The 56,132-nt window shown below is 65.5% G+C and carries 54 protein-coding genes and 1 tRNA gene (2 of these 55 cut by a window edge); 28 read left to right on the forward strand and 27 right to left on the reverse strand.

Translation table 11 applies throughout. From position 1 onward, the window contains the following. The 5 genes from AC1DGP_RS07170 to AC1DGP_RS07190 all read left to right on the forward strand — a co-directional run. Positions 1-355: the 3' portion of a DUF423 domain-containing protein gene (locus tag AC1DGP_RS07170; RefSeq protein WP_476767493.1), read on the forward strand. It extends 14 nt beyond the left edge of the window; 355 of the gene's 369 nt are visible here — the last part of the coding sequence; its start codon lies beyond the left edge, outside the window; its stop codon occupies positions 353-355. A gap of 82 nt (positions 356-437) precedes the next feature. Continuing rightward, positions 438-1,337: an acetylglutamate kinase gene (argB, locus tag AC1DGP_RS07175; protein WP_043234901.1), complete on the forward strand. Its 900-nt coding sequence runs from the start codon at positions 438-440 to the stop codon at positions 1,335-1,337. Positions 1,338-1,344: 7 nt separating this feature from the next. Then, a complete protein-coding gene (locus tag AC1DGP_RS07180; protein WP_476767492.1) occupies positions 1,345-1,560 on the forward strand; it encodes a hypothetical protein in 216 nt (71 codons plus the stop codon). A 187-nt stretch (positions 1,561-1,747) separates the two neighbouring features. Further along, positions 1,748-2,491, forward strand: a complete 744-nt coding sequence (locus AC1DGP_RS07185; protein WP_476831907.1) for a pyrimidine 5'-nucleotidase — start codon at positions 1,748-1,750, stop codon at positions 2,489-2,491. A 108-nt stretch (positions 2,492-2,599) separates the two neighbouring features. Further along, positions 2,600-3,796, forward strand: a complete 1,197-nt coding sequence (locus AC1DGP_RS07190; protein WP_476767490.1) for an O-succinylhomoserine sulfhydrylase — start codon at positions 2,600-2,602, stop codon at positions 3,794-3,796. Positions 3,797-3,883: 87 nt separating this feature from the next. Here AC1DGP_RS07190 and hemA read toward each other — a convergent pair whose 3' ends face one another. The 3 genes from hemA to AC1DGP_RS07205 form a co-directional block, all read right to left on the reverse strand. Then, positions 3,884-5,095, reverse strand: coding sequence for a 5-aminolevulinate synthase (hemA, locus tag AC1DGP_RS07195; protein ID WP_476767489.1), 1,212 nt, complete (start codon positions 5,093-5,095; stop codon positions 3,884-3,886). Between the two features lie 90 nt (positions 5,096-5,185). After that, a complete protein-coding gene (locus tag AC1DGP_RS07200; protein ID WP_476767488.1) occupies positions 5,186-5,986 on the reverse strand; it encodes an SDR family NAD(P)-dependent oxidoreductase in 801 nt (266 codons plus the stop codon). A 145-nt stretch (positions 5,987-6,131) separates the two neighbouring features. Continuing rightward, positions 6,132-6,755, reverse strand: coding sequence for a 2-hydroxychromene-2-carboxylate isomerase (locus AC1DGP_RS07205; protein ID WP_113516824.1), 624 nt, complete (start codon positions 6,753-6,755; stop codon positions 6,132-6,134). A gap of 307 nt (positions 6,756-7,062) precedes the next feature. Here AC1DGP_RS07205 and AC1DGP_RS07210 point away from each other — a divergent pair, with 307 nt between their 5' ends. Then, a complete protein-coding gene (locus AC1DGP_RS07210) occupies positions 7,063-8,694 on the forward strand; it encodes an HAL/PAL/TAL family ammonia-lyase (protein WP_476767487.1) in 1,632 nt (543 codons plus the stop codon). Positions 8,695-8,762: 68 nt separating this feature from the next. Here AC1DGP_RS07210 and AC1DGP_RS07215 read toward each other — a convergent pair whose 3' ends face one another. Beyond that, a complete protein-coding gene (locus AC1DGP_RS07215) occupies positions 8,763-10,022 on the reverse strand; it encodes an allantoate amidohydrolase (RefSeq protein WP_441505007.1) in 1,260 nt (419 codons plus the stop codon). Positions 10,023-10,221: 199 nt separating this feature from the next. On the opposite strand from AC1DGP_RS07215, the gene AC1DGP_RS07220 reads away from it, so the two are divergent. Continuing rightward, positions 10,222-10,599: a glyoxalase superfamily protein gene (locus tag AC1DGP_RS07220; RefSeq protein ID WP_441505008.1), complete on the forward strand. Its 378-nt coding sequence runs from the start codon at positions 10,222-10,224 to the stop codon at positions 10,597-10,599. 48 nt (positions 10,600-10,647) lie between these two features. Here AC1DGP_RS07220 and AC1DGP_RS07225 read toward each other — a convergent pair whose 3' ends face one another. After that, the gene (locus AC1DGP_RS07225; RefSeq protein WP_069878438.1) at positions 10,648-11,394 is read right to left on the reverse strand and encodes an SDR family NAD(P)-dependent oxidoreductase; all 747 of its coding nucleotides are present in this window, start codon (positions 11,392-11,394) and stop codon (positions 10,648-10,650) included. A gap of 112 nt (positions 11,395-11,506) precedes the next feature. Beyond that, positions 11,507-12,961 (reverse strand): undecaprenyl-phosphate glucose phosphotransferase, encoded by a 1,455-nt coding sequence (locus tag AC1DGP_RS07230; RefSeq protein WP_441505009.1) that lies wholly within the window; start codon positions 12,959-12,961, stop codon positions 11,507-11,509. 370 nt (positions 12,962-13,331) lie between these two features. On the opposite strand from AC1DGP_RS07230, the gene AC1DGP_RS07235 reads away from it, so the two are divergent. Further along, positions 13,332-14,138, forward strand: a complete 807-nt coding sequence (locus AC1DGP_RS07235; protein WP_476767485.1) for a WecB/TagA/CpsF family glycosyltransferase — start codon at positions 13,332-13,334, stop codon at positions 14,136-14,138. After that, entirely contained in the window at positions 14,135-15,028 is an 894-nt protein-coding gene (locus tag AC1DGP_RS07240) for a DUF6492 family protein (protein WP_441505011.1), read from the forward strand. The genes AC1DGP_RS07235 and AC1DGP_RS07240 overlap by 4 nt, the downstream gene beginning before the upstream one ends. Before the next feature lie 7 nt (positions 15,029-15,035). On the opposite strand, the gene AC1DGP_RS07245 is transcribed toward AC1DGP_RS07240, so the two are convergent. After that, a complete protein-coding gene (locus AC1DGP_RS07245; RefSeq protein ID WP_441505012.1) occupies positions 15,036-16,160 on the reverse strand; it encodes a lipopolysaccharide biosynthesis protein in 1,125 nt (374 codons plus the stop codon). A 254-nt stretch (positions 16,161-16,414) separates the two neighbouring features. Between AC1DGP_RS07245 and AC1DGP_RS07250 the strand changes: the two genes are divergently transcribed. From AC1DGP_RS07250 to AC1DGP_RS07260, 3 genes are all read left to right on the forward strand, one after another. After that, positions 16,415-17,476, forward strand: a complete 1,062-nt coding sequence (locus tag AC1DGP_RS07250) for an endo-1,4-beta-xylanase (protein WP_476831908.1) — start codon at positions 16,415-16,417, stop codon at positions 17,474-17,476. Positions 17,477-17,543: 67 nt separating this feature from the next. Next, positions 17,544-19,937 (forward strand): Wzz/FepE/Etk N-terminal domain-containing protein, encoded by a 2,394-nt coding sequence (locus tag AC1DGP_RS07255; RefSeq protein WP_476767483.1) that lies wholly within the window; start codon positions 17,544-17,546, stop codon positions 19,935-19,937. Positions 19,938-19,976: 39 nt separating this feature from the next. Continuing rightward, a complete protein-coding gene (locus tag AC1DGP_RS07260; RefSeq protein WP_441505015.1) occupies positions 19,977-21,122 on the forward strand; it encodes a Gfo/Idh/MocA family protein in 1,146 nt (381 codons plus the stop codon). On the opposite strand, the gene AC1DGP_RS07265 is transcribed toward AC1DGP_RS07260, so the two are convergent. Next, positions 21,123-22,199: a Gfo/Idh/MocA family protein gene (locus tag AC1DGP_RS07265; protein ID WP_441490510.1), complete on the reverse strand. Its 1,077-nt coding sequence runs from the start codon at positions 22,197-22,199 to the stop codon at positions 21,123-21,125. It abuts the gene before it with no gap. Positions 22,200-22,209: 10 nt separating this feature from the next. After that, positions 22,210-23,265, reverse strand: coding sequence for a glycosyltransferase family 2 protein (locus AC1DGP_RS07270; RefSeq protein ID WP_476831909.1), 1,056 nt, complete (start codon positions 23,263-23,265; stop codon positions 22,210-22,212). 165 nt (positions 23,266-23,430) lie between these two features. Here AC1DGP_RS07270 and AC1DGP_RS07275 point away from each other — a divergent pair, with 165 nt between their 5' ends. Next, a complete protein-coding gene (locus tag AC1DGP_RS07275) occupies positions 23,431-24,600 on the forward strand; it encodes a glycosyltransferase (protein ID WP_476831910.1) in 1,170 nt (389 codons plus the stop codon). 104 nt (positions 24,601-24,704) lie between these two features. On the opposite strand, the gene AC1DGP_RS07280 is transcribed toward AC1DGP_RS07275, so the two are convergent. Next, positions 24,705-25,823, reverse strand: coding sequence for an AbrB family transcriptional regulator (locus tag AC1DGP_RS07280; protein WP_441491921.1), 1,119 nt, complete (start codon positions 25,821-25,823; stop codon positions 24,705-24,707). A 268-nt stretch (positions 25,824-26,091) separates the two neighbouring features. On the opposite strand from AC1DGP_RS07280, the gene AC1DGP_RS07285 reads away from it, so the two are divergent. Continuing rightward, positions 26,092-27,186, forward strand: a complete 1,095-nt coding sequence (locus AC1DGP_RS07285) for a DMT family transporter (RefSeq protein WP_441505019.1) — start codon at positions 26,092-26,094, stop codon at positions 27,184-27,186. Between the two features lie 27 nt (positions 27,187-27,213). Next, positions 27,214-28,149: an acetamidase/formamidase family protein gene (locus AC1DGP_RS07290; protein ID WP_476831911.1), complete on the forward strand. Its 936-nt coding sequence runs from the start codon at positions 27,214-27,216 to the stop codon at positions 28,147-28,149. A 73-nt stretch (positions 28,150-28,222) separates the two neighbouring features. On the opposite strand, the gene AC1DGP_RS07295 is transcribed toward AC1DGP_RS07290, so the two are convergent. Next, positions 28,223-28,696: an SRPBCC family protein gene (locus AC1DGP_RS07295; protein WP_441505021.1), complete on the reverse strand. Its 474-nt coding sequence runs from the start codon at positions 28,694-28,696 to the stop codon at positions 28,223-28,225. 108 nt (positions 28,697-28,804) lie between these two features. On the opposite strand from AC1DGP_RS07295, the gene AC1DGP_RS07300 reads away from it, so the two are divergent. Continuing rightward, positions 28,805-29,338 carry a winged helix-turn-helix transcriptional regulator gene (locus tag AC1DGP_RS07300; protein WP_441505022.1) on the forward strand — a complete coding sequence of 178 codons (534 nt, stop codon included), beginning with the start codon at positions 28,805-28,807 and terminating at the stop codon, positions 29,336-29,338. Positions 29,339-29,402: 64 nt separating this feature from the next. Here the strand turns inward: AC1DGP_RS07300 and AC1DGP_RS07305 are convergent, their stop codons facing one another. The 3 genes from AC1DGP_RS07305 to AC1DGP_RS07315 are packed head-to-tail and all read right to left on the reverse strand — an operon-like array spanning position 29,403 to position 30,917. Continuing rightward, the gene (locus AC1DGP_RS07305) at positions 29,403-30,053 is read right to left on the reverse strand and encodes a glutathione S-transferase family protein (protein ID WP_441491926.1); all 651 of its coding nucleotides are present in this window, start codon (positions 30,051-30,053) and stop codon (positions 29,403-29,405) included. Between the two features lie 20 nt (positions 30,054-30,073). Continuing rightward, positions 30,074-30,547: an SRPBCC family protein gene (locus tag AC1DGP_RS07310; RefSeq protein ID WP_476831912.1), complete on the reverse strand. Its 474-nt coding sequence runs from the start codon at positions 30,545-30,547 to the stop codon at positions 30,074-30,076. Continuing rightward, on the reverse strand, positions 30,534-30,917 hold the full coding sequence (locus AC1DGP_RS07315; protein ID WP_476831913.1) for an ArsR/SmtB family transcription factor: 384 nt from the start codon (positions 30,915-30,917) through the stop codon (positions 30,534-30,536). Before AC1DGP_RS07315 ends, AC1DGP_RS07310 begins: the two co-directional genes overlap by 14 nt. Before the next feature lie 178 nt (positions 30,918-31,095). Between AC1DGP_RS07315 and AC1DGP_RS07320 the strand changes: the two genes are divergently transcribed. Beyond that, the gene (locus tag AC1DGP_RS07320) at positions 31,096-32,139 is read left to right on the forward strand and encodes a GMP reductase (RefSeq protein WP_441478548.1); all 1,044 of its coding nucleotides are present in this window, start codon (positions 31,096-31,098) and stop codon (positions 32,137-32,139) included. A 21-nt stretch (positions 32,140-32,160) separates the two neighbouring features. On the opposite strand, the gene AC1DGP_RS07325 is transcribed toward AC1DGP_RS07320, so the two are convergent. From AC1DGP_RS07325 to AC1DGP_RS07335, 3 genes are read right to left on the reverse strand one after another with little or no spacing between them, the layout of a single operon-like run. After that, positions 32,161-32,856, reverse strand: a complete 696-nt coding sequence (locus tag AC1DGP_RS07325) for an ABC transporter ATP-binding protein (RefSeq protein ID WP_476831914.1) — start codon at positions 32,854-32,856, stop codon at positions 32,161-32,163. Further along, positions 32,853-34,100 (reverse strand): ABC transporter permease, encoded by a 1,248-nt coding sequence (locus AC1DGP_RS07330; RefSeq protein ID WP_476831915.1) that lies wholly within the window; start codon positions 34,098-34,100, stop codon positions 32,853-32,855. The genes AC1DGP_RS07325 and AC1DGP_RS07330 overlap by 4 nt, the downstream gene beginning before the upstream one ends. Before the next feature lie 4 nt (positions 34,101-34,104). Further along, a complete protein-coding gene (locus tag AC1DGP_RS07335) occupies positions 34,105-35,103 on the reverse strand; it encodes an efflux RND transporter periplasmic adaptor subunit (RefSeq protein ID WP_476831916.1) in 999 nt (332 codons plus the stop codon). A 149-nt stretch (positions 35,104-35,252) separates the two neighbouring features. Here AC1DGP_RS07335 and AC1DGP_RS07340 point away from each other — a divergent pair, with 149 nt between their 5' ends. The 4 genes from AC1DGP_RS07340 (at position 35,253) to AC1DGP_RS07355 (ending at position 39,503) form a co-directional block, all read left to right on the forward strand. Further along, the gene (locus AC1DGP_RS07340) at positions 35,253-35,942 is read left to right on the forward strand and encodes a TetR/AcrR family transcriptional regulator (RefSeq protein ID WP_476831917.1); all 690 of its coding nucleotides are present in this window, start codon (positions 35,253-35,255) and stop codon (positions 35,940-35,942) included. 141 nt (positions 35,943-36,083) lie between these two features. Continuing rightward, positions 36,084-37,118: an amino acid ABC transporter substrate-binding protein gene (locus AC1DGP_RS07345; protein ID WP_476831918.1), complete on the forward strand. Its 1,035-nt coding sequence runs from the start codon at positions 36,084-36,086 to the stop codon at positions 37,116-37,118. 184 nt (positions 37,119-37,302) lie between these two features. Then, positions 37,303-38,466, forward strand: coding sequence for an amino acid ABC transporter permease (locus tag AC1DGP_RS07350; protein WP_476831919.1), 1,164 nt, complete (start codon positions 37,303-37,305; stop codon positions 38,464-38,466). Next, on the forward strand, positions 38,463-39,503 hold the full coding sequence (locus tag AC1DGP_RS07355; RefSeq protein ID WP_441491934.1) for an amino acid ABC transporter permease: 1,041 nt from the start codon (positions 38,463-38,465) through the stop codon (positions 39,501-39,503). The genes AC1DGP_RS07350 and AC1DGP_RS07355 overlap by 4 nt, the downstream gene beginning before the upstream one ends. 101 nt (positions 39,504-39,604) lie before the next feature. On the opposite strand, the gene AC1DGP_RS07360 is transcribed toward AC1DGP_RS07355, so the two are convergent. Beyond that, positions 39,605-40,141, reverse strand: coding sequence for a GcrA family cell cycle regulator (locus AC1DGP_RS07360; protein WP_113516797.1), 537 nt, complete (start codon positions 40,139-40,141; stop codon positions 39,605-39,607). 535 nt (positions 40,142-40,676) lie between these two features. Between AC1DGP_RS07360 and AC1DGP_RS07365 the strand changes: the two genes are divergently transcribed. The 3 genes from AC1DGP_RS07365 to AC1DGP_RS07375 are packed head-to-tail and all read left to right on the forward strand — an operon-like array spanning position 40,677 to position 43,868. Next, positions 40,677-41,897 (forward strand): aspartate aminotransferase family protein, encoded by a 1,221-nt coding sequence (locus AC1DGP_RS07365; protein ID WP_113516796.1) that lies wholly within the window; start codon positions 40,677-40,679, stop codon positions 41,895-41,897. A gap of 46 nt (positions 41,898-41,943) precedes the next feature. Further along, a complete protein-coding gene (argF, locus tag AC1DGP_RS07370) occupies positions 41,944-42,861 on the forward strand; it encodes an ornithine carbamoyltransferase (RefSeq protein ID WP_113516795.1) in 918 nt (305 codons plus the stop codon). Then, complete coding sequence (locus AC1DGP_RS07375; protein ID WP_476831920.1) at positions 42,861-43,868, forward strand: Hsp33 family molecular chaperone; 1,008 nt, start codon at positions 42,861-42,863, stop codon at positions 43,866-43,868. The genes argF and AC1DGP_RS07375 overlap by 1 nt, the downstream gene beginning before the upstream one ends. A 33-nt stretch (positions 43,869-43,901) precedes the next feature. Here AC1DGP_RS07375 and AC1DGP_RS07380 read toward each other — a convergent pair whose 3' ends face one another. The 5 genes from AC1DGP_RS07380 to apaG form a co-directional block, all read right to left on the reverse strand. Continuing rightward, positions 43,902-44,045 (reverse strand): DUF2474 domain-containing protein, encoded by a 144-nt coding sequence (locus AC1DGP_RS07380; protein WP_113516794.1) that lies wholly within the window; start codon positions 44,043-44,045, stop codon positions 43,902-43,904. After that, positions 44,045-45,055 (reverse strand): cytochrome d ubiquinol oxidase subunit II, encoded by a 1,011-nt coding sequence (gene cydB, locus AC1DGP_RS07385; RefSeq protein ID WP_476831921.1) that lies wholly within the window; start codon positions 45,053-45,055, stop codon positions 44,045-44,047. The genes AC1DGP_RS07380 and cydB overlap by 1 nt, the downstream gene beginning before the upstream one ends. A 5-nt stretch (positions 45,056-45,060) precedes the next feature. Continuing rightward, positions 45,061-46,494: a cytochrome ubiquinol oxidase subunit I gene (locus AC1DGP_RS07390; protein ID WP_476831922.1), complete on the reverse strand. Its 1,434-nt coding sequence runs from the start codon at positions 46,492-46,494 to the stop codon at positions 45,061-45,063. Positions 46,495-46,907: 413 nt separating this feature from the next. Beyond that, a complete protein-coding gene (argE, locus tag AC1DGP_RS07395) occupies positions 46,908-48,083 on the reverse strand; it encodes an acetylornithine deacetylase (protein ID WP_476831923.1) in 1,176 nt (391 codons plus the stop codon). Then, positions 48,080-48,472 carry a Co2+/Mg2+ efflux protein ApaG gene (gene apaG / locus AC1DGP_RS07400; RefSeq protein WP_069878462.1) on the reverse strand — a complete coding sequence of 131 codons (393 nt, stop codon included), beginning with the start codon at positions 48,470-48,472 and terminating at the stop codon, positions 48,080-48,082. Before apaG ends, argE begins: the two co-directional genes overlap by 4 nt. Positions 48,473-48,722: 250 nt before the next feature. On the opposite strand from apaG, the gene AC1DGP_RS07405 reads away from it, so the two are divergent. Together AC1DGP_RS07405 and AC1DGP_RS07410 are read left to right on the forward strand one after the other, a co-directional pair. Then, entirely contained in the window at positions 48,723-49,811 is a 1,089-nt protein-coding gene (locus AC1DGP_RS07405) for a 2'-deoxycytidine 5'-triphosphate deaminase (RefSeq protein ID WP_476831924.1), read from the forward strand. A 106-nt stretch (positions 49,812-49,917) separates the two neighbouring features. Next, a tRNA-Gly gene (locus AC1DGP_RS07410) sits at positions 49,918-49,992 on the forward strand. Positions 49,993-50,131: 139 nt separating this feature from the next. Here the strand turns inward: AC1DGP_RS07410 and AC1DGP_RS07415 are convergent. Then, positions 50,132-51,334: a BaiN/RdsA family NAD(P)/FAD-dependent oxidoreductase gene (locus AC1DGP_RS07415; RefSeq protein WP_476831969.1), complete on the reverse strand. Its 1,203-nt coding sequence runs from the start codon at positions 51,332-51,334 to the stop codon at positions 50,132-50,134. A gap of 322 nt (positions 51,335-51,656) precedes the next feature. Between AC1DGP_RS07415 and AC1DGP_RS07420 the strand changes: the two genes are divergently transcribed. Together AC1DGP_RS07420 and AC1DGP_RS07425 are read left to right on the forward strand one after the other, a co-directional pair. Beyond that, positions 51,657-51,833 carry a hypothetical protein gene (locus AC1DGP_RS07420; protein ID WP_441491941.1) on the forward strand — a complete coding sequence of 59 codons (177 nt, stop codon included), beginning with the start codon at positions 51,657-51,659 and terminating at the stop codon, positions 51,831-51,833. A 32-nt stretch (positions 51,834-51,865) separates the two neighbouring features. Next, entirely contained in the window at positions 51,866-52,459 is a 594-nt protein-coding gene (locus tag AC1DGP_RS07425; RefSeq protein ID WP_441492056.1) for an SCO family protein, read from the forward strand. Between the two features lie 173 nt (positions 52,460-52,632). Here the strand turns inward: AC1DGP_RS07425 and AC1DGP_RS07430 are convergent, their stop codons facing one another. The 3 genes in view from AC1DGP_RS07430 to AC1DGP_RS07440 are tightly spaced (at most 34 nt apart) and all read right to left on the reverse strand, a layout consistent with a single transcriptional unit that may run on beyond the window. Continuing rightward, positions 52,633-53,697 (reverse strand): ABC transporter ATP-binding protein, encoded by a 1,065-nt coding sequence (locus AC1DGP_RS07430; protein WP_441491942.1) that lies wholly within the window; start codon positions 53,695-53,697, stop codon positions 52,633-52,635. 15 nt (positions 53,698-53,712) lie between these two features. Further along, a complete protein-coding gene (locus tag AC1DGP_RS07435) occupies positions 53,713-55,914 on the reverse strand; it encodes an ABC transporter permease (RefSeq protein ID WP_441491943.1) in 2,202 nt (733 codons plus the stop codon). 34 nt (positions 55,915-55,948) lie between these two features. Further along, positions 55,949-56,132 carry the 3' end of an ABC transporter substrate-binding protein gene (locus tag AC1DGP_RS07440; RefSeq protein WP_441491944.1) on the reverse strand. Its footprint extends 857 nt past the window's final position, so 184 of the gene's 1,041 nt are visible here — the last part of the coding sequence; its start codon lies beyond the right edge, outside the window; it ends in the stop codon at positions 55,949-55,951.

Raw genomic sequence — 56,132 nt, forward strand, 5'->3', positions numbered from 1 at the left:
GATTCATCTCACGCTGGCCGCGCTGATGGGCCTTGCGGGCGTGACGCTCCTGGCTGCGGCAGCGCATGGGCCAGGCACGAGCGGCCTCCAGACCGCCGGCCAGATGCTGCTGACCCACGCTCCCGTGATCCTGGGCGCAACGGCCGCACGCAAGGCCGGCCTGCTCTCCGATCTGCTGGCACGGGTCGCGCTCTCCGTCATCATCATCGGCGTCGCGCTCTTTGCCGCCGATCTCACCCGGCGTGGCTTCTATGACGAGCGGCTCTTTGCGGGCGCCGCACCTGCTGGCGGCTTCCTGATGCTGGCCGGCTGGCTCGCGCTGGCCTTCTCCGCCCTGTTCGCGCGGCGTAGCTGAACCGCGCCCGCCGGCTTCCGCCCCGGCCATTCTTCGGCTAGAAGGCCCGGCGCGCGATCCTCGCGTCCCGCGGAGCCTGCCGATGATCAATCCCGCCGTCCACCTGACGCCGTCGCAATCGGCAGAACTGCTGGTTCAGGCGCTGCCGCATATGCAGCGCTACGATCAGGAAATCATCGTGATCAAATATGGCGGCAACGCCATGGGCGATGCCGCGACCGCCGAGGATTTTGCCGAGGATATCGTCCTGCTCGAGCAGTCCGGCCTGAAGCCGGTCGTCTGCCATGGCGGCGGCCCGCAGATCGCCCGCATGCTCGACAAGCTCGGCATCAAGTCGGAGTTCAAGCAGGGCCTGCGGGTCACCGACCGCGCAACCGTCGATGTCGTCGAGATGGTTCTGGCCGGCTCGGTCAACAAGGAGATCGTCGGCTACATCTCGCGCGAGGGTGGCAAGGCGATCGGACTCTGCGGCAAGGACGGCAATATGGTGACCGCCCGCAAGGTGACCCGCACCGTCGTCGATCCCGATTCCAAGATCGAGCAGGTGCTCGATCTTGGCTTTGTCGGCGAGCCTGAAGCGGTGAACATCAGCGTGCTGGAGGCCGTGCTGAAGGCGGAGCTGATCCCCGTGCTGGCACCGGTCTGTGCCGCCGCCGACGGCCAGACCTACAACGTCAATGCCGATACCTTTGCGGGCGCGATCGCCGGTGCACTCAACGCCAAGCGCCTGCTGCTGCTGACCGATGTGCCCGGCGTGCTCGACAAGGACAAGAACCTGATTCCGGAGCTCACGGTGGAGCAATGCCGCCGCCTGATCGCGGACGGCACCATCTCCGGCGGCATGATCCCGAAGATCGAGACCTGCATCTACGCGCTCGAAAAGGGCGTCGAGGCGGTCGTCATCCTTGACGGAAAGATCCCGCACGCGGCGCTGATCGAGCTTTTCACCGATACCGGCTCGGGCACCATCATCAGAAGGTGATCCACCTTTGCCGGTGATGCGTGCCGGCAACGACAGGTTCATCATCCTCCCGGGGGGCGTCTCGGGAGGAGCGATCATGGATTACTCGATCACCATCGCGCTCGGCCTCGGCCTCTCGCTGGCCATGGTCGGTCTTGCACTCGTCCGCACCACATCACGACGGCGAGAGGATATCGCGCGTGTCCCGGCGCGAAGCGCCAGGTCGTTTCGGGACGAAAGGTAGGGAGACGGGCCGCATGAGTCTCAGGCGCGACCCGTTCACGCCACATGCGGCGCTTGAGAGAACGGCCTGATCATTGCTTTGATCGTGGGTCAGCAGCCTGACCGCCGATCGGCCGGTTTCGTCGCACGTCGGTAAACCTTTGCGGAAGACTTGCATGCTACGCTGACGTCGCCACATGACATAGCCCATGAATCAGAAACCGATCATATCCGCCGCTACGCCGCTCCTGCCAAATGCGGAAGCCTTTGCGCATGTCGAGCACTGGGTTTTCGATCTCGACAACACGCTCTATTCGCACGAGGCCAAAGTCTGGCCGCAGGTCGATGAGCGCATCACGCTGTTCCTCGGCGAACTGTTCGGGCTCGACGGGCTGTCGTCGCGGGCGCTGCAGAAATACTATTACCAGCGCTACGGCACGACCCTGAAGGGATTGATGGAGGAACACGGCGTCGATCCCGACGATTTCCTCGATTTCGCGCACCAGATCGACCTCTCCCTGCTCGATCCCAACCCCGCGCTTGGCGACGCCATCGCCGCCCTGCCGGGGCGCAAGCTCATCCTCACCAACGGCTCGCGCGGACATGCCGAGAATGTCGCGGGCAAGCTCGGTATCCTCCACCATTTCGAGGACATCTTCGACATCGTCGAGGCTGGCTTCCTGCCCAAGCCCGAGCGCGCGACCTATGAGCATTTCCTGGCGAAACATGCGGTCGATCCCAGCCGCGCCGCCATGTTCGAGGACATCGAGAGGAACCTGCTGGTCCCCAACGCGCTCGGCATGAAGACCGTGCTGATCCTGCCGCAGACGCCGGACCCATTCCGCGAAGCCTGGGAGCAGGCCGCGATTGAAGCCGGCCATGTCCACCACGTCACGACCGACCTCACCGGCTTCCTCACCCCGCTCGGGCGCCCGCCGAAACTGTCACGCTAAGGCGCAGATCTCGGGCGTTCCTTCCGGAGAATTTTTGTCCGTCTTTACGAACGATGGCTGAGCTGTTATTCCCCTTGTCCGTTATAACGAACGGCCGGAGTTCAGTTCATGTCAGGTCCAGACGCTGGCGCAAAGGCGCTGCATCCCGAAACGCGGCTGGTTCATGCCGGCACCCTGCGCTCGCAGTTCGGCGAGACGTCGGAAGCGCTCTTCCTGACGCAGGGCCATGTCTATGACAGCGCCGAGCAATGCGAGGCGCGCTTCCTGAACAAGGATCCGGGCTTCCAATATGCCCGTTTCTCGAACCCGACCGTGACCATGCTGGAACAGCGCATGGCCGCCTTCGAGGGTGCAGAAGCCTGCCGCGCTACGGCGACCGGCATGGCCGCCGTGACGGCAGCAGTGATGAGCCTGGTGCGTGCTGGCGACCACGTCGTCGCGGCGCAGGCCCTGTTCGGCTCCTGTCGCTATGTCGTCGAGGATCATCTGCCGCGCTACGGCGTGGAATCGACGCTGGTGAACGGCCCGGATATCGAGGCCTGGCGGAAGGCCGTGCAGCCCAACACCAAGGTCTTCTTCCTGGAAAGCCCCGCGAACCCGACACTCGAGGTCATCGACATCGCGGCCGTCGCCGCGCTGGCGAAGGAGGTCGGCGCCAAGCTCGTGGTCGACAATGTCTTCGCGACCCCGCTCTTCCAACGTCCGCTCGAACTCGGTGCCGACTGCGTCGTCTACTCGGCAACGAAACATATCGACGGGCAAGGCCGCTGCCTCGGCGGACTGGTCCTCGCCTCGGAGGAATTGATCCAGAGCGAGATCCAGACCTTTCTGCGCCAGACCGGGCCGGCGATGTCGCCCTTCAACGCCTGGGTGATGCTGAAGGCCCTGGAGACGCTGCCGCTGCGCGTCAACCGGCAGGCGCAGAGCGCCGCGATCCTTGCCGCCTGGCTGGCCAAGCAGCCCAAGCTGCCGAAAGTGATCTTTCCGGGCGACCCCAATCACCCGCAAGCCGAGATCATTGCGCGCCAGATGAGCGGTCCCTCGACCCTGATCGCCTTCGAGGTCAATGGGGGCAAGGAGGCCGTCTACCGCCTGCTCAATGCGCTCAAGCTGATCCGCATCTCCAACAATCTCGGCGACGCCAAGAGCCTGATCGTGCACCCCGCCACGACGACCCATCAGCGCTTCACGCCGGAGATTCGCGCCAGCATGGGCGTCACCGACGGGCTGGTGCGCTTCTCGGTCGGGCTCGAACATCCCGACGACCTGATCGCCGATTTCGAGCGTGCATTGGCGGCTGTCTGAGGGCCGCCCCTCAGCGAAGCGCAGAGCCGGGACCCAGGGCATTCCGGAATGGGTTCCGGAGCTCCCGTTCGGGAGAGGTCGGCGCGGCTATGCCGCGCGCTTCAGTCCCACCCTGCTCCAGATCTCGGTCAGCGCCACCACGAGCTGATCGATATCCGCATCGCTGTGCAGCGGCGACGGCGTGATGCGCAGCCGCTCGGTGCCGCGCGGCACCGTCGGATAGTTGATGGGCTGGACATAGATGTCGAAGCGCGCCAGCAGCTCGTCGCTGATCGCCTTGCACAGCCCCGCGTCGCCGACCATCACCGGGACGATATGACTGGGATTGGCGAGATGCGCGATGCCGACCGCGTCGAGCCGGCTCCTCAACGCCATGACCCTGTCGGCCTGGCGCTCGCGCTCGACTGAGCTCGTCTTGAGATGACGGATCGCGGCGAGCGCCCCCGCCGCAAGGTTCGGCGGCAGGGAGCTCGAGAAGATGAAGCCCGAGGCAAAGCTGCGGACATAGTCGCAGAGCGCGGCCGAGCCAGCGATATAGCCGCCCATCACGCCGAAGGATTTGGCCAGCGTGCCCTCGATCAGGGTCAGGCGATCGCTGAGGCCGTCGCGCTCGCTGATGCCGCCGCCACGCGGCCCGTAGAGGCCAACAGCGTGGACCTCGTCGATATAGGTCATGGCACCGAACTCGTCGGCAATGTCGCAGAAGGCGGCGACCGGGGCGATATCGCCGTCCATCGAATAAACCGACTCGAAGGCGATCAGCTTGGGCCGGGCCGGATCGATGCTCTGCAGCTTGCGGCGCAGATCGTCGGGATCATTATGGGCGAAGATCAGCTTCTCCGCGCGCGAATGCCGGATGCCCTCGATCATCGAGGCATGGTTCAGCGCATCGGTCAGGACGACGCAGCCCGGGAGCCGGGAGGCCAGTGTCGAGAGCGAGGCCCAGTTCGACATGTAACCGGAGTTGAAGAGAAGCGCTGCCTCCTTGCCGTGCAGGTCGGCCAGTTCCCGCTCAAGCAGCACATGGTAGTGGTTGGTGCCGCTGATATTGCGGGTGCCGCCGGCACCAGCGCCGCAACCGGCAAGAGCCTCCTGCATCGCGGCCAGCACGTCGGGATGCTGGCCCATGCCGAGATAGTCGTTGGAACACCAGACCGTGATCTCGCGGGGCCCGTCCGCGCCGTAGTAGCGCGCACGCGGAAAGCGCCCGACGATGCGCTCCAGATCGGCGAAGACCCGGTAGCGTCCCTCCTTGCGAAGCGCGTCGAGCTCCGTGCGGAAGAAGTGTTCGTAGTCCATCGGTGGCCTCCTGCGACGGGCCTCTCCTACGAGAGAGGAGCCTAACGCGAAATGGTGCGCGGTGTCGCGGGGGCCGTTACGGAACGACGGTTACGGCATGTACTGGCCGCCATTGACCTCGAGAATCTGGCCGGTGACGAAGCTGCCGAGTGTCTCGGAGGCGAGATAGAGGAACGCGCCGACGCATTCATCCGCCTTGCCGAGCCGGTCCATCGGGATGCCGGCCTGCATCGCGGCGAGTTGCTCGGGGGTCGAGTAGCGCTCGTGGAACGGTGTCATGATCACCCCGGGCGAAACGGCGTTGACCCGGATCCCGTGCTTGACCAGTTCGCGAGCCCAGCCGCGGGTCGCCGTCGAGATGAACCCCTTTGAGGCGGCGTAGAGCACGGAACCTGGGCCGCCACCAATGCGCGCCGCGACCGAGCTGACATTGACGATGCTGCCGCCCGTGCCCTGCGCGATCAGGGTCCTGGCCGCCTCGCGCATGAAATGCGCGACCTGGCGGATGTTGAGATCGATGATGTCGTCGATGATGCCATCGTCATAATCGGTGACCGGCACGCGCTTCACCAACCCGCCGGCATTGTTGATCAGCACATCGAGTCCGCCGAGGCCCGAAAGCGCCTCGGCCATGATGCGCGGAATCTCGCCGCTCTCCGTGACGTCGCCGCCAATCAGCACAGCCTTGCCACCGGCCGCCTCGATCTCGCGGGCCACCGCTTCCGCCTTGTCACGGCTGGCATTGTAGTGAACGCCGACGCGAGCGCCATTGGCACCGAAGGCCCGCGCAGCCGCCGCGCCAATGCCGGTGCTGGCACCGGTGATCAGTACTCTCTTGCCCCTGAGATCAGCCAATTGCGGCCAGTTCGGTGTCGAATGATCCTGTGTCATCGCGCTCGGCTCTCCCTTAATCGATTGAATTCTTGAGCACGCCTAGGAGGCGTTCCTGAACCATATCGCCTGGGGCACGGCATGCCAGCGCCTCGGTCGCAGGGCACCCGAGGCGTCGCGTCAGATCAGGCCTGCGAGAGCCTGATCAGGCTTGCGGGAGATAGGCAGCCCGCCCGCTCGCCAGAGCGGAGTCGAGGAGTTCGATACGGTCCTGGCCCCAGAAGACCTCGCCATCGAGCACATAGGAGGGCGCCCCGAAGACACCGGCGGCGATCGCGTCAACGCGATTGGCTTCATAGCGCTCAGAACTCGCCGCGCTCTCGGCGGCCGTCAGCAGGGCCTCGGCCGGAAGCCCCTCCGCGGTGGCCAGCCCGGCGATCACCGAGCGATCGCCCATGTCCCGCTCGTCCGACCAGATGGTGTGGAAGGCGCGGCGCAGGAACGCATCGGGATCATGGCCAGCCGCCACCACGGCGGTGACGAAGCGATCCGCCAGGGAAGGATCGAACGGCACATGCTTCGGCTGCAACACCAGCGGCAGGCCACGCCGTTCGCGCCAGCGCTGCAGCTCAACGAGACGATAGCGCTGGCGCGAGGGGTGGCGCTTCGGCAGCGGCAGTCCGCCCGTCTCGTCGAAAACCGCCCGCACCGGCATCGGCCGGTAGGTCACCGTCGCGCCATGGCGCTTGGCGGTCTCGAGGAAAGCCGCATGGCCGAGATAGGCCCAGGGCGAGGACAGCGTGAAGAAATAGTCGATCATGCGAGGCATTGGCAGGCGAATCCGTTGTCAGGAGCGCTCAAGATGAGGCGTTCGGCGCACAATGCGCTGCCGGGGGCTAAGCCACCAATTCCAAATCTTGACCTCGCCCATCAGTGCACGGCCTTTTTCATTGCTGCAGCCACGCCACAAGGACCGGCCGATTATTCACGAAACAGCAAAGCTGCTTGGTTTGAAACCTGAATCCGTCTTGGATCAAGGAGTTAGGGCGCAAAAACCGCCGGAAAGCCGGTTTCCCCTTTCGGATGCCATGCTCTAGACCAGAGGAAACAGAACGGACCACGCGGAAGGGACGAGCATGGCGGTTTCGATCGACGGGCGCACGCTCAAGGGCAAGCAGGTTCTCAAGGTCGCAAGGCCGGGCCCTTCCGGTCGCTACGAGAAGGCCGGCCTCGCCAAGGCGGCACGCGAGCGCATTGCGGCGACACGCGCCCATATCGATGCGCATTTCATGACCGACGATGCGCCGTTCATGTATTCCTTCAACACGGGTGTCGGCCTGTTCAAGGACCAGCGCGTGCTGATGTCGGAGATGACCGAATATCAGCGCAAGAGCGTCTACGCGCACGCGACCGGCATCGGAGAGCCATTCGCTGAAGACGTGACGCGCGCCACCATGCTGTTGCGCGCCAATGCCTTCGCCTCGAATTATTCCGGCCCCCAGGTCGAGCTCGTCGAGCGCCTGCTCGCCTGCCTCAATGCCGGCGTGCACCCGGTGATCCCGCAGAAGGGCTCGGTCGGCGCCTCCGGCGATCTCGCCCCGCTCGCCCATATGTCGGCGGCTGTCTGTGGCTTCGCCGAAGCCGAAGCGATCTACAAGGGCAAGCGCATGCCGGCGCGCGATGCGCTGGCGAAGGCTGGCCTCACACCGGATTTCCCGCTCGGCGCCAAGGATGCCTCTGCCCTGATCAACGGCTCGACGGTTTCGCTCGCGCTCGGCGTCCTGGCGAGCGAGGATGCCAAACGCCTGGTCAAGGCGGCCGATATCGGGCTCGCGCTTTCGCTGGAGGCGATGCGGGGCGAGCTTGCAGCCTTCGATCCGCGCGTCCACGCCGCGCGTCCCCATCCGGGCCAGGGGCTGGTGGCCCGCAATATCCTGAAACTGACGCAGGGCTCGAAGCGCTGCTCGGCTTCGGCCCGCGAGACGATCTACCCCGACGAGATCGGCCGCACCCCCGGCAAGCCGCCATCACCACGCGTACAGGATGTCTATTCGCTGCGCTGCGGCCCGCAGGTGCATGGTCCGGCACGCGAGGCGCTCGACTACGTGCTGCGCGTCATCGGCACCGAGACCAACTCGGCCACGGACAACCCGCTGATCTTCGAGGAAAGCGGCAGCTACACCGTGATCTCCGGCGGTCATTTCCACGGCCAATACGTCGCGCAGGCGATGGACCTACTCGCCATGGCCATGACCGATCTCGGCTCGATCTGCGAGCGTCGCCTCGCCCGGCTGATCGACCCGACGCTCAGCTACGGCCTGCCGCGCAACCTGCTCGCCGGCAAGCGCGGCCTGAATACCGGCTTCGCCACGGTGCAGTGCTCGATGTCGGCGCTGGTGATGGAGAACCGGACGCTGTCGTCGCCGGGATCCGTCGATTCGATCCCCGGCAAGTCGAATGCCGAGGACCATGTCTCGAATTCGACCTGGTGCGGCCGAAAGGCCCGCACCGTGGTCGAAAATGTCGAGATGATCATTGCCATGGAAATCCTGATGGCCTGCCAGGCGCTGACCCTGATCGCGGAGACCGCCAAGGGCCATCCGCTCGGCCGGGGCACGCAGGCGGCGCTCGACGCGTTGCGCGAGACGATCCCGCCCGCGCTCGACGGCGACCGCTGGTACGCTGCCGAGATGAATCAGGCGACGGCGCTGGTGCGCTCGGGCGCGATCGTCGAGGCGGTCGAGGCGGTGGTCGGGACGCTCGAGTAAGGCCAGCCGTCACGCGGTTTTTGCACGAAAATAGCTGCTCGGCGCGTACAGCCGAGCAGGACGAGGGGTTACCCCTCCTGCCGCGCCAGCTCCAGGACGGTCTCGAGCAGCACCCGGATCGCGATGCCGGCGTCGAGTTCGGTCATGTTCTCCAGCGGGGAATGGCTGATGCCCCTCTCGCAGCGGACGAAGAGCATGGCTGAGGGACAGAGCCGTGCCATCGCCATGGCGTCATGGCCCGCGCCGGACGGGAGACGGCGAGCACTGAGGTTCGAGCCCGTACGGGCGATGCCCGTCGCAAAGGCCTCCTGCAGCCGCTCCGCCATCGGCGTCGCATCTTCCTGCGAATAGGGCGTGATCTCCAACCCGACACCGCGCCGAGCCGCGATCGCGGCGAAGCGCTCGGCAATGGCCTTGTCCATGCTCGCCAGCGTCTCGTTGCGCGGCGAGCGGAAATCGACGGTGAAGTCGACCGCGCCGGGCACGACATTGGTGGCGCCCGGATCAGGCCTGAACACCCCTACCGTGCCGACCGCCTGCTCATGCGCAGCCGCAATATCCTCGAGCGCCAGCGCCATCTCCGCGGCAGCCGCAAGTGCATCCTTGCGCAGCTTCATCGGAACCGTCCCGGCATGGCCGGCCTCGCCGGTGACGCGGACCCGGGCCCGCTTCTGGGCGTTGATGGCCGTGACGATGCCGACGGCTTCGTTCTCGCTCTCCAGCACCGGACCCTGCTCGATATGGACTTCGAGATAAGCCTTTACGGAGCCGGGCTTGCGCTTCAGCGCAGCAATTCCCGATGGGTCCCCGCCGAAGGCGACGAGCGCATCACGCAGCACCACGCCATCCGCATCCCGGGAGTCGAGCCAAGCCGTATCATAGTGCCCGATCAAAGCCGACGAGGTCGAAAGGGAGGTCGGAAAACGCACCGTCTCCTCGTCCCCGAAACCGACCACCTCCAGTGCGAAGGGCAGGACGATGCCGGCATCGCGAAGCGCCTGCGCTGCAAGGATACCGGCGACGACGCCGAGATTGCCGTCAAACCGGCCGCCATCCTTCACCGTATCGATATGCGAGCCGATCAGCACGGCGGGAAGACCAGGCTTTGCGCCCTCGCGACGGCCCTGGACCGATCCGGCGGCATCGATGAAGGCGTCGAGCCCCGCCACTTCCATCGCGCCCTTCGTCCACTCGGCAGCCTGCCGATGCGAAGGGGAGAGGTAGAGACGGGTGATCTTGCCCGGCTCGTCGGTGAAGCGGTTCAGTCCATCGAGTGCGGCAAAGGCACGGGCACCAAGGACGGCGGCGGAGGGAAGTGAGGCGGTCATGGCGAAACCATAGCGCATCGGCCCTGCGGGGGAAGCAGCCAGAGGCGTCCCCAGGTCGAATTTCCATGACTGGCGCGACAGCCCATCCGCCTGCTAATCATCCAGCCGGAGCACCGTCTCTCTTCACCCCCTGGAAAGCACTCGTCCGCGCCGCACCGCCGGTACCGGGTGAAGCGGCTCCCCATCGCGAGACGTTGCCATGACCGACCCAATCGACCACGGAATCCGCTTCGGACGGATTGCCGCCATGTTGCCAGTACGCGACATGGACAAGGCCCACGACTTCTACACACGGGTGCTCGGCTTCCGAAAAACCTTCGAGAACGGTGTCCCCGTCGGCTTCATGATCCTGAAGCGCGATGAAGCCGAACTGCATCTCACCCTGCAGAAGACGCATCTCGCCGCGCCATTCAACGTCGCCCATCTGATGGTCGGCGATGCCGAGGCCCTGCACGCGATTTGCCAGCGCGAAGGGCTGCGTATCATCAAGGGGCTGCGGGACCAGGAATACGGGCTGCGGTCCTTCGTCTTCGCCGATCCGGACGGCAACCGGATCGATGTCGGCCAGCGCCTCTGACCGAAAAGGCAAACCGCGCCCCGCAGAACCGCGCGGCGCGGATCGGGATCAGTAAGTCGCGCGCCCACCCGACAGATCGAACACCGCGCCTGTGGTGAAGCTGTTCTCGGCGGAAGCCAGGAAACCGACCATCGAGGCGACCTCGTCAGGCTGCAGGAAACGGCCGCGCGGGATCTTGGCCAGCATGTAGCCGATATGCTCTTCGCTCATCTGGTCGAAGATGCGGGTCCGCGCCGCTGCGGGCGTGATGCAGTTGACCGCGATATCCTTGTCGGCGAGTTCCTTGCCGAGCGATTTGGTCAAGGCGATCACCGCCGCCTTCGAGGCGGAATAGGCCGAGGCGTTGGGGTTGCCTTCCTTGCCGGCGATCGACGCGACCAGCACCAGCCGGCCGTAATTGCGCTTCAGCATTCCGGGTATCACCGCCTGGCAGCAATGCAGCGTGCCATCGACATTCAGGCGCATGATCTTCGCCCATTCGTCGAGCGGGTATTCCCAGGTCTTCAGGTTGGGGCCCGCGATGCCGGCGCTGGTCACGAGGATATCGACGCTGCCGAGGCGAGCCTCGAGCGCGTCGGCCGCCCGCTTCACGGCGGCGGCATCGGTGACATCGATGGCGATCCCGGTCGCCCCCTTGCCGATCTCGCCCGCCGCCTTTGCTGCGAGCGCGCCATCGAGGTCCCAGATCTCGACCTTGGCGCCACTCGCCGCGAAGCGCTCGGCAACCGCACGGCCAATCCCCTGCGCTCCACCGGTCACAATGGCGACGCGACCGTCTAAATCGATTTGGTTCATGGCAAGCCCCCGGCTGAGAAGTCGGACTGCACGGTAGCGGCCTGATTTCCGCTAGGCCAGCGCGCTCGGTGCCATGCCGGTCTGCGCAAATCGGGGCAGATCAGCGCGTCGACTATTGGGCGTTGAGATAGGCCCGCGCGCTGAACACAGTGCGCAGGAGAATGCCGAGATCAAGCCAGAACGACCAATTGTCGATGTACCAGTGATCGAATGCGACCCGCTTGGCCATTTTCTCGTCCGTGTCGGTCTCACCGCGCAGGCCGTTGACCTGAGCCCAGCCGGTGATGCCCGGCTTCACATTGTGACGCCGGGCATAGAGGGCGATCTTGCGTTGGAACGCGTGATCATGGGCGAGCGCATGCGGGCGCGGCCCAACCAGCGACATCTGACCGGCGATGACATTCATGAGTTGCGGCAGCTCATCGAGATTGAAGCGGCGCAGCAAGCGGCCGATGCGCGTGATGCGCGGGTCGTTACGCGTCGCCTGACGAATGACGTCGCCGTCATCGGTCGCCGTCATCGTGCGGAACTTGAAGATCCGGAAGGGCTGCTGGTTGAAGCCGTAGCGTCGCTGCAGGAAGAACACCGGTCCGCGCGTGTCGAGCTTGATCAACCCCGCAATGATCAGCAGAACCGGCAACGCCAGAAGCAGGATGGTCGAAGCGGCGACGATGTCAAAGCCGCGCTTCGCGACGATCGCAGCGGTGGACAGCGCCGGGCGCGTCAGCCGCAGGCTGGCGAACGAGCCGATGCGCACGATATGGGGACTGTCGAACCGATCCATGATCCGCTCGGGCGCGAGGTGGATCGCGACCGGCAGGTTCATGAAGGCATCGATGCAGGCATCGATCGTCTCCTGATCCGACCAGGGCAAGGCGATGAAGACCGCGTCCGGCCGCATCTGCCGGCAGCGCCCTGCAGCGGTGACCAGATCGGCCTTGAGCGCGGCCATCGGATCATTGATGCGGCGCGCGTCGTTGCTGTGCAGGAAAGCGACGTCGACGATGGCGAAGCCCATGTTCCAGGGTTGATGGCGCGAGACGAAGGACATCACGTCGGGTTCACGGCCGATCAGGAACACCCGCTCCGTGGTGATGCGGCCGGTCTTGCTGGCCACTGAAATGATGCGGGCAATGCCGGCACGCGCCAGAGTGATCAGCGGAATGCCGGCCAGATAGGTCACGAGCACGACGGCGCGTGAATAATGATCGACGATCTTGGCGAGGAACGCGACGGCGATGAAGGCCACCATCGTAATGTTCCAGACCGTAAAGGCCGAGGCCATCTGCCCCTTCGCAGAGAGATAATGGCTGAGCTGGTAGCGACCGCGCATCACATTGGTGAAGACGAAGATCGCCGCGATCATCATCGCCAGCTCGCGCGTGATCCTGACATCGCCGAAATGGCCGTAGGCCAGGAGGTGGTAGACCACGGAGGCGAGGGACACGATCGTCAGCACCACGACCGCGTCTGTCAGCGCCGTGACGAGACCGATCCAGTGCCGCCAGGCATTGGCGCGTTCGTCGGCAGCCGCCGCCGCATAGTTCAGATCGTTGACGCTCATCATCGCGGCAGGCTCTCCGGAGCCACAACGGCCTGACGGCCGGCGGCGAGCGCTCCGGAACGGAACAGGACGCTCCCTTCCAACTGCTCTCACGGCTGCGAGCGGCAAGCGCCATGCCGCCCGGTCACGCGCCGGAATGAGACGCCGAGAGCGGAGTTCGGCCGCGACACGAAGGGGTCAGGGAATCCGGCTGCAACGACCGACATGACGGCGTCCCGTTATGAGACAGCGCCAATCCCGTTCCGCAACTCCTCGGCAGCCGGTCTGATGGTAGTCAGGGTCAAGGGCTGTTCACCGTCCATCGGGCTTGGCGTGATCCACCGCCGTGAGCGGCCAAGACAGGAACCGAAAACGCCTCGAAATGAACGAGATCGTGACTGCCATTTCATTCTTCGACATGTCATCGCACACGCAGCCAGCCGACCATCCCGACCATGCCCGCCGCGATATCGGCGGCATTGGTGTGGCTGTGCTCGATCGCGCGCAGGCGCTCGCGGTGCTCGACACGGCACTTGCCCGTCACCGCCACGTGAAGCTCGCCTTCTGCAATGCGAACCTCGTCAACCTGGCCGCCGTGGACGCAAGGCTGCAGGCGCAGCTCAAGGACTTCCTGGTGCTTGCGGACGGAATCGGCGTCGATATCGGCTCCCGGCTTCTCTATGGCGCGTCCTTCCCCGCAAATCTCAATGGCACCGACTTCATTCCGGCCCTGCTCGCCGCGCAGAACCGTTCGCTCCGCGTGACGTTGCTGGGCGGACAGCCAGGTGTGGCCGAGCGCGCTGCGGCGCGCCTGACTCAGGATTACCCACGGCACGGCTTCACCGTGCTGAGCCACGGCTATTTTGCTCAGAGCGAAGAGGCCGGGCTTCTGGCGCAGCTGGCCGAAAGCCCGCCCGATCTCCTGCTCGTGGCCTTCGGAAATCCGCTTCAGGAACGCTGGATTGCAGAGAAGATCACGCTCCAGCACGCGACGATCGCTGCCGGTATCGGTGCGCTGTTCGATTTTCTGGCAGGCGAGGTCGAGCGCGCGCCAGACGTCCTGCGGCGTCTGCGGCTGGAATGGCTCTACCGCCTCCTGCTGGAGCCCCGCCGGCTGTGGCGGCGCTATGTGCTCGGCAACCCCGCGTTCCTGCTGCGGATGCTGCGCATCAGGTTCCAGCCCCGCGGTCCGACGCAATGAGCCTCAGCTACGCCATTGCGACGCCGAGCTATGCCGGGGACTTCGAACGCTGCCGGCTGCTCTGCGCCAGCATCGACCGTTTCGTCACCGGCCACACGGCCCATTACCTTCTGGTCGAGGATCGGGACGTCGCGCTGTTCAAGCAGCTGGAAGGTCCGCACCGGCGGGTGATCGCGGAGGCGGAGCTTCTGCCCTCCTGGCTGAAACCCCGGCCCGATCTCCTGAGCCTCGGACGTCGCCGGGTCTGGACGGGCCTCGGTGCCCTGCGGCGCGGTCTGCCGCCGCTGCGCGGCTGGCACGCACAACAGCTGCGCAAGTTCGCCTTTCCGATGAAGAGCCACGAGGACGTGGTGATCTTCGCCGATTCCGACATGATGTTCCTGCGGCCCTTCGACGTCACGCGCCTCGGCCGGGACGGGACGGTCCGCCTCTACCGCAAGCCCGACGGCATCACCGGCGCCATGGCCCAGCATACCGACTGGTGCATGATGGCGGCCCGCCTGCTCGGACTGCCGGAACCAGCATTTCCCAGTCCCGACTACATCAACAATCTCGTCAGCTGGCGACGGGACGCCGTGCTGGCGATGATGACGCGCATCGAGGAGATAGCCGGGCGCAGCTGGGTCGAAGCGATCGCCACGCACCGGCAATTCTCGGAATACATGATCTACGGCTATTTCGTCGAACGCGTGCTCGGGCTCGAAGCCGCCGGCCACTGGCCGGACGAGCACGAGCTCTGCAAGGTTTACTGGTTTCCCGAAGATGTCGGCGAGCTGGCGACGTTGCGCAGCTTCGAGGACATCCTGGAACCGGGACAGGTCGCGGTCGGCGTGCAATCCTTCATCGGGCAGCCCGTCGAGCGCCTGAAGGCGCTGTTCGAAGCACAATAGTCCCGGTTCAGCGGGCCCGGCCAAGCAACCGATAGGTGACCGTGACGGAGAGCAGATAGACTGCGCCGAAGACGGCGTTGAACCAGGGGGCCCAGGCCTCTTCCTGGCCGAAGCGAATCATCACCCAGGCGATCAGTGCCGCCTTGAGCGCGGTGATGGCGCAGAGCAGCGCGATACGCGAGCCGGTGCGCTCCCGCGCATAGAGCAACTCGGCGTGATACTCGACGAGGTTGCGGAAGGCAGGCACCGCGAACATCGGCAGGAAGAGATAGGCGGCCTCGGAGACGTTGCGGCCGAGCGCGCCGGGAAACGGCATCAGCAGAATGACGATGGCGACCAGTCCGCCGATCGAGACCAACGCGATCGCGAGTTCGACCAGCATCTTGCGTCGCCAGCCGCCGCCGAGGCCGCGATCCTTCATGATCTTCTGGACCAGCATCTGGTTGAAGCTGCGCACCGGCATCGCGGTAAGATCGATGACGCGCATGGCGATGGCATAGAGCCCCGCGGTGCGTTCTCCCGCGAGCGCCAGCATCAGCAGCTTGTCGAGTTCGGATTGGACGTAGAACACGATGTCGGCCGCGCCCGCGAATACGGCATCGGCCATGCGGCGGGGATAGAGCGCCCTAACGAAACGCAGGCGCAGCGGCGGCAGAAACAGCGTCAGCGCGATCACCGCGGACAGGATCGTAGTGCCGAGATAGGCCCAGACCCAGGTTTCCAGGCTCGCATGGCCCAGACCATAGAAGGCAACCGCAGCAAGCGTGCGCAGCGAGGAGCCGATGATGACGAGCAGGGCGGACTGCCTGAAACGCCTCAGGCCGTTATTGATGATGGCGACGACCTCGACGAGGCGCCAGCCGAGCACCTCGGCGACGATGATCAGGGCGAAGGGAAGAAGATCCAGCCGCTCCCTAAACAAGGCGACATAGGCCAGGGCGGCAACTGCAGCGATCAGCGGCAGCGACAGGACGGCAAGCCCGCCGAAGCCGGCGAGATAGGCGCCGAGGAGACGCGGCTTGACCGTGGCGACGCGATAGACCGGCGAGACGAAGCCGAAAGCCAGCAACCGCGAGAGAATGAGTCCTGTCGAGGAGGCCGTCGCGAACAGGCCAAACTCACCAAGGGTCAACGTATTCGCAACGATGAGGAAATATACAAGAGAGATAATGAGACGACCGGCTGAGCCGCTCAGGATCGTAAGGTAGGCGGATATGGTGGCACGATCTGGCGACATGGAGTCCATTGCGGCGGCGGCGAGAGCTGGCTCGGGCCCTGCTCACGCCAAAATTGAGCCCGAACCTCGCTTAACGCAAAGGCATTGAGCGACCCTAAACGAAGCCCGGGAAGCGCTGCCCCGCGCAGCTGCCTGAATCGGAACGGAACATGAGCCGCATCACCAGGCGCGACGCCCTGGCCGGAACTGCCAGCCTCGCCCTGGCGTGGCCGAGCGCCGGTCTCGCGCAGGTCGGCCGACCCGCCATTCCATTCGGCTCGGCCGCGCAGATCGAGCCCTTCCGCGCCGACCCGCGCTATCGCGAGGCTTTGAAGACCTATTGCAACGTCATCGTCCCGATGAACGACCTCAAATGGGAAGCGCTCCGGCATGACCGCTCCCGGTTCGACTTCTCCGGAGCCGACGAGCTGATCGCCTTCGCACGCGGCAACAAGCAGGCCCTGCGCGGCCACGCCTTGCTCTGGGGCATGGCCTTGCCGCCCTGGGCCAAGGAGATGAGCACGAAGGCGGAAGCCGAGCGCGAGCTAATCAGCCATATCGAGACCGTCGTGGACCGCTACAAGGGCGTCATACCGACCTGGGATGTGGTCAATGAGGTGATCGCTCACGATCCGACCCTCGAGGAGCCCTATCGCGACACGATCTGGCAGCGCCTGCTCGGCCCCGAACATATCGAGATCGCTTTCCGGACCGCGGCCCAGATCGATCCAGAGGCGCGGCTGGTGATCAACGACTATGATTTCGAGGATACCGATCCGCGCATCGTGAGGCGCCGCGCCGCGGCTCTCTCGATCATCCGGGACCTGCGCGACAAGGGCATCCCGGTCCATGGGCTCGGTATGCAGGCCCATCTGTACGGCGAACGCGCCATCGATACGCCCGGCTTGCAGCATTTCATGCAGGATCTCGGCACGCTCGGCGTCGATGTCGAGATTACCGAACTCGACGTGATCGATTGGAAGCTGCCGGCTGTAGCGCGGGAGCGCGACAGCACCGCGGCAAACCTCGTTTCGACCTTCCTGAATGCGGTGGTCCCCGCGCGCCAGCCCAAGGCGATCGTCACCTGGGGCCTCAGCGACCGCTATTCATGGATCGGAGAGACCTTCGCGCGTAAGGATTCTGCCAAGGCCCGGCCACTCCCCCTCGATGAGGACTACAGGCCGAAGCCGATGATGAAGGTACTTGACCGTTATCGGCTGGGGACGAGCTGAGCGGTGTTGGTGAGTTCGATGTCCGCCGGGGTGACGACCATCATCATCCCGGGCCGGGCAGGTTTGAGTGAAGCGTAGCGTCATGTTCACGACCGAGACCGCCGATGGCGAGCTCAGCAGAACCGAACAGGCCGGCAGCCGCACGGAGCCGGCGGCCGGCGGAGCTGTGCCGTCAGCATTGGCGCGCCTGACCAACCCGGCCTGGCTCTTTCAGACGCTGTGGAGCCGAAAGGGACTGATCATCGCGGCAGCGCTGGCGGGCGCCCTCCTTGCCGCCCTGGCAAGCCTGTTCATTCCGCCGAAATACGTCTCGACCGCCCAGCTTTTCATCGATCCGCGCGATCTGCGCGTGCTGCAGAACGAAGTCTCGCCCAATGCGGTCGGCAGCGACCCGACCTCGCTTACGGCCTATCTCGAAAGCCAGGCGCGCATCATCGCCTCGGACAGCATCAAGGCGCGCGTCGTCAAGAGCGAGGGCCTCGACAAGGATCCGGAATTCGGGGGCGAGGCCGCCAAGAGCGGGCTGGGTCGACTCCTCTCTGGCAGCAACAGCACCTCTTCCCGCGATGGATTGCTCTATGCGCTCGCGGCCCTCGACAAGAACGTCACGGTCCGGCGTGGCGAGCGGACCTTCGTCATCGACATCTCGGTGACCTCGCGCGATCCCGATAAGGCAGCGCGGATCGCCAATGCGCTTGCCACCGCCTATCTCGACGACCAGGCTTCCGTCCGTGCCGAGGCTGCGCAACGCGCCACCGGCGCGCTGACCGGGCGCCTGGAGGAATTGCGCAACCGCCTGCGCATCGCCGAGGAGAAGGCAGAGAAATACAAGGAAGCCAACAGCCTCGTCGGTGCAGGCGGCAAGTCGATCGGCGAAGAACAGCTTGCGCTGAACAATGCCCAGCTCGTCGCCTTGCGCACCAGGGTCAGCGAAGCCAAGGCGAAATACGACCAGACGCTTGCGACGCGCGCCTCGAGCATCGAGGCCGGCGCCATACCCGAGGCGGTCGCCTCGAACACCATGACTGCACTCCGGTCCCAGTTGGGCGCGGCGCTCAGCAAGGAAGCCGATCTGCTGGCCTCGCTCGGCTCGCGTCACCCCGCGCTCGCCGCGGCGCAGGCTCAGGTGCGCGATGCGCGCCGGCAGATCAACGAGGAACTTGCCCGGATCGCGCGCGCCGCCAAGATCGAATACGACCGCGCCGTCGATGCCGAGAGGCAGATCGCGCGGCGCGTCGAGGAGCTGACCAGGCAGCAATACAGCGCCGGCCGCGCTTCGGTGCAGTTGCGCGAGCTCGAACGCGAGATCGAATCCTCGCGCGCCGTCTATGACGCCTTCCTGCGGCGGGCACGTGAGACCGGGGAACTGTCCGGTATCGACACGACCAATGCGCGCGTCATCAGCATGGCCATGCCGGCGCTCGAGAAGAGCGGCGTCAGCAGGCGCACCGTCGTCATGCTCGGAGGCATCGCCGGGGGCGGTCTGGGCGCGATCGCCGCACTCGGATTGGCGCTGTTTGGCGGCTCCCTGCCTGCACCGCCTGCCGGGCTGCGCCGCTGGCCATTCCGCAATCGCCACGAGCCTGTTGCCGCTCAGGCATCGCCCCCGCCCGCTCCTGCCGATCCCGTCCCTGTGGTCGCTGCGGCCACGGAGCCGCCTTCCCCTGATGCGGTCGCGGCCCCCGCCAGGACCGGATGGCGGCGTTTCATGGCGATTCAAGGCGGTCAACCAGCCCGTACTCCGGAGGTCGTGCGAGCCCCCGCAGCTCCCCCCTTGGCCTTGCTGGCAAAACTGCCTGCCGTGAGGCATCGACGCTGGCGGCGGGATGGCGAAGTGCGCTCGGTCTTTCAGGCCAAGGCTCATCTCGTCGACGTCATCGACAAGCCGAATGCCTCCTTCGCCCGGGCGATCCGCGGCATCCGAACCGAACTCGCCAGCCAGGGCAGTCCCAGTCGGCGGATTCTCGTCGTCGGATTGCGCCGCAATGCCGGCGCCTCGACGCTGGCGCTCAACCTCGCGCTCGATGCCGCGCAAGCGGGGTTGCCGGCCATGCTGGTCGATGCCGGCCTCGGCGGAAACAGCCTGACATCGGTCTTCGCGCCGGACGCGCAGGCAGGTGTGCACGAGATCGTCTCCGGCAGCGCCAGCCTGATCCGTGCGGCGCTGCAGGACGAGGGCACCGGCCTGTTCTTCGTGCCGCGCAAAGGGCATCCGGAACTCGTCACAGCCGAACAGATCAGCCACGACTTCTTCGGCGCGGCCCGCCGCTTCGGGCCGGTCTTCATCGATGGTGCCTCGCTGGGTTCCGACGCTTTCACGGAGCGTTTTGCAGATGCGGTCGACGACATCGTGCTGGTCGTTCGCGAGGGTGAGGTCGGCGCGGGCGAACTCCAGCAGGCAAGTACGGCGCTGGGCCGGAACGCAGCCAAGATCCGCGGCTTCGTCAGAAACGAAGCCTGAGCGCCGCCGTCGCCATCGATCGCCAGACAGGACACCGTGATGAAGATCGCGCTTATCGGCACAGGATTCGTGGCCGATTACTACATGACCACGCTGGCCAACCATCCCGGGCTTCAGCTTGCCGGCGTCTATGATCGCTCGCCGGACCGCCTCCGTGCGTTCTGCGCCTTTCACGGCGCGAGGCCTTATGAAAGCCTGGAGGCCGTGCTCGCCGAGCCGCAGGTCGACATCATCGTCAACCTGACGACGCCCGAAAGCCATTACGAGATCACCAGGCAGGCGCTCGCCGCAGGCAAGCATGTCTATTGTGAAAAGCCGCTGGCCATGCAGCTCGAGCAGGCCAGCGAACTCGTCGCCCTTGCGGATGCCGCTGGATTGACGTTGGCCACCGCACCGGCGAACGGCCTCAGCGATGCTCATCGGCTGGTGAGAGATGCGCTCTCGCAGGGGGCCATCGGAACGCCGCGGCTGATCTATGCCGCCATGGAGGACGGCCCGGTCTTCCGGGGCAATTGGGCGACCTGGCGGTCGCGTTCCGGCGCACCATGGCCTGGCCTGCATGAGTTCGAGATCGGCTGCACGCTGGAGCATGCGGGCTACGCACTGTCCTGGCTCGTGTCGCTCTTCGGCGCGGTCGAAGCCCTGACCGCGTTCTCCGCGGTGACATTCCCGGACAAGGGGCCCGGCACCGAGACCATCACCATGGCCCCGGATTTCTCGGTCGGCTGCCTCACCTTTCGCTCCGGTCCCGTCGCCCGGTTGAGTTGTGGCCTGGCCGCACCCAAGGACCGCTCGCTGCAGATTCTCGGAGACAAGGGAACGATCACGGTCCGCGACCTCTGGGACAACCGATCCGCAATCCATCTCGAGCGCACGGATGCAACGCGCAGCCTCCCCCGTCTGCTGGCGAACCGCGTCGAGGCGCGGCTCGGCCGCTTCCTGACCTGGAAGCCGGAGCCCGGCCGCAAACTCGCCTACCCCGCCGCCACGGGCCGGTCCGCGCTGCCGGCTTTCCCCTCGCAAATCGATTTCGCGCGCGGCATCGCCGACCAGGCAAACGCGATTGCGGCGAAGCAGAAGCCCGTCTTCTCGGGCGCGCTCGCACTCCACATCACCGAGCTTGCGCTGGCGTTGAACAATGCCCGCGACCTGCCGCAGCCCTATCGGATGCAGAGCCGTTTCTGATCAGAAGGTTTTGACTGGCGGCTGCGCCAGGACCGTCTCGATGATATTCAGTACGGCCGCGCTTTCGGTGAGCGGCATGGTTGCGCAGCCAGTCTCGCCGCTCCGAACGGCATCCATCACGGCACGGGCCTGGAACTGCAGTCCATTGCCGGCAAAGCTGTAGATCTCTCGGGTGCGTCCCGGCATCGGCAGGCGGTCGAGCAGCTTTCCGGCCGGTCCATTCCGGAGCCGTGGCCCTCGCCACGAGCTCCCAAGTGCCGCGGTGGTATAATGGGTCAGCCGCTGCGCCTTGAGGAAGGGCGCATCCAGACGGATCGCGCCTGCGGCCCCCTCGATCACGAACTGGTTTCCTCCATTGCGATCAAAGCCGCAGGAGAGCTCCGCCACCGCCTCCCGATAGTGCAGGACGATCTCGCAACGCCGGTCGACGCCACTGCGCGCCTCCAACCACCGACCTGTGACGCGCTCGGGACTGCCAAGCCAATGCAAGGCAAGCGAGACCGGATAGACTCCAAGGTCGAATGCCGAGCCTCCGCCCAGCGCGGGGTCGAAGAAGCGGCTGCCGGGGATGTCCTCGCGGACATAGGAGAGATCCGCCCGAATGCGCCGAACCTTGCCGATCCGCCCCGCCGCCACCTGCTCGCGCGCCGCCACCACGGCCGGCAGGAAGCGCGTCCACATCGCCTCCATCGCGAAGACGCGATGCGCCCGGCTCGCCTCGATCACGCTGTGAACATCGGCCGCGGTGAGGGCGATCGGCTTTTCGATCAAGACCGGCTTGCCGGCAGCAATACCCCGGAGGCCCTGTGCGACATGCAAGGCGTTCGGCGTCGCGATGTAGAGCGCATCGATGGCCGGATCGGCGAGAAGGGTCTCGGCATCGCCATAGGCGACGGTAGCGCCGAACTCGGCCGCAAAGGCTTGCGCCTTCTCCAACGCACGGGACTGGACCGCGCCGATCCGCGCGTCCGGCAGCAACGCGAGATCGGCCGCAAACTGCCGCGCGATCACGCCGGTTCCGATAATGCCCCAGCAAAAGCGCTCCGCTCCGATCGGAGCTGCATCACCGCTCGCCATGCCGCACGTCCTAGTTCTTGTCCGGCTTGCGGTACTGCTCGTTGCTGACGCCGAGCTCCGACATCAGGCGACCGAGCGCCACCTGCGCGTGATAGAGCCCGATCGTCGCCGAGCCGGTGCGCAAGCCGAGCGCGAGCCCGCGAAAGGGTGAGGCTGCGAGCAGCGCTAGACTCTTCGCCAGAACCCTGAGCCGCCCCCGCGCCGATGGATCGAGTCGACGCTCGATCGTGGCCGAGATCGCGCCGTTGCGCAGGCTGCGGGCCGCGATCCAGCTGAATTCCGTGCGGCGCCTCGGCATGGTCTCGCGCATCGCGGCGTCCTGGACCCACCAGAAACGGAAGCCGGCTTCCTTGCTGCGCCGGAAGAAGTCACTGTCGCCGCCGCCGGTGAAATCGAAGCTCTCGTCGAGAAAGGGGAAGCCAAGTGCCTCCAGCACCTCGCGCCGGATCAGGTAGTTGGCGCTCGAGAACAGGATCGGCACTTCGCCCGAGACAGCATAATGCGATCGAAAGACCGGGTGTGCGCTCAGCCAGGCTCGGGATTGATCCTCGAAGACCGGGGTCACCGAGCCGCCGAAGAGCTGGGCCGGCGCAATTGCCGCAGCACGCAGAAAAGCGTCGAGCCACAGCGGCAGCGCCTCCTCGTCGTCATCGATGCCGAGGACCTGCTTCAGCTCGGGAAGGCGGGTCAGCCCGCAGCGCCAGGCGGCATTATAGGCCTTGCAGTTGCCCTGTCGCGGCTCGACGATGACATATCCCTTGAATAGCCCCGCAGCGTGAAGGGCACTCGCCCGCTCCGCGCCGGCGCGTTCGACGCCTTCGTTCTCGACGACGATGATCGCAAAATCATGCCCGCCCTGCTGCGCGGCCAGAGAGCGCAAAGCGCGCTCCAGCAACTCCGGCCGCTTGAAGGTCGGCACGCAAATCACGCTTTCGACGCCTTGCAGCGCCGCCTCTGGCGAAGCTGCGACGATCTCGAAGGTCTCGGGTGCATCGAAGCCGGGAATGGCGGGGCGTCGCGAGGCGCCTTCCAAATTGCCGGCGGAATGATGGAGGGGGTCAGCCATGGTGCCCCAGCATGCCACATCTCCGCTTAAGGTTCGGTGTCGGCGATCCTGCGCCGGCGCGCACACTCCCACACCTGATGTTCAGGATAGTTCGTCGCCGAACTTGACCCGACCGAACATCTGACGCCTCTCTCACGGCCATCCCTATCGTCAGGATCGGCCCCGTTGCGTCTTGCCTTCATCACCTCGCTGATCCCGGTTGCAAGGCCCGATACCGGCTTCGAGATCGCCAATGCCGCAATCCTCGATGCGCTGCGCTCCGCAGGGCACGAGGTCACCGCCTTCGGTTTCCTGCGCCCGGGCGAAGTGCCGGCCGACCCCTCTCAGGCCATGGTGATCGGCGCCGTCGATATCGAGAATGCGGTCGCGCCCGCCAGCCGCAAGCTGCAATGGCTCGGATATGCGCTCAGCCACGGCCTGCCTGTCGCCTGCGCCAAGCTGCGGCTCGCCGGCGCCGGCAAACTGGTCGAGGCAGTAAGGGCGCGCGGCCCGTTCGACGCGCTGATTCTCAACTCGGTGATGCTGCCTGGCGCCTTTCCGGAGCTGACCACGCTCGGGCCCTGCGTGCTGGTGGAACATAATATCGAGCATGTCTCCGCCCGGCAGAATGCAGCGCATGCCGGCACCGGGCTGATGAGTTGGCTCTATGCCCGCGAGGCCAGGTTGCTGGAAGCCGTCGAGACGCGCCTCTGGAACGAGGTGAGCTATATCTGGACGCTGGCCGAGGAGGACCGACGCGCACTCGGCTCTGCCGCAGGGAAGGCGGCGGTCCTGCCACTCGTCTCGGGCAGTGGCCCGCAGCCGGCCGCCATGGCGGAGCCGGTCGCACCGGCCTTCGACATCGGCATGATCGGAACCTGGACCTGGCAGCCGAACTTCATCGGTCTCGACTGGTTCTTGCGCGAGGTCGCTCCGCTCCTTCCGACCGATATCTCGGTTGCCGTCGCCGGACGCCTTCCGGCGGAGATGCCACCGGTCCCGGCCCAGGTGCGACTGATCGGGCGCGTCGCTGACGCGAATACCTTCCTCCAATCCTGCCATGTGCTGGCCTTGTCGAGCCAAGCCGGAACCGGCGTGCAGCTGAAGACGATCGAGGCGATGCAGCTTGGCATGCCAGCCGTGGCGACGACACTCTCCTGTCGCGGCTTTACAGCCCTGCCGGCGAATTTCTCGCTCGCGGACGAGCCGGTGGCTTTTGCCCAGGCCCTGACCGAACGGGTGCGAAGCGCGCGCGGGGGAAACCCGCAGCGCATCGATGGAGCGGCGTTCATGGCCATCCAGAGGGCCGCCCTGGCGAGCGCACTGGCCGCCGGGCTCGAGGCCGCGCGCCGCTAGATCACGGGGCCGGATATCGTATCAGACCCGACGACCTCATCGTCTGCGTTAGCGTCGGCTTTCCCGGGAATCGCAGTCCACTTTCCCGGCCGATGCCTTGGGCGCTACTCGGCCGGCGCGGTCTCGGTCTTGCGCTTGTCGCCGAGGATCAGGCCGAAGACCGGCCCGGCGCCGACCATGACCAGGAAGACGCGAATGATGTGATGGGCCGCGACGAAGGCGACTTCTGTGTGGAGCGCCAGCGCAATCAGGCTCATTTCAGCCAACCCGCCCGGTGAATAGGCCAGGATCAGCGGCACGTGACCATAGATCGAAACCTTCGAGACGCCCCAGGCGAAGGCAATCGTCAGGGCGAGCAGCACCGCCGTCGAGCCGACCGAAAGCAGCAGGACGCGCAGGATGACGCTCGGCGAGGTGCCGACAAAGCGGCAGCCGACCGTGACGCCGAGCACGAGCTGGGCTGCGTTGACGACCTGGAAGGGCGGGGCGGAATCGCTCCAGCCGAGGAAATGGACCAGCGCACTGACCACCATCGGGCCGAGCAGGTGCTTGGCCGGCAGCCGCAGCAGATGTCCGAGAATGACCCCGAAGACGCCACAGCCGATAAGCCAGAGCTCGGCGAAAAGCGGTGTCTGCGCCAGCGAGGGGCCGGCATTGCGCGTTGCCGACAGCGAGACACCCTCGATCGACTGAACGATGAACGGCAGGGTCATCACCACAAGCAGAACGCGCGCCGAGTGGATCAGCGCGATGATGCGGGCATCGCCGCCCTTCTCCTCGCCGAGGAGAACCATCTCCATCAACCCGCCCGGCATGCCGGCGAAAAAGGCGGTCACCCGGTCGAAGCCGGCGACGCGGCGGAAATAGGTGACGCAGCACAGGCCGCAGGCGGTCATGAACAGAACGAGGCCAATCAGCGTCGGCAGCCAGTTCGGCAATTGCGCCACGAGATCGGGGCGAAAGCCCGCACCGAGCATCACGCCAATCACAGCGCTCATCGGGGGGCGAATGACGCCGGGCGCGGAGACCGGCGCCTTGAGCAGCGCGGCGACCGTGCAGAACACCATGGAACCCAGCATCCAGGGCAGTGGCAACTTCGCCTGCACGAAGAGCCAGCCGCCGAAGCCGCCGAGCGCAAGGGCGAGGCCAAAACGGCGATAGGGGAAGCGCCGGGGAGAGAGCGAACGCAGACCGCTCACAAAATCGGACAGCAATTCCCGCATGCGTCTGTCGTGCCCTTCAACCCGCCGACGGCCGGAAATGCGTCGATGGTGGCACGGCTCCTACACCGCTTCGGCCGACGCATACAGTCCGCCGATGGAATGTCGGCTCCGCGACCCGAACGGGTCGGCGCATGACGGCCACCTTCCATCACAACCCCGCCATGCCCACTGACCATCTGGTCAGGACGTCGAAGATCATCAATGGTTTCAGGGCATTTGCGATGTGAAGAGCCGGGGGCGCGATCGCGCTCGGCCAATGGTTCGGGCGATGAGCGAAGACCGGCTTTCCGAGCAGCGGCGCGGCTCGGGTTCTGACGATGGTGTCGGCGAGCTGTCGACGCCGTTACGGCACGCATCGCCGGAGGATTCCGAACCTCCAGAATCAAGAGGCGACGAGGCTCCGCCTATCGTGCTGGCCGCCATTCCCGGCGTGATCGAACCCGGCCCTTCCGGCTGGTTCGCCGGCCGCCGGCACCGGCTGAGGCATTGGTGGCGCGGCTCGACACCGAACCTGCGCGGTTCGGTCTACATGCTGTCGTCGATGCTGGTCTATGCGGTGATGGTCGGGCTGATCAAGCATATCGGCTCAGCCATTCCGCTGGTCCAGACACTGCTGATCCGACAGGTGATCATGAGCGTCATCGTCATCGCCTTCGCGGCCAACCAGCTGCCAGCCATGATGCGGACCTCGCGCCTGGGGCTGCAGGTCTTCCGTGGGTTGATCACGCTCGCTTCGATGCTCTGCGGCTTCAGCGCCATCATCTACATTCCGCTGGCTCAGGCGACCGCGATCGGATTCAGCCAGGTTCTGTTCGTCACCATCGCCGCGGTGCTGCTGCTGAAGGAGAAGGTCGATGGCCGCCGCTGGGTCGCGACCATCATCGGTTTCATCGGCGTCATCATCATGCTCAATCCATCGGCGCAGGGGCTGAACATCTACGCGCTGATGTCTGTCGCGGGCGCGTTTCTCGGGGCGGGCATCACCATCAGCGTGCGCAAGCTGGCGGCGACGGAACGGACCGACACGATCCTGATCTACCAGGGCATCGTGCTGATCATCGTGCTCGCCGTGCCGACCTGGATCTTCTGGGTCCAGCCGACCGCCGAGCAATGGCTCTCGCTGATCCTGCTCAGCCTGTTCGGCACGGCAGGGCAATGGCTGATCACGCGCGCCTATCAGGTCGGGGAGGCAGCCGCGCTCGCTCCGCTGGATTTCACGCGCCTGCTGCTGGCGAGCTTCACCGGCTTCGTCTTCTTCTCCGAGATTCCGGCGCTCACCACTTGGATCGGCGCCACCTTCGTGATCGGGGCAACGCTCTACACGATGCGCAAGAACGCCCGGCCGCTTGCCCCTCCCGCCTGATCTTCGCGCTCGCTACAGGATGCCCTCGTGATCCATCACCAGCTCGATGCCGGACCGAAGACCTGCCACTGGGGTTTCTTCGACGCTGCCTTGCCGCCCGTTCTGACGATCGCGAGCGGCGACAGCGTCACCATCCGCACGATCAACGGCGGCACGGGAGAGCAGCCGAAATCGGGTTTCCATGTTCTGCCCGAAACTCACGAGATTCACGCGAAGGTCGAGCGCCCGATGCCGGGCCATATCCTCACCGGCCCGGTCGCGGTGAGGGGAGCAAGGCCCGGCCATGTCCTCGAAGTGCGCATCCGCGAGGTCAAACTCCGCACCGATTGGGGCTACACGTTCATCAGGCCTCTCGCCGGCCCCCTGCCGGAAGAGTTCGACACCTATAAGCTTGTCCATATCGGGCTCGATGCCGAAAGGAATCTGGCGCATCTGCCCTGGGGCATGGAGCTGCCGCTCGCGCCGTTCTTCGGCGTGATGGGCGTGGCTCCGCCCGCGCATTGGGGCCGGCAGAGCTCGCTGGTGCCGCGCGCCTTCGGCGGCAATCTCGACAACAAGGAACTGGGACCGGGGTCGACGCTCTATCTCCCCATCTTCGTCGAAGGTGGGCTATTCTCCTGCGGCGATGGCCATGGCGCCCAGGGCGACGGCGAGGTTTGCGTCACCGCGATCGAGACCGCCCTGGAAGGCACCTTCGAGTTCATCCTGCGCGAGGACTTGAGCTTCACTACGCCGCGCGCCGAGACGCCGACGCATCACATCACCCTGGGCATCGACCCGGATCTCGACATCTGTGCTCAGAAGGCGCTGCGCGAGATGATCGTCCTGATCTGCGCACGCACCAAACTGACGCGGGAGGAGGCCTATATGCTGTGCAGCCTCGCGGCTGACCTGCGTGTGACCCAGACGGTCAACGGCTCCAAGGGCGTGCACTGCATGCTGGCGAAGAGCCTGGTGGCCTGACTCCCGGCAAGGCACTGGGAGGAGGAATTGCGCCTCCTCTCCAGGCTTTCGACCCCTATGGCGGGCACGAGGATCAGACCGCCGCCGCGGTACGCTCGAGCTCCTGAGCCAAACTCTCAAGCAACTCGCGGGAGCCGGCCTCGCGCGTGGGTACCTCATCCTTGCCGTCGAGGAAGGCAGCCTGTTCGGTATAGACGAGGCGGGTGCCCGATCCGACCGGAATGAGCTCGACCGTCGCCAGCGACGCGGAAATCGGCTCGCCTGCGATCGTCATGGTGTAGGCGGAGACGATACGGCGATCGGGCACGATATCCTGAAAGGTCGTGTCGTTGCTGATCGGCGGGCCGCCCTGATAGCGGAAGCTGCTGCGCTCGGAGCCCCCGATCCGGAAATCGACATCGAAGCGCTCGATGCTCCAGCCTTCGCCCTCGGCAAACCAGCGGCGCTTCTGCGCCGGATCGGCAAAGGCTGCGAAGACCCGGGAGGGGGAAGCGGCATAATCGCGTGCAATGACGAAGCTGGCGTGAGTGACGGTGCGGTCAGACATATTTTTCTCCAAATCAGAACCAGTTGCTTTTTGCAACTGGTTGCAAGCTAGGGAGACTGATCTCATAATGCAAGCGGTATTTGAAAGCCGGCTTTCGGGAGACTGCGCATGACCGACGATCCTCGCTCGGGCTGTCCGATCAACCTCACCCTCGAGGTGGTCGGTGACAAATGGAGCTTGCTCATCATTCGCGACATGATGTTCGGCAACCGTCGGCACTTCCGGGAATTGCTGCTGCATTCCAAGGAGGGCATCTCGTCCAACATCCTGGCCGACCGGCTGAAAACGCTGCTCGACCAGGGCATCATCACCAGGAGCGACGACCCGAGCCACAAGCAGAAGGTGACCTACAGCCTGACGGAGAAGGGCATCGGGCTCCTGCCGGCGCTGGCCCAAATGTCGTGCTGGGGGCTGAAATTCCTGCCGGTCAGCGAGGAACTCTCGATCCGCGCCGAACTGCTCGCCGAGGGCGGACCCGCCCTCTGGGAAGAGTTCATGGACGAACTGCGCGAAAGCCATCTCGGCCAGCCCAATCCGCGACGCTCAAATCCCGGCTGGCTCAGCGTCGGCACGCGCCTGCGGGCCGCCTATGACGCCGTGGTCGCGCGCAAGGCGGCCGAGGCGCTCGCCGACGCAAGCTGAAGGCATGCGTCATCGCGAGCGGCACAATGTGCAGTCATGATGCAAGGGATGTTCGCGATAGCCGCTAGCCGCGTGGAAACATATGCAGGTAGGGCGCGGCCTCTCGCAGCACGCGCATATAGGACGGGCGCTCCAGCAGCCGGTCGAAATAGGCTGCGACGGCCTTGTGCGTGTCGCGGAACGGGAGCACGAGCTCGGAATAATAGAGCGCCGGCGCGGCAGCGCAGTCAGCCATGGTGAAAGCATCCCCTGCGGCCCAGCGCCGTCCGGCCAGCGTATGCTCGAGCACGTCATAGGCCGTCTGGAGCCGTTTCCTTGCCTGTTCCACGCCGGTCGGATCCTTGCCGTCGGCCGGCCTGATGCGGTCACCGACGATCTTCTGCATGGTCTCATTGAGATAAATGTCGAAGAAGCGGTCCTGCAGCCGGGTTTCGAGCGCGTGTCCGGCATCGTCAGGGATCAGCCTGAGCGCCCCCGGATAGGTCTGGTCGAGATAGTCGATGATGATGCTGGACTCAGGCACGATGCGGCCCCGCGCTTCATCCTGCAGCAGCGGGAATCGACCCATCGGCCAGAGCTGCAGCAGAGCCATGCGCTGTTCCGGATCACCCAGGTCGACAAGCTTTGGCGTGAAGGGTGTGCCGTTCTCATAGAGCGCGATCACCACCTTCTGGCAGAACGAGGACAGCGGGTGGAAATGCAGCGTCAGGGACATGGTCGAGCCTCCGTGAGACATCAGGCAGCGGCGGACTGGCGCTGCAATTCGCGGGCGAGATTGTCGAGGCCGATGCGGGTGCCGTGTTCCCGTTCCTCCGGACGGTCGTAACCGTCGAGGAAGGCAGCCTGCTCGGTAAAGACAAGCCGCGTTTGCGCGCCTTCAGACCTGAACAGAACGGTCGCCAGCGACACCGATATACGCCGCTCGGCCAAGCGCATCGCATAGGCGTAGACGATGCGGCTGCCGGGCACGATATCCTGGTAGACCGCGTCATAGACATGGTCGACGCCGTCGGAATCCCGGGTCGTCGAATGCTCCTGGCCGCCGACCGAGAAGTCGAGCGTGTGTGCGCCGGCCGCCCAGTCGTCATGGCAGGCGAACCAGCGCCGCTTGATCGCCGGATTGGCCCAGGCCGCGAAAACGCGGGCAGCGGAGGCGTCATAGACGCGCTCGATGGTGAACGTGGCGTGCGTGACACTATGATCTGTCATCCCGTGCTCCTCTGCTCGATTCCGGGCTTCCGTCATCCGGCTCGTCCGGATTTTCTGCGAGATAGGCGCCCAGGCGATCGAAGCGCCGCTCCCACAGCATCCGGCGCTCGTTGATCCAGCGTTCGGCGGCGCGCAGGGCCTGGGTCTCGATATGGCAGGTCCGGACGCGGCCCTGCTTCTGCGAGCGGACGAGGCCGCTTTCCTCGAGCACGGCGAGATGCTGCACAACGGCCGACAATGTCATCGCCAGCGGGGCGGCAAGCTCGCTCACGGACGCCGGCCCATCGCACAGGCGTTCCACCATCAGCCGGCGGGTCGGGTCCGCCAGGGCCTGGAACATCAAGTCGAGTTGCGCCGGTTGGTGAAGCATACGCTTAAGTATCTTGAGGCAGCGAGTCCGTCCAGAATTATTTTAGCAACTGCTAAAGTGTTGCCGCGAACGGCCGCTGCACGCCATTTGCGTCCAAGGCCCCGGACCGGCTATGAGTCCCGGCACGCCTCCTCAGCGTGCGCCCGAATTCCGCGCCAAAGCAGCCGAGGCTTCCATCATGCGTATCGAGAACGATCCCAAGCTCGACTTCCGAGACGTCCTGATCCGGCCCAAGCGGTCGACACTGGGCAGCCGCGCCCATGTCGACGTCAACCGCACGTTCCGCTTCGCCCATACAGGCAAGGACTGGACCGGCTTCCCGTTGATCGCCGCCAACATGGATGTGGTCGGCACCATGGGCATGGCGCGCGCCTTGCTGAAGCACGGCGCGATGGTGGCCCTGCACAAGCATTACGATGCCGACGATCTGATCGCCTTCTTCAAGGAGAAGGAATCGGCCAACGCCTTCTATTCGCTCGGCACCACCGAGACCGATCACGAGAAGCTGAAGCACGTCCATTCCAAGGCGCCGATCAGCAAGATCTGCCTCGATGTCGCCAATGGCTACACCGAAAAATTCGTCGACACCGTCAAGGCGACCCGCGAAGCCTTCCCGCATGCGGCGATCATGGCCGGCAATGTGGTGACCGGCGACATGACGGAAGCGCTGCTTCTTGCCGGCGCCGACATCGTCAAGGTCGGCATCGGCCCCGGCTCGGTCTGCACCACCCGCAAGATGACCGGCGTCGGCTATCCGCAGCTCTCCGCCATCATCGAATGCTCCGATGCGGCCCATGGCCTGAAGGGTCTGGTCTGCGGAGATGGCGGCTGCACTGTGCCGGGCGATCTCGCCAAGGCCTATGGCGGCGGTGCCGATTTCGTCATGCTCGGCGGCATGCTCGCCGGCCATGACGAATGCGAGGGCAAGATCCGGTACGAGGAGCACGACGGCAAGAAGGTTCCGGTCGCGATGACCTTCTACGGCATGTCCTCGGACACGGCGATGAAGCGCTATTCCGGCGGCGTCGCCAAATACCGCGCCTCCGAGGGCAAGACCGTCGAGGTGCCCTATCGCGGCCCGGTCGAGGGCACGATGCAGGAACTGATGGGCGGCGTGCGCTCGGCGATGACCTATATCGGCGCCGTGCGGCTGAAGGAGATGCCCAAGCGCACCACCTTCATCATGGTCGGCAGCCAGCTGAACACGGTGTTCGGCACCTGAGGCGCTCGCGCGGGCGGCGGCTCAGCCGTCCGTCGGGGTTTCGTCCTCGGTCACCCGGCCATCGACGAGATGGATGCGCCGTCCGATCCGCGCCGCCATCTCCAGGTCATGCGTCACCGCGATCACGGTCTTGCCGCGCTCACGCACCAGCGCGTCGAGAATCGCGAAGACCTGCTCGGAGTTCTTGCTATCGAGGCTGCCGGTCGGCTCATCGGCGAGCACGAGAGGCGGGTCGTTGGCGAGAGCACGGGCGACCGCGACACGCTGGCGCTGCCCGCCCGAAAGCTGGTCCGGCCGCTTGTCGAGATGGTCAGCGAGGCCGAGCGCCTCGAGCAGCTGCGTCGAGCGCTCGCGCATCGCTCCAGACGTCAGGCGCCCGAGCCTGCGCATCGGAATCTCGACATTCTCGCGCACGGTGAATTCCGGCAGCAGGAAATGGAACTGGAAGACGAAACCGAGAGTCTCCAGCCTGATCCGCGCCTTCTCCCGTTCGCCGAGCCCATCGGTGTCGCGGCCGCCGATGCGGAGCAGGCCAGCTGTCGGCCGGTCGAGCAGGCCAAGCAGATAGAGCAGCGAGGATTTGCCCGAGCCGGACGGGCCGGTGATGGCGACGAATTCGCCCTCGCCGATCGTCAGCGTCACGTCCTGCACCAGGGTCACGGGCACGGCAGCCGGGAGCACGCGCGTCAGGCCGACCGCTTCGACGAGTGCCGTCATGTCGCCCCCCGGATGATATCGACCGGGTTGAGCCGCGCCGCCTGCCGCGCCGGCAGATAGCCGGCTATCCCGGCTGAAACCAGGGCGAACCCGGCCGCAATCAGGTAATGCCAGAGGCTCCAGGCCAGCGGCAGCCGCGTGATCTCCTGCACCACCGACGCCCCCGAGAGTTCGAAGCGGACGAGCGAGAGCGCGAAGCACAGGGCAAGGCCGACCGCCCAGCCGATCAGCGAACCTCCAGCCCCGAGCACAAGCCCCTCCAGGAGAAACAGACGGCGCATGTCGGTTTCCGTGAAGCCAAGCGACTTCAGGATGGCGATGTCGCGCGCCTTCTCATGGGTGATGGTCGAGATGATGTTGAAGATGCCGAAGCCGGCGACCAGCAGGATGGCGCCGACGACGGTGTACATGATGACATTGCGGATGACCAAAGCCTCGAGCAGCGACTCGTTCGCCTCCTGCCAGGCCACGGCCTTGTAGCCGATCAGCGCCTCCGCGCGCCGTGCCACCTGGGGAGCGGAAGCGGGATCGTCGAGCTTCAGCCGGATCTCGTTGATCGCGTTCGGCCGCTCGCTCAGGATCTGAGCGTTCTTGAGCAGGACATAGCCCTCTCCCTCGTCACGCGCCGTCGTTCCGGTATGGAACAGGCCGACGATCTTGAGGGCACGAGTCTGGCCGGTGGAGGAGACCACCGTCACGGTTGTTCCGAGCTCGGCCCCGAGACGCTGGGCAAGGCGGTCGCCGACGACGATGTTGTTGCCCCCGGCGATCAGCGAGGTGAAGCTCCCCTGGCGGAAATCCCTGGCGATCGACGAGACGCGCATTTCGGCCTGCGGCTCGATGCCGATGATGCCGATGCCGACATCGCGCCCGGCATAGCGCACCACCCCTTGCGTCTTCAGGCTCGATGCCATCCGGCCGGGAACCCAGGCTCTCAGCAGTGCCGTCGCTTCGGTCGGGTTGAGGATACCGCGACGATCGTCCTTGGGTCTCAGCCCGGCGATCCGAACCGATGCGAACTGGTCCTGCGCGGGTTGCCGGCGTGCGGCGCGCCGTTCGTCGGTGATGGCGACATGCGGCATGGTGTCGACGAGCCTCGCGACGAAATCGTCCTCGCCCCCCTGCATCAGGGCCGCCATGGCGATGGAGAAGCCGACCCCGAGCGCCACGCCGAGCACGGCGACGAGCGTCTGCCGACCGCGCCCGAGGATATGCGTCAAGGCAAGATCGAGGATCAGCCGCATGGCCTCACCCTCCCTGAGCCCTGACGTGCGCGCCGTCACTGAGACGTTCGGGATAGGGCGCAACGACGCGCGCCGTGTCCGGCACCCCCGAGAGAACCTCCACCTCGGTCGTGCCGCGGATACCGATCGTCAGCTCGCGGCGGCGCACGACATCGCCCTCGACGACGAATACCGCATTGTCGTGCACGGCGTTGTTCGGCAGCAGCAGGGCATTCTGCGACACCCGCACGATGACATTGATCTCGACCGTCATGCCGATCATCACGGGCGTCTCATCCGGCAAAGCCAGATAGACACGATAATTCTTCGCGATCGGATCGCCCTTGGGCGTGATACTGTCGACCGTGGCTTCAAGCTTCCGGCCCGGGAAGGCATCGGCCGTCAGCAAGACATTCTGGCCGATCTTGACCTGGGGAATGTCCTCCTCGTTCACCTCGGCGACGACGCGGAGCGGCTTCGCCTCGCCAATCCAGAACAGCACGGTACCGGGCTCCGCGATCTCGCCAACCTCGCCGTCGCGGCGCAGGACGGTGCCGCGCATCGGCGCGCGGAGCAGATAGTTCTCCAGCCGGGCAGTCTGGCCTGCGACAAGCGCCGCGGCCTGGCCGATTTCGCTGCGGGCGCGATCAAGCGCCTGCTGGGTGACGACCTTGCGCTCGACAAGCGTCGAAAGCCGCTCAAGCTCCGTCGAGGCGAGGGCATGGCGCGCCTTCAATTCGGCCAGCGTCGCCTCGGCCTGGGCCCTGTCCAGCCTGGCCAGAATCTGCCCCTCCTCGACCCGGGTGCCTTCGCAGTTGCAGAGTTCGACGATGCGTTCGCGGATGAGCGGGGTCACCTTGGCCCAGGTCCGAGGCTCGACGACGCCCGTCGCATAGACGATGGCCGCCGCGTCGCCACGCGTCGCCAGCACGGTGGAAACCTGCGCCGGCCGGGTGAAGGACCAGTAGGTCGCAGCCGCGACGGCGAGCGCGGCCAGGACGAGCAGACGACGAACGAGCTTCAAGGCATCCCTCCCGGGAGGAGGCGGCGGCTGCATGGCGCGACGCGATTGGTCATTGCCCCCGCATCGGTCCAGGCGCTATTGTTACAGACCGACAGTCGGTCATTTTACAGACCGACGGTCGGTCGTCAAGTTGGAGAGACCGAGCCAGCATGCCCCGCGTGGTGAAACACCCCGATGATCGCAGGAACGAGCTGCTCGACTGCGCCCAGGCGCTGTTTTTCGAACGCGGCTACGAGGGGACGACGATCAACGACGTGATTGCACGCGCCGGCATCTCGAAGGGCGGGTTCTATCACCACTTCAGCGCCAAGGAGGATCTGCTCACAGCGTTGGCGACGCGGCTCGCACAGGCCTCGGTGGAGCGCCTCGAGGATGTGACGGAGGCACCCGATCTCGCACCGCTTGCACGATTGAACGGTTTTCTGGCGCGCGCCCGGCAAATCAAGCTCGAGGATGCCCCCCGGTTGAGGGCGACATTCGATGTCCTCTTCAAGCCCGAGAACATCGTGCTCTATCACCGCATCAACGCAACCGTGATCCCGCTCGCGGTGCCGGTGCTCACCCGCATCATCGCGGCGGGGAAGGCCGAAGGCGTGTTCAAGGTGCCCGATGCCGGAATCGCAGCCGAGATCGTGCTCCATCTCAGCGCCACCAGTCGCGACGCCATGGCCCGGGCCATCTCGGCATCGGGCACCCCGGACGCTCCGGCGGCGATCGATGCGCTCGATCAGCAGTTGCGTTTCCAGGGCATCGCCATAGACCGCATCCTCGGATTGCCGGATGGCAGCGTCACCTATGTCGAAGACGGATTCGTGCAAGCCATCATGACGGCACAGTGATGCAGGGATGACGGCGCCGCCAGCCGTCTTCCGCTCGACATCGCATCCGGGATTCGAATTCCACCCACTCCCCTTCGCCGCTCAGCTGTTGCATAGTCGCGCCACCATGCAGAAAGCCGCCCAGGCTTCGGGGGAATGACAATGACGAAGATGATGATCCTGGGGGCCGCAGCCGCCCTCGCAGCCGCGGCGACCTCCGCCCATGCGCAACAGCTGGCGCCGAGCCCGACGCTGGATGCCATAAAGGCTCGCGGGCATCTCGAATGCGGCGTGCATCTCGGCCTACCCGGCTTCTCCTTCGCCAATGACAAGGGCGAGTGGACGGGGCTCGATGTCGATTACTGCAAGGCACTGGCTGCGGCCGTGCTGGGCGATGCCACCAAGGTGAAGTTCACGCCGACCTCGGTCCAACAGCGCTGGCCAATCCTGCAATCGGGCCAGGTCGACCTGCTCTCGCGCAACTCGACCATCACCTTCTCGCGCAACGCGACCTTGGGCCTGAACTTCCAGGGCATCAATTTCTACGAAGGCCAGACCTTCATCGTCCGCAAGTCGACCAACGCCAAGACGGCGGCCGATCTCGACGGAGCCTCGGTCTGCGTCGCTGCCGGCTCGACCGAGGAGAAGAACGCGGCTGACTGGTTCCGCGAGCGCAACCTCAAGGTCACGATCACCAATTTCCAGAAGAACGACGACGCCATCGCCGCCTATGATGCCGGCCGCTGCGACGCCTATACCGCCGGCGTCGGTGCGCTCGCCGGCCAGCGCGCCAAGCTCAAGGTCCCCGACGAGCACATCATCCTGACCCAGCCGATCTCGAACGATCCCCAGGGGCCCGTAACGCGCTACGGCGACGAGCGCTGGCAGCTGATCGTGCGCTGGGTGCTGAATGGCACCATCGCTGCCGAGGCGCTCGGCGTCACCTCTGCCAATGTAGATGAGATGAAGGCCAATTCGAAGAACTCGGAAGTCCGCCGCCTGCTCGGCGTCGAAGGCGGCTTCGGCGCGATGATGGGCCTGCCGGACGACTGGATGTTCAAGGCCATCAAGCAGGTCGGCAATTATGGCGAGAGCTATGAGCGCTCGGTCGGTATGGGCTCGCCGCTGAAGCTCGAGCGTGGCCAGAACCAGCTCTGGACCAAGGGCGGCTTGCTGTTCACGCCGCCTTTCCAGTGAGAACCACGGCATCGGGCGCCTGACGGTGCTTCGAGAAACCGGGCGTCATTCCGGGCAGGCGGCGAAGCCGTACAGCTCCGGAAGCCATCGCAGCGCGCAGCGCCTTTCGATGGTTTCCGGGCCTGCGCTACGCTCCGCAAGGAATGGGGCCCCTCCTTCGCCACTTGTCTAAGAGGCGGCAACCGTGGCCAGCGTTCTGTCCTTCATCAACGACAAGCGGGTGCGCGACCTGTTCTATCAGGTCGCGCTCGTGCTTGGGCTCGTCGGCGCGACCGTCTGGTTCGTGCGCAACGCCTCGGAGAACATGGTCAAGGCCGGCATCGCGTCGGGCTTCGACTTTCTCTGGCGCACTTCGGGGATCGAGGTTCCCTTCGTCCTGACCGGCTACACCCAGCAGGACAACATCCTCGCGCTGTTCTGGGTCGGCATCGCCAACACGATGCTGGTCACGGTGATCGCGATCGCGCTCGCCACCCTGCTCGGTTTCATCATCGGCATCGCGCGGCTGTCCTCGCACTGGCTGCTCTCGACGATTGCCGGTGCCTATATCGAGTTCGTCCGCAATATCCCGCTGCTGTTCTTCGTCCTGTTCTGGTATTTCGGCGTGATCGCGGCCCTGCCGGCGCCACGCGCCTCGCTGAGCCTATTCGGCGTCGCCTTCCTCAATAATCGCGGCCTGACGATTCCGCTGCCCGACTCGCCGGCGCCCTTCCGCTGGGCATTGGCGGTCATGCTCCTGTCCTGGCTCATACAGTGGCTGGTGATGCGCTGGGCACGCCGGCGCAAGGAGGAGACCGGCCGCGATGCGCCCGTGCTCGTGCTCGGCATCCTGTTCGTCCTGATCGTGCCCGCTCTGGCCTTCACCGGGGCCGGGCTGGCCGTGCGCTGGGACGTGCCGGTGCTGCGCGGTTTCAATTACCGCGGCGGCTTCGTCGTGATCCCCGAATTCGTCGCGCTGCTGGCGGCCCTCGTCACCTATACGGCAGGCTTCATCGCCGAGATCGTGCGCGGCGGCATCCAGGCCGTGCCGCATGGCCAGAGCGAGGCGTCTGCGGCGCTCGGGCTACGTCCCGGCCAGATCCTGCGGCTCGTCGTTATCCCGCAGGCGCTGCGCGTGATCGTGCCGCCGATGACCAACCAATATCTCAACGTGCTGAAGAACTCGTCCTTCGGTGCGGCCATCGCCTATCCCGACATCGTCAGCCTGTTCATGGGCTCGGCGCTGAACAATACCGGGCAGGCGATCGAGATCATTGCCATGACGCTTGCGGTCTATCTGGTGATCGGGCTTGCCGTCTCTGCCTTCATGAACTGGTACAATGCCAGGATCGCGCTGGTGACCCGATGAGCGCAGCGACCTTTCCGCTCTGGCGCCAGAGGTTGTTCGGCACCCCGGCAACCGCCGCCCTCACCGTGGTCCTCGCACTCGGCATCGCCTGGGTCGCGGTTCCGCTGATCCGCTGGGCGCTGATCGACGCGACCTGGTCCGGCACCACGCGCAATGATTGCACCGGCAGCGGTGCCTGCTGGGTCTTCATTCGGGCCCGCTTCGGCCAGTTCATGTATGGGCTCTATCCCGTCGACGAGCGCTGGCGGGCCGATCTCACCGGAGCAATCTTCGCACTCTCTGGGCTCGGCCTCTATCTCTCGCCGAAATCCATGCGGATCCGGCTCGCGATCCTGGCGCTGATCATCCTGCCACCGCTCGGCGTCTGGCTGCTTGCCGGCGGGTTCGGTCTGCGCCCGGTCGAGACGCGCGAGTGGGGCGGGCTGATGCTGACGCTCTTCATCTCGGTCTATTCCAGCCTGATCGCGATCCCGCTCGGTATCCTGCTCGCGCTTGGACGCCAGTCGCAGCTCAAGGTGGTGCGGCTGATCAGCGTGCTGTTCATCGAGTTCTGGCGCGGCGTGCCGATCATCGCGGTCATCTTCCTCGCCTCGCTGCTGCTGCCGCTGATCCTGCCGAGCGGCACGGGCATCGACCGCCTGGCGCGCGCCGTGATCGGGCTCGGCCTCGTCATCGCCGCCTATATGGCCGAAGCCGTCCGCGGCGGATTGCAGGCGCTTCCCTCCGGCCAGCGCGAGGCCGCAACCGCGCTGGGACTGACCTATTGGAAGGCAACCGGGCTGATCGTTCTGCCGCAGGCCTTGCGGATTTCGCTGCCGGCGATGACCAACGAATTCATCGCGCTGATCAAGAACACGACGCTCGTGCTCGTCGTCTCGATCCTCGATCTGCTCGGCATCGCCCAGGCCTCGCTTGCCGACCCCAACTGGGTCGGGATGAACATGGAGGCCTATGCCTTTGCCGGGGCGATCTATTGGCTGATCTGCTACGCGCTATCGCGCTGGAGCAAGCGCCTCGAGCGACGCAAACTGGGTTAAGCGACCGTAAAGTCGGGATCACCCGCTCCGCTCCCGCGGGCCCCGATGAAAAAGCCGGCCTTGCGGGGCCGGCTTCGATTTCAGATCCAAGGAGCCTTGGCTCAGGCGCGCACGACCTTGCGGTCGCGACGGCGATCGGCCGCGGGCTGATAGGCAATCCGGGCGTGGTAGCTGCAATAGGGCATGCCGGTCTGCGAACGGCCGCCGCAGAAGCGGAATTCCGCCGTGGTCGGGTCGCCCATCGGCCAGCGGCACATATATTCGCGCAGGTCCATGATGGTGACCCGATCGGAGAACGGCACCACGACGTCCTCAGGCAAAGCCGGCGCCTGTTGTGCCTCGACCTCGACCTCGGGCTCATATTGCGGCGCGAGCGCATTGGCGCCACGGGTCATGCCGGCATTGCCGCCGACAGGATGGCTCGGCGCGCGGGTCGGCGCCTTGCGGGGGCGCGGCGTCGACGAAGCGGCCGGGCTCTTGGCTCGCCCGGAAAGACCAAGCCGGTGCACCTTGCCGATCACGGCATTACGCGTGACGTTGCCGAGTTCGCCCGCAATCTGGCTGGCGCTCAGTCCGTCGCTCCAGAGCTTCTTGAGAAGCTCGACGCGTTCGTCCGTCCATGCTCCGACGTCGTTCATGGCTTCACCTGTCTCATCGGGCCAGCTCCTTCACGGAACCGGCCTATGGGCCGATCGTGGGCGGAATCCGAAACCGGCAGCTCCCGCTGTTAAACGGAGGCCGTTACACCCGGAATTGACGGTACAGGAGACGCCGCACGAGATGTCGTATCTGACAAACCGGACCATACAAGATGCCGGGACTCGGCCACAAGAGTCCCCGAATCGGAAATTGGTTTTTCCCCAGCCATTCGCGGATCGCGGGTCAAGCCCCCACCTGCGGAGCAACTGACCTTACGGCGCGGAATTGACAGCGGGGGACCGGTTTTGCATAGTCTCGCCTACCTAGCCGCCCTTCCACGGGCGGCACTTATGTTTTTGACGGATCAAGGTCTTCTTGGTGATGCGGATGACGGCGCGACGAGACGTCGGGAACTGGCTGCGACGATAATGTCGCCGGCGGGTCGCAGAGGGCTGCCAATTCTTGCCCCGCGACTCCGTTCTTCCATCCAGCGCCCACCCGTTCTCATTCGCCCTTCCGTGAGGATCGCCTGTCATGACCCCTGCTCCCGTTAATCCCTCCCAGTCCGTGCTGTTGCCGACCTATGCTCGCGCGCCGATCGCGCTTGAGCGCGGCGAAGGCGCCTGGGTGGTCGCCTCGGACGGCCAGCGCTATCTCGATTTCGGCGCAGGCATCGCCGTCAATGCGCTCGGCCATGCGCATCCGCATCTGGTCCAGGCGCTGACCGAGCAGGCCTCGCGCATCTGGCACACCTCAAACCTCTACAGCATGCCGGAAGGAGAACGGCTGGCCCGGCGGCTCTGCGAGGCGACCTTCGCGGAACGGGCGTTCTTCACCAATTCCGGCGCCGAGGCCAATGAGTGCGCCATCAAGATGGCGCGCAAGTACCATGCTGCGAAAGGCCATCCCGAGCGCTATCGCATCATCACCTTCGAGGGCGCCTTCCACGGTCGTACGCTTGCGACCATCGCTGCCGGCGGCCAGCAGAAATATATCGACGGCTTCGGCCCGAAGGTCGACGGCTTCGACCAGGTGCCCTTCGACGACGAGGCCGCGCTGAAGGCCGCGATCGGGCCCGAGACGGCTGCGCTGATGATCGAGCCGATCCAGGGCGAGGGTGGCCTGCGCTCCGCGCCCGTGCGCTTCCTCAAGCTGCTCCGCGAGCTCTGCGACACGCATGGCCTGATGCTGATCTTCGACGAGATCCAGACCGGCGTGGGGCGCACCGGCAAGTTCTTCTCCTATGAGCTCTCGGGCGTCGCGCCCGACATCATGGCTATCGCCAAGGGCATTGGCGGCGGTTTCCCGATGGGCGCCTGCCTCGCCACCGAGGAAGCGGCTTCGGGCATGACGCTCGGCACGCATGGCACGACGTTCGGCGGCAATCCGCTCGCCATGGCGGTCGGCAATGCCGTGCTCGATGTCGTGCTGGCGCCGGGCTTCCTCGATCACGTCCAGCAGATGAGTCTGCGCCTGCGGCAGTCGCTGGCCCAGCTCAGGGATCACCATCCCGACGTGATCTCGGAGATCCGCGGCGAGGGGCTGATGATCGGCCTGAAGCTCAACACGCCGAACACCGATTTCGTGGTCGAGGCGCGTGCGGCCGGGCTGCTGGTCGTCGCAGCCGGCGACAATGTCGTGCGCCTGCTGCCGCCGCTGGTCATCACCGAGGCCGATGCCGCGGAGGCGATCGTGCGGCTCGAAAGGGCTGCGCAAGCGGTCGAGGCCACCCTGAAGCGACCGGCGGCCGAATAACGAACCCTCCGCCCACGGCACGTTTTTTTTGAAGGAAGCGCCGACGATGCGCCATTTCCTCGATCTTTCCGATTTCTCCAGCGACCAGCTCCGCGCCATCCTGCGCGCGGGCGAGGAGATGAAGGCCCGCCGCCGCACGCCGGCGGCAGCCTCCGACCGCCTGCTCGAAGGCAAGGTCATCGCCATGATCTTCGAACAGCCTTCCCTGCGGACCCGCGTCTCCTTCGACGTCGGCATCCGCGAACTTGGCGGCTCGCCGATGATGGTGACGGGGCAGGAGATCGAGCTCGGCGAGCGCGAGACCATTGCCGATACCGCCCGCGTGCTGTCGCGCTATGTCGACGCCATCATGATCCGCATGCTCGACCATGATTCCGTGGTCGAGATGGCGAAATATGCCACCGTGCCGGTCATCAACGGGCTGACCAAGCGCCAGCATCCCTGCCAGGTCATGGCCGACGTCATGACCTTCGAGGAGCGCAGGGGGCCGATCACCGGCAAGCGCATCGCCTGGACAGGCGACACGAACAATGTCCTGACCTCCTGGGTGCACGCGGCCGGGCGGCTCGATTTCGAGCTTGCGATCGCGACGCCGGAAGAGCTGTCGCCGCCGCCGGCCCTGATCGACTGGGCCCGCAAGCAGGGCGCCAAGATCCGGCTGACCAGCCGGCCCGAAGCCGCGGTCGAGGGCGCAGATTGCGTCATCACCGATTGCTGGGTCTCGATGGGGGACGAGGAAGGCACGCGCCACAATCTGCTGCGCCCCTACCAGGTCGACGAGCGCCTGCTCGGTCGCGCCGAAAAGGATGCGATCTTCATGCACTGCCTGCCGGCGAGCCGCGGCGAGGAAGTCACCGATGCGGTCATGGACGGCCCGCAATCGGCCGTCTTCGACGAAGCCGAGAACCGGCTGCATGCGCAAAAGGGCATCCTGGCCTGGTGCTTTGGCGGCGTCGCAGCCTGATGGCCGTCGCTGACACCCCCTCGGAGACGGCGGCGCTCGACGATCGGGTCGTGCCGTTCACGGTCCCGGACCTCGACATTCGCGGCCGGGTCGTACGGCTCGGCGCCTCGATCGACACAGTCCTCGAGCGTCACAACTATCCGGAGCCGGTCTCGCGCGTCCTTGGCGAAGCAGCCGCGCTTACCGTTCTGCTCGGCACCGCACTTAAATTCGAAGGCCGTTTCCAGCTCCAGACCAAGAGCGACGGGCCGATCTCCATGCTGGTGGTCGATTTCAACGCGCCCGACAATTATCGCGCCGTCGCGCATTACGACGAGGCGCGGCTGCAGCAGGCGGTCGCTGAGGGCACGTTGAGCACGGGCGAGCTGCTCGGCAAGGGCCATCTCGGCCTGACGGTCGATCAGGGCTCGCAGTCGACGCGCTATCAGGGCGTGGTCGCGCTCGAACATCAGAGCCTCGAAGACGCGGCGCACCAGTACTTCAAGCAGTCCGAACAGATTCCGAGCCGGGTGCGGCTCGGCGTCGGCAGCGTCGTCACAGGCGCGGGACGGCAATGGCGAGCTGGCGGGCTGATCGTGCAGTTCATGCCGACCTCGCCCGACCGGCTACGCGCCGCCGACATCCATCCGGGCGATGCCCCGCAGGGGCACGAGATCCTGGCCAGCGACCACCCCGACGGGATCGCCGACGATGCCTGGGCCGAGGCCCGCTCGCTGGTCGAGTCGGTCGAGGACCACGAACTGCTCGACCCGATGCTGGAAAGCGAGCGGCTGCTCTATCGCCTGTTCCACGAGCGTGGCGCACGCGTCTTCGAGCCGGTGATCGTGCATGAATCCTGCCGCTGCTCGCGTGAGCGCGTGCTCGGCATGCTGCGCGGCTTTTCCGCCGAGGACCGCCGGGCCATGGTCGCCGATGACGGCACGCTCGCCGTCACCTGCGAATTCTGCTCGCGGCGCTATGATTTCGACCCGACCGAGGTCGAGGCGGGGCTGAACACCTCGCCCTGACGCTGCCGCGATTCTCGCTCCGGCGCTGTTCTCTCAGAGCGACAGCCCGGCGGCCTTCATCAGAAGACGGAAGCCGAGGGCAACGACGCCGAGCGAGAGCACGCTTGCGCCCCAGATCAGGACGAGCCAGCCGAAGCGGCTGAGCCAGGACTTGCGAGGGGCAGTGACCGGCTCCATCAGTGGTAGCCCTCCCCCGCCTTCACCTTGCCGCGAAACACGTAATAGGACCACGCGGTGTAGGCGAGGATGATCGGGATGATGAAGAGCGCCCCGACCAGGGTGAAGCCCAGGCTCTGCGGCGGAGCCGCTGCCGCGCGGATCGAGATGTCGGGCGGGATGATGTTGGGCCAGAGGCTGATCGCAAGGCCGCTATAGCCGAGGAAGAGCAGCGCCAGCGAGAGCAGGAAGGGGGCGGCATGCGTCGCCGGCCGCTTCAGCACCGACAGGATCAGCGCGGCCGTCGCGAACACCAGGATGGGGACCGGCGCGAAGAAGAACAGATTCGGCAGCGTGAACCAGCGCTCCGCCACGCGCTGGTGCAGCCATGGCGTCCACAGGCTGACAAGCACGATGGCGACGAGCAGGGCGATGACGATCGGGCGGGCGAGCGCGATCATGCGCTGCTGCAGCTGTTCCTCCGTCTTCATGATCAGCCAGGTGCTGCCCAGCAGCGCATAGGCCACGAGAAGACCAAGGCCGGTGAACAGGCTGAACGGTGTCAGCCAGTCGAGCGCGCCGCCGGCAAAGGCGCCGTCGCGCACCACAAAGCCATTGATGAAGGCGCCGAGCGACACGCCCTGGAAATAGGTGGCGATGTAGGAGCCCCAGGCAAAGGCCTTGTCCCAGAACGGCTTGTGCGCCTCATCGGCCTTGAAGCGGAACTCGAAGGCGACGCCGCGCCAGATCAGCCCGGCCAGCATCAGGACGAGCGGAAGATAAAGCGCGCTGAGGATCACGGCATAGGCGAGCGGGAAAGCGGCCATCAGCGCTGCGCCACCCAGCACCAGCCAGGTTTCATTGCCATCCCAGACCGGCGCCACCGTGTTGACCATGGTGTCGCGATCCTCCCGCCCCTTCACGAAGGGAAACAGGATCCCGATGCCGAGGTCGAAACCGTCCATGATCACATACATCATCAGGCCGAAGCCGATGATCACCGCCCAGATGATCGGAAGATCGATACCCATCTCGCTCACGCTCCCTTGCCGGCGCCGCTGGGGGCATCGAGGTGATCCGGCGCGGCCGAGAGCGGCCGGGCCGGGCGTTGATTCAAGAGCTCATCGCCATGGGCTTCCGGCTCCGGGCCGTGGCTCTCTGGACCACGCCCCACCAGCTTCAGCATGTAGCTGACACCGGTTCCGAAGACCGCGATGTACATGACGATGAAGACGATCAGCGTCGCCGACAGCGCCAGTGCCGAGTGGTTGGAGACTGCGTCCTTCGTTCGCATCACGCCATAGACGATCCAGGGCTGACGACCGATCTCCGTCGTGAACCAGCCTGCGAGGATGGCGACCAGCCCCGACGGCCCCATCAGCAAGGCAAAGCGCAGGAACAGCTTCGACTCGTACAATCCGCCGCGCCAGCGCAGCCAGACGCTCCAGAGGCCGAGCGCCAGCATGAGGAAGCCGAGGCCGACCATGATGCGGAAGCTCCAGAACACGATGGTCGAATTGGGCCGGTCCTCGGGAGCGAACTCCTTCAGGCCCTGAATCTGGCCATTCCAGTCATGGGTCAGGATCAGGCTTCCCAGGCGGGGGATCTCGAGCTTGTAGCGCGTTGTCTCAGCCGCCATGTCGGGCCAACCGAACAGCACCAGCGGCACGCCCTCGCCGGGTTTGTTCTCCCAGTGTCCTTCCATCGCGGCGATCTTGGCCGGCTGATATTTGAGCGTGTTCAGGCCATGCGCATCGCCAACGGCAACCTGCAGCGGCGCGACGACCAGCAGCATCCACATCGCCATCGACAGCATCGTCCTGATCGGCGGCGTGTCGCGGCCGCGCAGCAGATGCCAGGCGCCGGAGGCGGCGACGAACAGGGCCGTCGCGAGAAAGGCGGCGATGGTCATATGCACGAGACGATAGGGGAAGGACGGGTTGAAGATGACCTTCAGCCAGTCGACCGGGATGACCCGACCGTCGATGATCTCGAAGCCCTGCGGCGTCTGCATCCAGCTGTTGGACGCAAGAATCCAGGTCGCAGAGACGAGCGTGCCCAGCGCGACCATGATCGTCGCGAAGAAATGCAGGCCAGGTCCGACCTTGTTCCAGCCGAACAGCATGACGCCGAGGAAGCCGGCCTCGAGGAAGAACGCGGTCAGCACTTCATAGGTGAGGAGCGGCCCGGTGACGCTGCCGGCAAAGGAGGAGAAATAGCTCCAGTTCGTTCCGAACTGGTAGGCCATGACCAGCCCGGAGACGACGCCCATGGCAAAGTTCACGGCAAAGATGGTCGACCAGAAATGGTAGAGGTCGCGATAGACGGTGTCGCGCTTCCACAGCCACAGGCCTTCCAGCACGGCGAGATAGCTCGCGAGCCCGATCGTGATTGCAGGGAAGACGATGTGGAACGAGATGGTGAAGCCGAACTGGATGCGGGCCAGCTCGAGTGCGGTCAGACCGAACATCTCAGCTCCTCACCCATGCCGCTGCCGAGGCAGGTTTCCCGCAGGCGAGCGCCGAGCGCGTTTTCCATCGCTTCACCAGAGTTCGGCGAGCAACGGATCATCGCTCGCTACATCCAATCAATGTCTGCATACATAATTACTAAGCGTATGCATTTTCCAGTGAAGCGTGCCGCGCGCAAGCGAGGCAAGACAGCGCAGGCGTCCCTGCACGGGCACCTGCGCTGCGACGTGTACGGCGTTATGCGAGCAAGTTCAGCACGGGCAAGACGACGCACCTGGCCGGGACGGTGCGCCGGGGCGCGCCGAACGGCCGAACATCGGGCTGCGGCTGGCTGGGCAGACCTCGCCCCCAACGCACCGAGGCGCCGCTCGCCCCGGCTGCCTGCCGTCACCCATGCGGGGCTCAGAGCCTCTCAGCTCCGGCAGCTCTCCATCAGATCACGCATGAAGGCCTCGCCGGCGGCGAGCTGCTCGAGCGTGATGAACTCGTCCGGCTGGTGCGCCTGATCGATCGAGCCCGGGCCACAAACAACGGTCGGCAGGCCGGCCCGCTGGAAATGTCCGGCCTCGGTCGCATAGGGCACGGCAATCGTGCTGTTGCGGCCGGCAAGCCGCATCGTGAGGGCCTCCGCCGTCGAGCCGGCATCGGGCCCGAGGCCCGGCACATCCGATGTCATCACCGTCGTGATCGTCGAGGACGGAGCGGTGCGGCGCATGCGCGCGAGCACCGTTTCGGCATAGGCGGCGAAGCGACCCGGCACCTCGTCCGGATCCGAGCCGGGCAGGGTGCGCACCTCCCAGCCGAGCTCGCAGCGATCGGCCAGGATGTTTCGGGCAATGCCGCCATGGAACTTGCCGACATGGACCGTGTCGTAGGGCGGATCGAAGCGATCTGCCGGGTCGGCCCGCTCCATCAGCTCCTGCGCCATCCGGTCGAGCTCGGCGGCGAGCAACGCCCCGGCATGGACGGCGCTGGCGCCGAGATGCGGCTTAGAGGAATGGGCGGCGAAGCCGGTGACGACGGTATTGAAGGTGCGGATGCCCTTGTGGGCGTCGGCAATTTCGAGCGAAGTCGGCTCGCCGACGATGACAGCGCGCGGCAGCGGCAGATCGCGACCCATGCGGGCAATGCCGTCCACCACGCCGAGGCAGGTAAGTTCCTCGTCATAGGACAGGAAGAGATGGATCGGCGTCGTCAGTCTGGCGGCCAGGAATTCCGGCACGAGGGCCAGTCCCAGCGCCACAAAACCCTTCATGTCGACGGCGCCCCGGCCATAGGCCCTGCCATCGGCAATGCGCAGGGTGAAGGGGTCGCTCGACCAGGCCTGGCCCGCGACGGGCACAACATCGGTATGGCCGGAGAGGACGATGCCACCACGATCGGCCGGGCCGATCGTGGCGAAAAGCGCCGCCTTGTCGCCCTCGGCATTGGGAATCCGGATCGAGGACACGCCCCAGCTCTCGAGATAATCCGCCACGAAGGCGATGAGATCGAGATTGGATTTGGCGCTCACCGTGTCGAAGGCGACGAGGCGCGACAGCATTTCGAGCGGCGTGTAGCGCCGCGCGGCCGTGGTCGGAATGGTCAATGCAGAACCTTCTTCACATAGGGGGAATCAAGCGGGAACAGCGGCACCTCGACATCGAAGACCACGCCATCCTCTCCCAGCATGGCGTAATAGCCGCGCATCGAGCCGTCGGGCGTCATCAGCGGGCAGCCCGAGGTATAGCTGAAGCTCTCGCCCGGGCGCAGCACCGGCTGCTTGCCGACGACGCCATCTCCGCGCACTTCATGGACCTCGCCGCGGCCATCGGTGATGAACCAGTGCCGCGTCATCAACTGCACGGTCTGGCGCGACTGGTTCACGATCTCGATCGTGTAGGCCCAGAAATAACGACCCTGCTCATGGGCGGATTCCCGTTCCATGAACTCGGGAACGGCGGTCACGCGCACGCCTCGGGTTTGCGCCTGATACATGCTCAGCGGCTCCGTGCCGTTGCGGTTCGCCGGCGGGCGGAATTGGGCCGGGAACGACGTCCCTGTTATGGACCGGCCGGCGGCAGCGTCAATCCCGAAGCCGCGCTGGACAGTCCTGCATTTGGCCCTGCACAGCAGCGGGCAGAATGATTCTCGCATGGACAACCGCCCCGGAAACGGGCGATAGGACTGCGCCCGCCTGGCCTTTGCGCCCGGCTTCGCTAGCTCAGGCTGAACAGGTCCGACGCTCATGCTGCCCTTCCTGCCCGGCATCCAGCCCGACAGCCGCATCCGTGCCTTCATCGAAGAAGGTGTGATCAAGCTCGCGCGGCCGCCCGCAGAGGGCCAGATCCAGCCGGCCAGCCTCGACCTCAGGCTGGGCGACAAGGCCTATCGCGTCCGCGCCAGTTTTCTGCCCGGCCCGGGATCGACCGTCGCACGGCGGCTCGACCAGCTCGCCCTGCATGAGATCGACCTGACCAGGGGTGCTGTGCTCGAGACCGGCTGCGTCTATGTCGCCGAGCTGATGGAAGGGCTGGCGCTGCCCCAGGGCCTGCGCGCCGCGGCGAACCCGAAGAGCTCGACAGGACGGCTCGATGTCTTCACCCGCGTCATCACCGACCGGGCGCGCGAATTCGATCTGGTCGAGGAAGGCTATGAGGGCCCGCTCTTCATCGAGATCTCGCCACGCACCTTCCCCGTCCTGGTGCGCTCCGGCTCGCGGCTCTCGCAGATCCGCTTCCGCGCCGGCGATGCCCGGCTCGACGACCGCACGCTGGGCGAATTGCACGAACGCGAGACGCTGGTCAGCGCAGCCACTCCCTCCTTCCAGAGCGGCGTTGCCGTCAGCGTCGATCTCGCCGGCTTCGACGGCCTCGTGGGCTATCGCGGCAAGCGCCATACCGCGCTCGTCGATGTCGACCGGGTCGGCGCCTATCGCGTCGCCGACTTCTGGGAGCCTATCCAGACGGACGCCTCGCGCTCCCTGATCCTCGATCCGGACCAGTTCTACATCCTGGCCTCGAAGGAGGCGGTGCATGTGCCCCCTGACTATGCCGTCGAGATGACGCCATTCGATGCGCTCGTCGGCGAGTTCCGCGTCCACTATGCCGGCTTCTTCGACCCCGGCTTCGGCCATGGCGGCGCCGGTGGCAAGGGCGCACGCGCCGTTCTCGAGGTCCGCTCGCGCGACGTGCCCTTCATCATCGAGGATGGCCAGATCGTCGGCCGGCTGGTCTACGAACACATGGCAGCCCGGCCGGACGCCCTCTATGGCGCCGACCTGAAATCGAACTACCAGGGCCAGGCGCTCAAGCTCTCGAAGCATTTTCGCGACTGAGTGAATCCCAGGCTCTCATCCCGCACGATTGCCGGATGACACCTGCGCCGGAAGCCGCTATGAGATTCGCGTCCTCGCCGTTGATCTGCGGTCGCTGCGAGCGCATGCGGGCGTAGTTCAGTGGTAGAACGTCAGCTTCCCAAGCTGAATGTCGTCGGTTCGATCCCGATCGCCCGCTCCAAATCCTTCCAGTGACACTATGTTAGAGCACTGTTCCTGGAGCAGTGCCGGTCATTCGAACGCACCGGCATGGTCACGCAGGGAACCTCGGCGTGCATTTTCAATAGTTCAAGAATTTGCCCATGTGCCGCTCAGGCATCTCACCCGGTGCGTTCGGCGATGGCGGTCCCTGCGGCCCAGCCTGATGACCACGCCCATTGGAAGTTGTAGCCGCCAAGCCAGCCCGTGACGTCAATCACTTCACCGATGAAGTACAGGCCATCGACTGTCCTTGCTTCCATCGTCCGTGAGTTCAGACCGGACGTATCGACACCACCGAGCGTCACCTCCGCGGTCCGGTACCCCTCCGATCCAATGGGCATGACCTCCCAGCCGTGAATGATGGAAGCGATCGCGGCCAGCTTCTTGTCGCTTGCGTCGCCGATGGGTCCCGTCCAACCGTGGGCATCTGCGAGATAAGCGGCCAATCGCTTCGGCAGAATATCACCAAGCGTATTTGCGATGCTTCTGCGGCCGTTTTCCTGTCTGGAAGCGCGCAAGTCGGCGAACACGTCCTGCGTGGGCAGGAACGCGATCCTGATCGGTTCCTTCTCGCGCCAGTACGACGAGATCTGCAGAATCGCAGGGCCGGACAGCCCGCGATGCGTGAACAGCAGCGCCTCATCGAATGTGGTCTTGCCGCGCGAGACCCGCGCATCCGCCGCGACGCCGGCAATCTCGCGAAACCCGGCAAGAACGTCTTCACCGAATGTCAACGGCACCAGGGCCGGGCGCGTTTCCGTCACCGCCAAACCAAACCGGCCGGCGATCTGATAGCCAAGGCTGGATGCCCCCATTTTCGGGATGGATTTTCCTCCGGACGCGACGACAAAATGCCGGCACCGAATTTTTGCAGCCCCATCGCCGGCAAGCGTGATCGCAAAGCCGTCATCAACCCGCTCAAGGCTTTCCAGTGTGGTTCTGAGGCGCAATTCGCATGCCGCGCGCGCCATTTCATCCATCAGCATTGCGATGATATCCTTGGCGGAATCATCGCAGAAGAGCTGCCCGAGCGTCTTCTCGTGATAGGCAATGCCGTGTTTTTCGACCAACGCAACGAAATCATGCTGCGTGTATCGGCCAAGCGCAGATTTTGCGAAATGTGGGTTGTTCGACAGAAAATTCCGCGCGCTCGTGCCGATATTGGTGAAGTTGCAGCGCCCCCCGCCTGAAATGCGGATCTTTTCGCCGGGTGCTTTGGCCTGATCGACGATGAGAACACGCCCGCCGCGTGATGCGGCATGGATCGCGCACATCATTCCAGCAGCACCCGCGCCCAGGATGACAGTGTCGAAACGCTCAATTGGCATCGAATGCTGCTAGCCCCAGACCAGCCCTGACGGGCATTGCGCGGCATTCCGGATGACATCGCGCTACACTCGGCTTCGGGTAGATGATCCGCGACCGTCCATCAACAGTGGGACTGCGATCGAGAGTTTTTCGTGCCCGGCGCTCCCGTCAGCTTTTCTGCCTGGGAGCGAGGAAGAGAGATTCGACGTCATAGAACTGCTCCCCAAGCCCAATACCGCCCGTTCGATCCCGATCGCCCGCTCTCGTCTCCTTGCACTCCCCCTGCGTCACGGTTGCCGCTTCCGGCCTCAGCCTGGCGCGGCTATGCTCGCGGTCATGACGCAATCGGACCAGACAGCCGCCGAGCATGAGGCCGAGGCCTCGCGGACCGGGCTATGGCTGCTCGGCGGCGGCGCTTTTGCGCTGCTGCTGACCGGGCTGCTGCTCTGGTGGCGCGAGGGCGACCGGCTCTTCACCGACGGCCTCATCGCCGCCATCGTTGCCTGTTTCTGAGGCGCCCCTGCGCCGTCCGAGTTTTTTCGAGGATCCCTGTGAACCGTCGCCTCATCCTGCCTCTCGTGGTCTTCCTGGCCGGCGCAGTCGCCCTGGCGGCTGCCGCGATCCTGACTTTCAGCCCGGTGCGTCAGGGCCAGCGCGCGACCTCGAGTGTCGGCGGCCCCTTCACGCTGACGACGGCTGAAGGCAAGCCGCTGACCGACGTCGATCTGCGCGGCGCACCCTTCCTCGTCTTCTTCGGCTTCACCCATTGCCCCGATATCTGCCCGACCAAGCTCTTCGAGATTTCCGAGACCCTGCGCGCCGCCGGCCCCAAGGGCGAAAAGCTGCGCGCGCTGTTCATCAGCGTCGACCCTGAGCGTGACACGCCGGAGGTGCTGAAGAGCTATCTTGGCAGCTTCGACCCGCGCATCGTCGGCCTGACCGGCGACCGCGCCGCGATCGACGCCACGATCAAGGCCTATCGCGCCTATTCCAAGAAGGTGCCGCTCAAGGAAGGCGATTACACGATGGATCACACCGCGCTCGTCTATCTCATGGACAAGAAGGGTGGTTTCGTCGGCGCCTTCAATATCGAGCGGCCGCCGGCGGAAGCGGCGGCGGAATGGCTCAGGCATCTGTGAGGCTGCGATAGCGCGCAATCCGCGCGCCTTTGGTTCGTCTTGCTCGCGCCCCGAGGGGATAGCACCGGCGCCCCCCACGGACCACGGGTGAGGCCGAAGCGAGCAGGAAGCCGGCGGGCAAGCCGCGCGGCGCCTCTACTCCGCTGGAGCGACAGGAGCGGCGCGCTGGCCGCTCAGCTCTGGGGAATGAGCGTGACGCCCGAATTTGCAAAGGAGAGCCCGACCTCGCTGCCATAAGGCAGCAGATCGCGCCCGCCCGGCTGGACGACGAAGAGCTCGCCGACCTCGGTCTCGATCATCAGATCAAGGTGGTTGCCGAGATAGGCGCATTTGCGAACGGTGCCGCGCAGGCCCGGCCCGGAGGAAGGCCCCATCAACAGGCTTTCGGGCCGGATCGCCGCCCTGGCCGGTCCGGCCACCAGGCCACGCGCCGGCAATTTCACCTTTGCCGAGCCGATCATCACATCGGCGATGCCTTCGGACACCTCCGCGATCGTGACTGCGACCATGTTGGCATCGCCGATGAAGTCGGCGACGAAGGGGTTGGCCGGCTCCTCATAGAGTTCGCGGGGCGAGCCCTCCTGCGCGATCCGGGCATTCGACATCACGATGATCCGGTCCGAGACGGCGAGCGCCTCCTCCTGGTCATGGGTGACATAGGCAACCGTCAGATTGAGGCTCTGCTGCAGCTCGCGGATCTCCTCCCGCACCTTGCGGCGCAGCTTGGCGTCGAGATTCGACAATGGTTCGTCGAAGAGCAGCACCTGCGGCTCGAGCACCAGCGCGCGCGCCACGGCGACGCGTTGCTGCTGTCCGCCCGAGAGCTCGGACGGGTAGCGCTTCTCAAAACCCTTGAGGCCGACGAGGGCGAGCTTGGTCAGCGCCATGTCCTGCGCCTCGGCCTTCGGGAGCCCCTTCACCAACGGCCCGTAGGCGGCATTCTCCAGCACGCTCATATGTGGAAACAACGCATAGGACTGGAAGACCATGCTGACGTCACGGTCGGCAGCCGAGAGCCGCGTGACATCCTTGCCGCCGATCAGGACCTGGCCTTCGCTTGCGATCTCAAGTCCGGCGATCATGCGCAAGGTCGTGGTCTTGCCGCAGCCGGAGGGGCCGAGCAGGGTCACCAGCTTTCCCGGCTCGATCGTGAAGCTGATATTGTCGACGGCAGTCACCGCGCCATAGCGCATGCTGACATTGCGGAATTCGACTGAGGCAGGTCCCGCCTTGGCCATGAGAGGTGCTGCTCCTTACTTGACGGGCTGTGCGGCGGATGTGGCGAGCGGGATCGCGCTGCGCCGTCCGAGCTTGCGCTCGCCGACGCCGAGCTGGATCAGGGCGATACCAACGGCCATGACCACGATCAGCACCGAGGAATAGGCAATGGCGAGCCCGAACTCGCCGGCCTCGACGCGCCCGACGATATAGGCCGTCGCCAGGTTGTACTCGGCGGAGACCAGGAAGATCACCGCGCTGACCGAGGTGATGCTGCGCACGAAGCTATAGACCAACGCGGAGACGAGCGCAGGGCGCAGCAAGGGCAGCACCACGCGCCAGAGCGTGGTGAAGCTGCGTGCCCGCAAGGTGATCGAAGCCTCGTCCAGGCTCTTGTCGATCTGCGACAAGCCGGCGATGCCGGAACGGACGCCGACGGGCATGTTCCGGAAGACGAAGGCGATGATCAGGATCAGCCCGGTCCCAGTGATCTCGACCGGCGGCACGTTGAAGGCGAGGATATAGGCGACGCCGAGCACCGTGCCGGGGATGGCGAAGCTCAGCATGGTGGTGAATTCGAGCACGTGGCGGCCGCGGAACTGCTGCCGCATCAACAGATAGGCGGTGAGCAGGCCGAGCACCGCCGTCAGCGGGGCCGAGATCGCCGCGACCTTCAGCGTCGTGAACAGCGAATCCCACGCCGCACCCTCGAAGAATATTCCACGGCTGAAATCGATGGCGAAACCGGTGCGGTAATGCTCCAGCGTCGGCGTGTGGTCGCGGCCCATGGTCTTCACGAAACCACCCATCAGGATGATCACGTAGATCACGAAGGTCAGCGCCACCCAGGGCACGATCACCAGTGCGGAGACGAAGGTGACCGGCTTCGGCAGTTTTGCCGGCAGGCCGGAATCACCCTTGCCGGTGACGGTCGTATAGGATTTGCCGCCGAGCCAGCGCTGCTGCACCCAGAAGGCGCCGAGCGTGAAGACGAGGAGCACCATCGCGAGCACCGCCGCCTGCCCCTGATTATGAGCGGCGCCGACCACGGCGAAGAAGATCTTGGTCGACAGCACCTCGAAATTGCCGCCGAGCACCAGCGGATTGCCGAAATCGGCCATGCTCTCGACGAAGCCGAGCAGGAAGGCATTGGCGAGGCCGGGCTTGAGCAGCGGCCAGGTCACCGTTCGGAAGGTCGCCCAGCGCTTGGCGCCCAGCGTCTGCGAGGCCTCCTCCAGGCTGGGGCTGATGCCCTGCACGACCCCGATCAGGACGAGGAATGCGATCGGCGCGAAGGCCAGGACCTGCGCCAGCAGCACGCCGGGCAGCCCGTAGATCCAGCGCGAGCGCGGAATCGAAAACCAGTCATAGAGCAGCCCGGAGACCACGCCGGAGCGGCCGAAGAGCAGGATCAGCGCGAGACCGATGACGAAGGGCGGCGTGATGATCGGCAACACGGTGAGCGCGCGCATCAGGCGCTTGCCGGGCATGCGCGTGCGCAACACGAGCAGTGCGCAGGCAAGCCCGAGCAGCGTGGTGATGACGCCGGTCAGCACGGCAAGGATCAGCGTGTTCCAGGCGACGCCGCAATTCGTGTTCGCGGTGACGCAGCCAAGTCCCCAGATTGAGGAATCGAACAGGCGCGCGACGAAGATGCCAGGGGCGAAGGCGCCGGCCTGATCGACAAGCGCGCTTTGCAGGATCGTCGCCACCGGGAAGAAGATGAAGAGCCCGATCAGCAGGACGATGATGCCAATCGAGCTGGTGGTGAAGATGTCGCCCCGGCAGAAGCCGCGATAGGCGAGCCCGTGACAGAGCAGGAGCAGAAGCGAGAGCACCGTCAGGAAGGCGCCGAAGCCCATGCCGCCCTGAGCCGCGCCGCTGCCGCCGAGCAGGGCGGCGAGCCAGGGGATGCCCTGGCCCTGCAGCGTGATGGCGAAGCCCTGTGCGAAGAACAGGACCATACCGAGCAGCCCCGCCCAGATCAGCGTCCTGCCGACCGCAGCACTCTCGCTGCGGCCGAGCAACAGCGTCACGGCCAGCAGCGCCACGCCGACTGGCAGCAGCCAGGGGGCCGTGCCGGACAGGGCCAGCGCGAACGCCGTGCCGGCCCTGCCGAACGGGTACCCCGCGAGCCAGCCGAACTGGCTGAGACTGACGCCGTCAGGCAGGTACCAGGGAATGACCGCATAGCCGAGCCAGCCGAGCAGCAGGACGAGCCGTGTCGCAGGACGCATCGCAGGGGATCTCTTCAGGGCGCTGGACGGAGAGTTACTTCGGCAGCGCCTTGACCTCCTTGTCCCACTTCGTCAGCAGCCGCGTGCGCTCCGCGGACGAGCCGTATTTGACGAAGTCGTAGTCGATCATCTTCATCTCGGACATCTTCGGCGCCTGCGGAGGCACCGTCGAGTTCTTGTTGGAGGGGACCTGGTACGACTTGGCCGGAGCCGCCAGC

This window comes from Allobosea sp. 05T433 (assembly GCF_056396065.1).

Bases quoted from the DNA above. Each gene is read 5' to 3' on its own strand.
- argB (WP_043234901.1), top strand. From the start codon at position 438: ATGATCAATCCCGCCGTCCACCTGACGCCGTCGCAATCGGCAGAACTG.
- AC1DGP_RS07185 (WP_476831907.1), top strand. From the start codon at position 1,748: ATGAATCAGAAACCGATCATATCCGCCGCTACGCCGCTCCTGCCAAAT.
- AC1DGP_RS07190 (WP_476767490.1), top strand. From the start codon at position 2,600: ATGTCAGGTCCAGACGCTGGCGCAAAGGCGCTGCATCCCGAAACGCGG.
- hemA (WP_476767489.1), bottom strand. From the start codon at position 5,095: ATGGACTACGAACACTTCTTCCGCACGGAGCTCGACGCGCTTCGCAAG.
- AC1DGP_RS07200 (WP_476767488.1), bottom strand. From the start codon at position 5,986: ATGACACAGGATCATTCGACACCGAACTGGCCGCAATTGGCTGATCTC.
- AC1DGP_RS07205 (WP_113516824.1), bottom strand. From the start codon at position 6,755: ATGCCTCGCATGATCGACTATTTCTTCACGCTGTCCTCGCCCTGGGCC.
- AC1DGP_RS07210 (WP_476767487.1), top strand. From the start codon at position 7,063: ATGGCGGTTTCGATCGACGGGCGCACGCTCAAGGGCAAGCAGGTTCTC.
- AC1DGP_RS07215 (WP_441505007.1), bottom strand. From the start codon at position 10,022: ATGACCGCCTCACTTCCCTCCGCCGCCGTCCTTGGTGCCCGTGCCTTT.
- AC1DGP_RS07220 (WP_441505008.1), top strand. From the start codon at position 10,222: ATGACCGACCCAATCGACCACGGAATCCGCTTCGGACGGATTGCCGCC.
- AC1DGP_RS07225 (WP_069878438.1), bottom strand. From the start codon at position 11,394: ATGAACCAAATCGATTTAGACGGTCGCGTCGCCATTGTGACCGGTGGA.
- AC1DGP_RS07230 (WP_441505009.1), bottom strand. From the start codon at position 12,961: ATGATGAGCGTCAACGATCTGAACTATGCGGCGGCGGCTGCCGACGAA.
- AC1DGP_RS07240 (WP_441505011.1), top strand. From the start codon at position 14,135: ATGAGCCTCAGCTACGCCATTGCGACGCCGAGCTATGCCGGGGACTTC.
- AC1DGP_RS07250 (WP_476831908.1), top strand. From the start codon at position 16,415: ATGAGCCGCATCACCAGGCGCGACGCCCTGGCCGGAACTGCCAGCCTC.
- AC1DGP_RS07260 (WP_441505015.1), top strand. From the start codon at position 19,977: ATGAAGATCGCGCTTATCGGCACAGGATTCGTGGCCGATTACTACATG.
- AC1DGP_RS07265 (WP_441490510.1), bottom strand. From the start codon at position 22,199: ATGGCGAGCGGTGATGCAGCTCCGATCGGAGCGGAGCGCTTTTGCTGG.
- AC1DGP_RS07270 (WP_476831909.1), bottom strand. From the start codon at position 23,265: ATGGCTGACCCCCTCCATCATTCCGCCGGCAATTTGGAAGGCGCCTCG.
- AC1DGP_RS07280 (WP_441491921.1), bottom strand. From the start codon at position 25,823: ATGCGGGAATTGCTGTCCGATTTTGTGAGCGGTCTGCGTTCGCTCTCT.
- AC1DGP_RS07285 (WP_441505019.1), top strand. From the start codon at position 26,092: ATGAGCGAAGACCGGCTTTCCGAGCAGCGGCGCGGCTCGGGTTCTGAC.
- AC1DGP_RS07295 (WP_441505021.1), bottom strand. From the start codon at position 28,696: ATGTCTGACCGCACCGTCACTCACGCCAGCTTCGTCATTGCACGCGAT.
- AC1DGP_RS07300 (WP_441505022.1), top strand. From the start codon at position 28,805: ATGACCGACGATCCTCGCTCGGGCTGTCCGATCAACCTCACCCTCGAG.
- AC1DGP_RS07305 (WP_441491926.1), bottom strand. From the start codon at position 30,053: ATGTCCCTGACGCTGCATTTCCACCCGCTGTCCTCGTTCTGCCAGAAG.
- AC1DGP_RS07310 (WP_476831912.1), bottom strand. From the start codon at position 30,547: ATGACAGATCATAGTGTCACGCACGCCACGTTCACCATCGAGCGCGTC.
- AC1DGP_RS07315 (WP_476831913.1), bottom strand. From the start codon at position 30,917: ATGCTTCACCAACCGGCGCAACTCGACTTGATGTTCCAGGCCCTGGCG.
- AC1DGP_RS07320 (WP_441478548.1), top strand. From the start codon at position 31,096: ATGCGTATCGAGAACGATCCCAAGCTCGACTTCCGAGACGTCCTGATC.
- AC1DGP_RS07325 (WP_476831914.1), bottom strand. From the start codon at position 32,856: ATGACGGCACTCGTCGAAGCGGTCGGCCTGACGCGCGTGCTCCCGGCT.
- AC1DGP_RS07330 (WP_476831915.1), bottom strand. From the start codon at position 34,100: ATGCGGCTGATCCTCGATCTTGCCTTGACGCATATCCTCGGGCGCGGT.
- AC1DGP_RS07340 (WP_476831917.1), top strand. From the start codon at position 35,253: ATGCCCCGCGTGGTGAAACACCCCGATGATCGCAGGAACGAGCTGCTC.
- AC1DGP_RS07345 (WP_476831918.1), top strand. From the start codon at position 36,084: ATGACGAAGATGATGATCCTGGGGGCCGCAGCCGCCCTCGCAGCCGCG.
- AC1DGP_RS07355 (WP_441491934.1), top strand. From the start codon at position 38,463: ATGAGCGCAGCGACCTTTCCGCTCTGGCGCCAGAGGTTGTTCGGCACC.
- AC1DGP_RS07360 (WP_113516797.1), bottom strand. From the start codon at position 40,141: ATGAACGACGTCGGAGCATGGACGGACGAACGCGTCGAGCTTCTCAAG.
- AC1DGP_RS07365 (WP_113516796.1), top strand. From the start codon at position 40,677: ATGACCCCTGCTCCCGTTAATCCCTCCCAGTCCGTGCTGTTGCCGACC.
- argF (WP_113516795.1), top strand. From the start codon at position 41,944: ATGCGCCATTTCCTCGATCTTTCCGATTTCTCCAGCGACCAGCTCCGC.
- AC1DGP_RS07375 (WP_476831920.1), top strand. From the start codon at position 42,861: ATGGCCGTCGCTGACACCCCCTCGGAGACGGCGGCGCTCGACGATCGG.
- AC1DGP_RS07380 (WP_113516794.1), bottom strand. From the start codon at position 44,045: ATGGAGCCGGTCACTGCCCCTCGCAAGTCCTGGCTCAGCCGCTTCGGC.
- cydB (WP_476831921.1), bottom strand. From the start codon at position 45,055: ATGGGTATCGATCTTCCGATCATCTGGGCGGTGATCATCGGCTTCGGC.
- AC1DGP_RS07390 (WP_476831922.1), bottom strand. From the start codon at position 46,494: ATGTTCGGTCTGACCGCACTCGAGCTGGCCCGCATCCAGTTCGGCTTC.
- apaG (WP_069878462.1), bottom strand. From the start codon at position 48,472: ATGTATCAGGCGCAAACCCGAGGCGTGCGCGTGACCGCCGTTCCCGAG.
- AC1DGP_RS07405 (WP_476831924.1), top strand. From the start codon at position 48,723: ATGCTGCCCTTCCTGCCCGGCATCCAGCCCGACAGCCGCATCCGTGCC.
- AC1DGP_RS07420 (WP_441491941.1), top strand. From the start codon at position 51,657: ATGACGCAATCGGACCAGACAGCCGCCGAGCATGAGGCCGAGGCCTCG.
- AC1DGP_RS07430 (WP_441491942.1), bottom strand. From the start codon at position 53,697: ATGGCCAAGGCGGGACCTGCCTCAGTCGAATTCCGCAATGTCAGCATG.
- AC1DGP_RS07435 (WP_441491943.1), bottom strand. From the start codon at position 55,914: ATGCGTCCTGCGACACGGCTCGTCCTGCTGCTCGGCTGGCTCGGCTAT.